We start from the raw sequence: 57671 nt of genomic DNA on the forward strand, positions 1-57671 counted from the left end.
GAAATCTTCTTTAAGATACTGATTTTCAGGGCTTTAACCAAATTAATAGACAAATAAAAACCTCATAATCAGGCAATTATCTATTAAAGTTATCAACGTATTTTGACCCTTGATTCGCATTGATACATAAGTATGAACTGGCGTATATTTTGGGAGTTAGTAAAGGAATTTCTTAATATTATTAAGGCCTTTATTGAGTGGTCGCTTAAAGGCTACAATTTCATGATACCTGTAACAATTCTAACTTCGCTGATGACAATCGCGAGGCTGTTGTTACCGAACATACAATACCCCATTAAAAAAAAATCTTTTTCGTCCTCTTACAATTCTCACTTGCGCTTATATGAAGATAGGAGCACAAATGATATCATCGCTATCATAATAACTATATTAATAGGGATAGCGTGGCTATGGTTTTTATTTTTTAAATAGTGAAACATTTATTCGTCTTGTCCCCAACAAACCGGATGCATGTAAATGATTTACAACTTACTATTCCAAGCGGACAAGCAGGCAACGCTCTAATATGGGTAATGTTTGTTTAAATAATAGCATCCGTAGGTTTTTGGCGACAACACCAACAACGCCAGACTATCATCCAATATCTATGGACCATCCCCCCCCCTTCCAAAAAATTCTCCCCCATCCCCGTAATCCGAATTAAATCTAATAACTTTATATTTATCAACCAACTTTATGAGCAAAAAAAAGTGCCTTTAAATCGTTTAAACGCACTTTTCATTTCGGAATAAATGAGGTTTTTTCCCTTTTTCCCTTTATTTTTTCCCTTTTTACAACACTAATTCCGGGTATTCACACACATTCATTACCATCTCCTGATTAGATGATTCGGTTCTACTGGTAATCAGTTTTGAAATTGTATGTGCAGTTAACATATCATCTTCTAAAGGCAATATCAAATTTTTGATTTCATCCTTTATTAAATCCGGCTTCAACCATTGCCGTTCCATATCAGGGCGAAGTATAACAGGCATACGCTCCTTTGAGTTGTGAATACGCTTCATTAGCGGGTTAGCCTCGGTTGTAAGAATTGAGTATGTTTTAAACACCTCATTGGTATCCGGGTGTTTCCAGTGTGAGTAAATCCCTGCGAAGGCGAAAGGCTGCCTGTCTTTCATATAAATGAAGTGCGGGTACTTTTCTTTTCCAACGTGCATCCATTCGTAAAAACCGTCTGCCAACACTAAGCAACGCTTTTTACCTATGTACATCTTAAAAGACGGCAGGTCAAATACTGTTTCACCTTTAGCGTTCAGGGTCTGGTTACTTAGCTTTTTGGCATCAGCTTCTGTCTTAACCCAATGCGGTATCAACCCCCAATTGTACATATTAATCTCGTCTGGTTCATCAGCCGTGATAATAGGCATTGGTGTATGGTTGTAACCATTGTTATGCCAAACAGGTTTATGTACATATTCAGGTTTGAACTTCGCTATAAAACGCCTTTCAATTTCTTTATCACTTGTACTAATCGAATAATGATAACACATACTCTACTCCTTTTTAAAATCTAAATTATTGAAACCAATTCTCAATTCGGTCACCTATCTCATCAACCGTGCTTTGAGGCAACAACCTTCCTGAAATCAGTAGCCATCGAAAATTTTCGTCATAAGCGATTTCTCCCATTAGTTGAGAATTGAACAAAACTTGATACGAATTCTCCGCAACCAATACTTCACTATATAGCAAGTTACCTGCATAAACTAAGCCAAAACCTAACGATAATGTTTCCACAAATAAATTTACAAATTATATATAAATACTGAACTTATCACATTATCATTACGTTTTAAAAAACGTAATGCCTAAGAAAACTAAACAAAAACCACCTTTCAAGCTTCGTGACAGAAACGCACACAATGAACCATTTGAATTTTTAGGTTATGCTACTGAGCAAAACACCCCACCCGAAGTTTGGGCATCACTTATGGAATCTGATAGATTGTACGCAATTGAAGAACAAGAACATTTAAAAAACAATCCTGATAAAAAACCGCCCCTATAACTATCTAATATTGATAATATCACTTAGCCGGGTGGTGTACTTAGGGCTTAGGTGTTCCTGTTTCATTTTCCATTCTCTGGCGAAACCCTGTTGCGCTGACCGTACCGTATCACGTCCATTTAATCGGTTTAAGCGGTCAACCTTTTTGATTATCTCAATCTCTTTGTTCCGGGCGTTTGCGTGAAAAAGGTTTTGAGTACCGTCTGAGTTATTGCGAAGGTCGGTAAGCATCACCCCTACACGTTTGTACCGATAACCTTTACGGTAAATAACTTTCAGCCCTTCAACCGCCCGTTTAATCAAGTAAGGGGTGTAATCTGTCGGTACGTCACATACAGTACTAATTTCAGGAAAGTATTGAGCATCGGTCTTAGAGAAGTTATTCGTTCCTAACCATACGCTTATGCCCCCGGCAACAAACTTTTGTTTACGTAACTTTTCGGCAACCCGTGCCGTGTAGTTTGCAAGGGCTTCTGATATTGGTTCAAATTCAGTCTGGTAAATGCCGAAGCTTTTTTGAGATGCTATGTTTTGCTTATCTGGCTGCACCAATTCTAAAGGTATGCAGCTTACCCCTTGCAACTCATAAACGGTACGCTGCAATACTACACTGAACTGTCGTTTCGCCCAATCTTCATCAACCATTGAAAGGTCGTAAGCGTTGAATACTCCAACTGAATTAAGCCGTTTACCGATACGGCTGCCGATACCCCAAACATCGGTTACATCAGTAGCTTTCAGGGCTGCAATTCGTTTTTCTTCTGAATCAATGATGTAAACTCCGACTTCACGGTACTGCTTTTTTGCTATGCGGTTAGCAAGCTTTGCAAGGGTTTTAGTTTCTCCAATACCTATTGATACTGGTATGCCTGACCAATGTGAAATCTTATCTCTGGCATCCTTAACATAGTTGAAAAGGTTACGGTATTTAAAGCCCTTACAGCTAACAAACGATTCATCTATACTGTAGTCTTCAACGTCTTTAAAGAAGTCCCTTATAATCGATTTAATGCGCTTCGACATATCACCGTACAGGGTGTAATTACTACTGTAGCCGATAATATCATTTTTCTTCATCAACTCCTTAATATGAAAAATGGGTACAGCCATTGTGATACCTAAAGCCTTAGCTTCTTCTGACCGTGCTATTACTGCACCGTCATTATTGGAGAATACCACCACTGGTAAACCTTTCAGTGAGGGGTCAAAATTCCGCTCACACGAAGCGTAGAAGTTGTTACAATCAATAATCCCAATCACGGCTCCTGTTCTTAATGTCCTGAATCACAAAAGTTATTACCCCCCAAATCCTAAAATCAGTTAACTCCTGAATCACAATAGGTGAATACTCAGGGTTAGCGGATAGTAGCCGAATGCCTTGCAGTTTATCTACGTGTAAGATTTTGGCGTTAAATTCCCCATCAATTGCGCACACAATTAAGTCCCGGTGTTCAGGTGTCAGGCTCTTGTCAATTACTGCAATATCACCTTCATAAATGCAAACATCTTTAAGGGAATGCCCGGTAACCCGACCTAAGAATGTACTCGCAGCATTAGCAATGCAAACGTCATCCAGACTTAGACACTCTTCTAAGTAGTCGTCTGCGGGTGATGGAAACCCTGCCTGTATTTTAGATAAGAACAACGGTAGTTCTGTATCTGATTTCTTAAATTTATAAACCTGAATGTTTGCCACACTTTTCACAACAACAAAAATGCTAACATTATTAGCACAAATGCAAGGGATATATTATATTTGGTAAAAATTAAAATATGACACCTATAAGAGCCGAATTACAATTTAGTTTTGAAATCAAAATTGATAGTAACACCAACGAAAGTCCAAAATTCAATGAGATTACATTAAATGCCTTTAGAGAGAGAACATCTCCCGATTTAGATTATCTGAAAGATGCTGAAAATAGAATAGTAGCGCATTTGGAGGAAATCAAGCCTTCAATGTTAGAAACTGTAAATGCTAATGAAATCAAATATCTTTTCACGGAGATTTTTGACTTCAATGTAAAGCTTGAAGGCAAGCCATATTACGGTGATGAACCGAGACCTGAATTTTGGGGACAATTAACTTACAAAGTTAAAACCGAGGAAATAATTATCATCCAGATATTCGCTGATGCATCAATTGCTTTCCGTACGAAAGGCAGCAATGAACTTAAATTTAATCAATTAAGTAAAACGCTAACCTGCTTCTTGCTGTAAGCACAGCTTTGTTGACAGTCTTATTTACGCTTGATAGCATCCAGTACAGTGAGTGCAACCGTTGCTATTAAGCGTATGATATTACTTAGTTTCATCTTTGTTCTCCTTATCTGCTTCGCCAGATTTTTTGCCCGGCATCAGGCTGCCGATTTGTTTTACAAGCAACGTCCAAATCTTTGTATCGGTAATAACCTCAATGTTCTCAACTATACTTTTTAGTTCCTTCAATGATATAATTGCTGAAAAAAACAACATTACTTTCACAACATCATTAGTAATGTGATGCTGCACTAAGTAGGCACAAATTATACCTATTAGGTACGCAAACATCTTTTCCACGGTCACACCAATTTTTGCTGCCGTTACTGGTACACCAGTTTTTATTGATTTCCAGATACCAGTACCCATATCAGCCAACAATAGCAGTAAGGTAACCGCTATGAGTTCATAGGTCGGCATCAGGTAAACACAAAACAACCACACAATCAGTTTATAGAAGTTAGCAGCTATGAATTTAAACAGGGCGGGTAATGTATTAATCAAAGCTGATACAGGTATTAAAAGAAATTTCATTATGCCTTGAAGTATAGTTTGGCTTCGTCAGCCCTGCGGTTTGTAAGAACCTTATTTGTCTTGCCCCCGGCTTTATTCCACATTGCAAAAGCTGCTGTGATTTGTTCAGGTGAAGCCCCGGCATTGATACGCTTTACCAGTGTAGATTTGGCAAATCCGGCGGTGCCGATATTGTAAGCCAAACTTACCAGTGCGTTGAACTGATTTTGATTTATGGCAACCTTGATAGCTGCACTTACTGATTTTTCAAAATCGGCAACAATGGCTTTGAACATCGTATCACATTGGTTTAAACTGATGGTATCACCGATTTTTACTTTCTTACCATCGGGGTAATAAGTCATACCGCATCCGATGGTAGGAATACCCACTACATCTAAGTAAGCTTTAAGCCTTACGCCCTCTTGATTGTATATAAAATCTCGCCCTGCACTATCTATCTTCATAAGATAAATAGTATGGTCAGGCTAATATTTTAGTAGGTCATACGGCTTAGTACACCCCGGCCCACGGACGGTTATTGTTTACTGAACAGGTTGATAACGCTACCGTTGATGGTGATGTGTACTGCGAATATTTAATTGAAAACAGTTTAATATCATTTACCAACGGCGGGTTCAAAATGTAAGCATTCACGTTAAAGTTCCCGGCGATTTCTGGTTGTACCGTCTGTGAGGAACAGCCATAAAGAATGCCCATAAAATAAATACCCGGTGCTGCTGTGTACGGTGCTGTAAAAGGCGTTTTGATGTACGATAAATCGTCAGCCTTAAATAGGTTTGGCAAGTTACCTGTAGTCGCAACACGTGTTAACACCCCGGTTGTGCTGTCAAGTTTGTATAGCGATAAAGAACATTCGTCATCAGCAACATAATTTCCTTTTGTGTACTGAAAATGTACCGCCCCCGTTAGTACGGTGGTCTGTTGAATCCTATTCAACACTACTAAGCGCAACTGGTTAGAACCTAACGTGGTTGCTAAATCACTACTTTGGATAAGTGAGCCGATTGTACTGAACTTAACTGTATAACCAAGGTCATTAATTACATCCATAAAGTCAGGGTCACCAGAGGCTGACGAAACTGCTGAATCAACGTAAGCAGTAGTTGCCAAACCGGGTAAGGTGCTTGCAGAAATGTAGCTACCAATAGGTTGAAATTTACCATCGGCAGTACTCTTGTTATAGTAGTTGCTAAAATCAACAGTGTACCCTGTAAGGTACTTAGCATCAGATTGCGCTTTAGTGTAATACCCGCTTAAATCAACGGTGAAACCTGTTAAGTATTTGGCATCAGATTGTGCTTTAGTATAATAGCTACTTAGGTCAACGGTGAATCCGGTTAAGTATTTGGCATCAGATTGTGCTTTAGTATAATAGCTACTTAGGTCAACTGTAACTGCACTAACTGGCGTAAAGCCTAAAGCCCCGGTAACGTCACTTTTGGTAACACCAGTTAAGTAAACCCCTGTACGTTGAAACCTGCTGTCAGATACTGATTTATCATAGTAGTTACTATAATCTACGGTAAACCCGGTCAAGTATTTTGCATCAGCCTGAGATTTGGTATAGTACCCGCTAAGGTCTACGGTGAACCCGGTTAAGAATTTAGCATCGGCTTGTAGTTTTGTATAGTAACCGCTAAGGTCAACAGTAACACCGCTTATTGGCGTATAACCTAAAGCCCCTGTGACATCGTTTGAAGTTACGCCAGTAATGTATGCGCCCTTAACCTGATATTTATTATCACTTTGAGATTTCGTATAGGCATCAACGATACCAGAACCGCCAGTGCTTTTTATAATCAAGTCTTCATCGGTTATGCCTTCTTTGAACCAATATTCAACAACGACACCATCAATTAAAACACCTACAGTTTTACCAAATCTTAAAGATTCGGGTACAGCGTTCAGGGCATCTTCAACGGAATTGTAAGCTGTTAAGCCCCCGCCATAATACCAATCTACACTGCCGGGATTAGTTAACTTAATACCTATTGGTCTTTCTTCACCTATCATCTTATCTCACTTTTATTTTGTGTTTATGGCTTGTACTGTAAGGAACTGATTGTTCAAAATAGTACAGGTTATAAACGGTATTATCTTCGGCTGTTAACGCACCATTCAGCACGTATAAGCCACTTAAATCTAAATTTGAAGCACTGGTATCAGTTACACTTTGAAGGCTATAACCGTCAGCTAATGCTATCGCAAAACCTTTATTTAAACCTGTCTCTAAAGTTGCTTCTGTAGTGTGGGTTGATGATAAGCCTGTAAAGTCGGTTGGTAATTGCGACACGCTGCCGTAATACATCACGGTTTCTTTAACAGCATCATCATTATCATCAATCGGAGTTATACAGTTATCACTTGCCCGGAACTGGTTGAAAGTGATAACAAATACAGCCCCGGCAACCCGGTCAACATTCGCATCAGTAAATTTTTGAATACTTGTATTGGGGTCAATCACATAGTCAACATCAAACTGATTATCAAAGTAGGTAATCAGGTCATCAGCTATCAAGTTACAGTCTGAGTAAATCTCAAACTCACTACCGGGAATATTCGGGTCAAACAGGTCACCAATGATGATTTCAAACTGGTGGCTGATGTTATCACCATTGATACGCTGTGTAACATAATCAATGTGCGCAACCGGGTAAACTATCTTATCGTATGCAGCAAAGTCAGCTTCATTACTTGTAAGTATGGTGTTGATTTGCTTGTGTTGTTTAAGGTAGTTTTCAAGTAATTGAATGTACTGGTTAATGGTTATCACTTAGTAAATAATTCTACGGTAGTACCCGGTTTTATAGGCTGAATTGCGGTACGCTTCGGCTTCATTAAAACTGTTATCCGGTATAGAAATACCGGTAAATCCAAAACTGGTGTTAACATCTGATGGTGCATCCGTTTCAGGGTCATCATCCGTTTCCAGATGCTCAATCAGTAACTTTTTATAGCCTTCTAACCTTGATGAATATGTTGCTTTTAGTGCTTCAATATCTTTACTATCTCCTGTTTGGGCGTTAGCATCGGTAATGTTTTGAAGACCTTTGTTGGTAACCTTGTAATGAAGTGGTGACAAACTGTATAACAAGCTGCCGTAAATCATTACAGGCTTTATCATTTCAAACAACAAAACATCTTCGTCTGAGTAAGTGTAACCTGTTATGGTAGCCCCGGAAACCAATACATTTGATAATCGTTTATAGGTGGCTTTACCGATTACTTGCGATAACTCTAAATCCTGATATTCTGTGATGGACTGACTTAAAATCTTTTCATCTACATTCGTTTGCACTATGGAATTATCTTTCAATTCCTGTACGCTGATAAACTGTATTTTCTTCATTACTGCACACCATCCTTTCTAATCACTTTTACAGTTTTCCATTCGTGACGACACTGGTTTTCTGCCTTGCCAGTATCTGAATTAAAGTACCATCCCCCGCAATGCCTGTAAACATCATAGCCGAATATTGCTGACATCTGCTGTATGTCGGCACGGGTATAAAGACGGTCGTTATTGATAAGCTTTACACAAAATCCCCGGCTTGTATCAATCAAAGGGTCACCATATCCGGGACGTACTTTATACTCATACATCACCTGTACTTCTTTGCCCTGTTTCGGGGCTTCTAATGGCTTAACCTGAACTTTGCCGTCTGTTATATCGCTTTTGATTACGTTCGCTTCTGTAAGCTTATTCAACCTTTTTGTCAGGTCATCAGTAGATACAGTAGCATCCAATTTTGATTTGATATCTGCCTTAATCTGGTCAAGGCTTTTACCGTTAATATCTTCTGAAATCAGGTAGTTATCAATCTGGTCATCAGCAAATTTCAAGGCTTCATCAGCAACAAAATCAAATTCACTTCTGCCGACACCCATATCTTTTACCAACTCAAAATCTGCATCGGTTAACTTCTTACCATTTGCCGAAAATTGATTCTGATTAGGTGCCTGAACAGGTGCAGCACTAAGCAACCTCGAACCTGTACCATCAACTAAAGCAGGCTTGCCATCAATTGCACGGAGTTCATCAATAGTCAATACCTTTTCACGTGTTGCGTTATCTAAAGAGGCTGAAAACAGGGTTGATTTGTCTTTGAATTCTATTGCAGGTAACCCGGCATCAGCAAACAAGCGGTTAAGACCTGATTCAATCACGTTTCGGGTATTTTTAACCCACGTCTGTTTAAAAATCTCAAATTGAATTTCAAGTTCAGAACCGTTACCACCCAAAGAGCCTTCTGTTTCTACTCCAAACAGCAAGCGGGTTGCCGAATGAGATTGAAGTATAGCGTTCTCTATTTTCTTAACGACCTCAATTAGTTTAGTGGCATAGTCATCACCTGCTACTGTGTTAATCTCTGGTGCTTTACCCTCCGGGTCATTAAACGATAGTAGATACTTTAAGCCGTCTACACCTTGAAACGTCTGTTTGAATTCCCGTTCGTAAGCCTTAGCATCTTGTGCCGTTGGCGTACCTTTAAAAAAGTTGATGATGTTGACCGGGCTGAATCCGTTTTCAATATTATTCTTGTTGAATACGTTAATCAGGATGTCGGTTACCATAGCTGTTATTGAAGCCTTATAATCAACATCCGGGTAAACGGTATTTACTGTCGGTGCGTAACCTGTGTAATAAAACAGCTTTGATTTACGGTCTTCGTTTTTACCTTTTACCCAACGGTCATACGTTAACACGTTCTTCTTAGCTTGCCAGTCATCACACACCCAAAACTTAGTTTTAGATTTGTTGCTTCTTAAATGATTCGCCGGGATATGGCTAAAGTATAATGGTTTGTTGGTTAGTAAATCGTACTGTACTTCAATAGCGAAGTATTGAAAAATGGTAAAGTCATAAACCAACTTCTGAATCAATTCTTCTGCACTATCAACCGGGTTCAGGTCGGCGTTAAAAGCTTTATTATCACCTTTATTTACGATACCATCCCCCATTAAGAAGTTCACCTTTTTAGAGATGATACCACGGTGTAAGGCACAATCCCCAAACAGGGACAACAAAAAATTAGGGTACAAATTGTTAGTACCAAAGTTCACCCATTTATCATCTGTAGTACCCTGCCTTACCTCAATTGGTAAGGGTGTTACACTTCGGCTAAAGGTTATAAGTTGTTCAAATCCCCCTGCACTTTTCTCGCTCATTATTTATAAATCAAATATTCTTCTGTTCTTATCGGGGTTATGATTTGAACATCATCGGCACTTCCTTTTATCAATAGTTTTCCTGATTCTACTGCTGCCGAATCAATACCAATCTGGTGTACCAGATAGGTGTAATAACCGTCCGGCATTTCTGAGAAGTTTGAGGTATCCAATGAATAATGGTCATACCTGCTGTTGGTCGACACGAAGGCATCATTCAAATCAATATTGAATTCAGACCTATCGGCATCATTGATTAAATGCAAAAAGTATTCGGGTTCACTAACCGTAGTTTTTTCGGTCAGGGTCAACACCAAATCCTGTTTTTGTTTATCTCTATCTATCAGTATCATAATCCTTATTGATAAATAGTATGTGAGGCAATTATTTAGGGCATAAAAAAACCTCCTACCGGGGATGGTAAGAGGTTGTAATAATCGCTTAATGTCGATTAAGCTGCTATCAATCCTGATATGATTGTTGGGTCAACGGGTTGCAAGAATTCGGTATCAGAACCTGCCAGAGTGATTACCCTGCCGTTTGAACCTGTACCTGCTGCACCTTCCATTGTCTTAGCCATAAACTGACCGTTAAGACCGAAGGCAACCCACGTTTTGTTTTCCAATTTCACCAATGCTGCTACCGGGTTAGAAACTAACTTTTCGGCTGCTGCTTTGGCATCAACTGAACCCACGTTCGATAGCGTAAAGGTTAATTCCTTAGCAATATCGTAAGTGCCATTATCATTATAAGTGTATGTCTCTTTGATAGAAGCTGCCTTAGCAACTGTACCGTATTTAACGAACTTAGTTGTACCAGAAGCTAATGCGATTGCACTAACTAAACCTGATACGGACGTTGAGTAAACTTCTGTTGAACCAGTAACTGCTTTCAAGTCTGAAAACGCTATTAGGTAAACGTCAGAAGATACGCCGTCTTTGGTGTTTTTTCCGCATTCTTTTGCGGTTTGAATTAAGCTATCACAAGCCATAAATCTCTCTCTCCTTATCTTAAACAGTTAAGGTCAGGTTCACCGTGTGAACCTGTCTTAACATCTCTTTATGCTTATTAAGCTACTTTGGCGTAACCAATTTCCTGAACGTAAACCGGAACAACACCTAAAGAAAATCTTGATTTCACTTTCAGGTTGTCGTCATCTTTTGAATACCAAGATTCATAAGACACATCGGTCATCTCACCACCTGCCTGTAAGTTTCTATAACGTGCTGCAACAACGTGACCGCCGTTCAAACCGTTAAGAACTTCATACTTAGCAGTAGTACCGAACACAGTACCTGATTCCGGCTGATTGAACAAGTTCTTTTCAGCTAACTCAGCAACGTACTGGTCAAAAGTGTCTTTACCGATGAAGATTCTAAAGTCTTCTGCGCTGCGTACCTCAATAGGCATCGATGCATTTACTTTTTGAAGTTTAGCGATAACGGTAGTACCAGTTGCGCCAGATAGGTTGATATAAGCACCTGCTTTGATTTGTTTGATGTAACCATCAATACGTTTCAGTGAAGTAGTACCAGTAATGGTAGTATCACCTAACCAAACCATCTTTTCAAGTTCCAAAGCTGCTTTCTTAGTGTTCATATCAGCGATGTCAGACATAAATACCATTTCATCGTATTCCTGACCCGCCTTTAGTTCACCTTTAGCCCAAACACGCTCTAAATCACGTGGGCAATATTCTTCGTTAATTTTAAGGTCTTTAACGGTTAAAGTAGTCTGTGATAAAATAGCACCACCTGCTGAACTGAACCCGCAATTTGAACCGTCTTGAATAACTAAATCTGAATCCAGTAACTGTATAGTTTGAGTACCTTTTGCGGTAGGGTCAAATGAACCCGCATCGTTTAATTTTTTGATTGTTTGTGATTCTAAAATTGACTTAATCACAAATGCCTTACCTTCGGATTTGAAGTCTGGCAGGGCTGATAAATTGTATCCCATTTTTAATAAATTTCCTTAGCTTACTTGCTGTATTTTTCAGCAAGCTTTCTGTACTTATCCATCTCACTATCCTTCACTTCTACACGGGTATCGGCTGAAAATTGGGTTGGAATTTTTGACAGTTCCTGAATCTTTGAGTAAGCACTCATTAGTTCAGATTTTAATTCAGACACATCCTGTTTAGACGGTACTGCATTGATTGATTCCATTAAGTTTTTGATGGTTTCTTCTAAAGCACTAACCCGGTCAGTTAAAGCTTTTACAGCTTCATCCTCTTTGGTTTCTTCGGCAGGTGTTTCAGCTATTGCCGGGGCATCAACTGGAACATCGGCTAAAGTTTCTGCGGGTGTATCTTCGGCAGGTGCGACATCACCCTGTGAGGTGATTTCAGATATTTTACCATCCTTTACGGTGAACGCTACATCATTGGATAATGAGTAAGAACCGTCCGGTGCAACTTCTGAACCTGTTGCTGTTGAGATAGACACATCTGCACCGACCTCTAAGGCTGAATATTCAACCATAGTGTCACCATCTTTTACTTTAATAGCTTCAAACTTTTCTTCTTTCTTTTCAGAAAAGAATTTCAGTAGCTTATCTACTGAGGTTAATAGTTTTTCTAACTTATTTTTTTCCATTATTTGGTCTATACCATAAATAGTATGTAGTTCAAATAATTAGTCAGTCAGGCTATTTACCAGTGCTTCAAAGTCATCTAAAGCAGTGTCTAAATCAGGGATTTGAGATAAGGCAATGGTGGTTTGAGTGTCTACCATCTTAAAGATTCCTTCAACGGAAAATCCTTTAATGCTACCGTCTTTAATGTTTTGCCATACCGTATCATTTAGCACCTTCACCCCTACTATCCAAGTACCATCTGGTACGGTGATACCTTTAGGTGCTGCAATCCCTTTAGCTTCATCAGTAATGTATGATTGAAAGATGTAGCTGTCAGCCGGGATAAGAGTGTGTTCAATGTTGGTGTTGTTGAAGAAGCCTTTTTGAGCGAAGACCTGAGCAATTTGCCTTACCGTAGCCTTTGAGAATGTAGCCACGTATTCACCTGACTGTTCTGAGTTCCGATAAATCGGCAGGTCGGGAATCATTGCAGCACCCAACAACTCACGGCGTTCTTCATTAGTTGAAAAATTTTCAAGTCTCTGGTTTTTAGAGAAGGCAATGAAATCAGATTCTATTGCCGGGTGTTCAACCAGAGCAACCGCACTGACGAAAGAGTTATCATCAGGGTTGATAGTAAGTTCTATTAAGGGTAACTTCTTCATACGTATTTCTGATAAATAGTATGGTTTCAAAGAAATAAGGGCATAAAAAAAGGGCTACAAATGTTGCCCCGTAATGGTGTCTTAATATATAGATGTTAGATTGTCGAAGATTGAAGTGATTTTAATAAATAGCCCCTTACACTCGCTGTTTGGGGCTATTAACCTAAACCTTATCACAAAAGCAAGCGAAATGCTTGCTTAATAGAGGCTGTAAAATTACAGCTTTAATATCCACTGATGAAATATATTTCCTTTTGCTTAAATGGTTGATTGAGCATTATAGTAGCTGCTCTTGCTTTGTTGCTTCTCCAAATCCTTATCTACAATGTACGCACGGATGTCTTGTTGCTTTTTAGTGTTGTTGTCAATTGAATCACGTATCTCATTAACGCCGTTGTTGTCCCGGTTAATAACAGTTGAATTGATAACTGGTGGTGTAATAGGTGCTGAACCACCACCGCCCCCGGCTGCTGAACCCGGTACTTTAACAGACACTATCTTTTTGACGTTGGCTAAACCTGTAGCGATTGCTACACCCATAGCTAAAGCTGCTCTGAACGGTGAAGTCGGGTCACCCGGTGTTAGCTGTGATGCGTATGCTTGTTGCGCTGCCAAATAAGTACTAACAGTAGTTGAAGCTACAGCTAAAGCCTTACCTGCAATGGTATTTTCACCTGCTAACTGACTGGCAACACCTAAAGCCTCACCTATCTGACCATAAGTAGCAATTTTGGCGTTCTTTTCAGCTTCGGCTATCTCCTTACGGGCTTTAGCATTAGCTTCTTCGTCATCAGTTAAGGTCTTGTTGTGTTGAGCAGTAAGAAGTTCAATTTCATCCTGCTGACCTGCTAACTGTGTTTTCTTTAACTCAAACGCTGCGTTTTCGGCATCAAATTTAGCCTTTGCCAGATTATCAATCTTTAGTCGGGCTTCATCCGGGGTATCCTTTTCATTGGGTCGGTTTTCGTTTTCAGCATTTACCAAACCAAGCTGTGCTGCATTGTTAGCATCAGATGCTTTTCCTTCTGCCGAATTTTGGTTCAACTGAAAAGCCCGGTCTTGCTCAATGGTAGCTTTCTGCTGCGGGGTTGATGCTTTCTTTAAAAGTTCGTCAGCCTTTTTGTTTATCTCCCTTTCACGTTTTTCGTAACTTGATAGGTAGGTAGAGTTTACTTCTTCATCGTAAGCTTTGATTTCGTCATCGTACTTCTTAATGATTGCTGTTTCTTCAACCTTACGGGCGTTGGTCAGATTCTTGAATTCTGAATTATAATCTTTGATATCCTTTTTGCGCTTTTCTAATAGCGTAAATTCCTTTTTGTATTTAACATCAAGGTTGGATAGTTCCAACAGCAAAGCTGACTTGTTTGCATCAGCAATTACCTTACGGGCATCTTCGTTGTTTTTTTTGAGTTCAGCTAAATCCGCTTTTAATTTTTCTTTGGCAGCATCGGCAGCTTGCTTAGCCTTCGCTTTAGCTTCATCATCTTTTTTCTTCTGGTCAGAGGCTTGTTGAACAGCATATTCCTGACGAAGCTTCTTTAAATCTTCTTCATTGCCTTTAGCTAATTCAAGTTGTTCCTTATACAATTGAGCCTGTAGTTTGGTAACATCTTTGCCCCCGGCTTTAAGAACCTCGATTCGGTTTTTCAGGTTCTCAATATCTTTTTTCAGTTCATCTTTTCGGTGTTCCTCTCTTTGCGCTGCCAGTTTAGAAGCTACACCTGCCTGATAATTACCAACAACGTCAAAGTCATCAACTAACTTTTTGGCACCGTTTCTAATTTCATCTGCTGCACCTGCAAAGTCCCCGGCCATTACCTTGTAGAGAACCTTGAACTGAGTAATCAGGGCATCAATGGGCGCTTTAAGAACCTTGATAATCACATTACCTACACCGTAGATAGTTTGCATTACCTTATCAAAACCTCCTTTGGTATCGCTTAAAGCTGGAATCAGCTTCTGTACTGATGCTTTTAATTCATCCCAATTGGTAACCAGATAAGCAACTGCCGAAATAAGAAGACCTATACCCAAAAGTTTCCACGCTGTACCCAAAGCATTTGTAGCTACTGCTGCACCTTGTGTTGCTGTGGTTTGCGCTATAGTTGCAGTAGTTTGTGCTGCCATAGCTGTGGTTTGCCCGGCAGTTGCGGTTGCTGCTGCTACGGTCTGCGTTGTGGTAAGCCCTAATAACCTGCCTAAGTCTTTGAAGGAATCTTTGATGTCACCCAAACTATCGATAGCCTGTGTGAACGCCATAAGCCCCTGTAGCTTAACTAAGGTCTTAGCATAGTCTTCTCCTTCAACGCCCAAAAAAGCCATAGCCCCGGCGTATCCCTGAATTGCTTTAGCCCCGGCAGATGCAAAGTTTGCGAACACTTTAAATTTGTTATCAGGGTCGAAAGCCTTTACAGAATTGTTGGTTTCGTCAATATCATTACGCAATTGCGCTACCTGTCTGGCAGCATTAGTAAATTGCTGTGTGTTTTGTTGCCCGCTTGCAGCTAAACGCTGTAGTTCGTTTTGTGCGTTCCTTAATTCCTGTCTTAACGTTCTGACAGGTGCAGCCATATTGATTTGGCTACCTGCTTGTGCAGTGCTGTTTAAGTTCTGTACCTGTTGGGTTGCTTGCGTTACCGCCTGTTGCCCCTGTACACCAATATTTACTAAGACGTTTGTTTGTGTAGTATTCCCACCCCCGCTATTTGCCATATCTTTTTATGATAAATAGTATGGCTGCCTAATAAAAAAGGCTTCACTTAGAAGCCCTTTATGTTAAATCATAATCAATGGTGGTCGGTGCGGACGGTCATTATTGTCAGGAACATTCGGCACCAACGGGTTAACAGAAGATGTCAGGTTAATCTTTTGCAGCTTTAAAGTTGAAGGTTCGTTTCTATTCTGGTAATCAACTTCTAATATTTTGTAGTAAGCGTTGCCGTATTGGTTCTGGATAAAGATAGGAACACGCAAATCCAGATTGCTGATGTCTGTTTCCGTCAGCATAGCTTTAACTTCTAACAATACGTTATTCAAATCGGTTAACTCTTGAAGCTGATTGCTATAATACGCATCGTAAGCATTTGGTGTAGTCAATAACTGGTCACCATCGGCAGGGAAATAATATCTTGCACACTCACCGAAGTTCAAATCAGAAATGTAGTTGTAACTTGTTTCACCAGAAGCGTACCTGATATGGCTTGCCTGACCATAGAGCGATAAAATACCTGTCGTCGGGATTTCAACATAAGGTGTAAACGTATAAGTCGAACCATCAACAACCATTTTACCAATCTGGTACGGATACGAAGCACAACTTTTAATGCCATTGAAGTAAAGAATCCTAATGTTTGAGTTGAACGGGGTTTTATTGATACCGTCAGTTGACTTGTAAATCTCCGGGGTAATTCTGCCTGTGTTACCAAAGTTTACAACCGGGGTCGGTGAAAATATCAGTTCAATCTTCTTTTCATCAACAGAACCTAAACTATCAGTTTCTGTATATTGACCGTACACTTCTTTATAATCGTTTGTGTACAACGTATTGAAATAATCCGAATCTGATTTATAGGTAAAACTGTACTTTTTGGCTAATTCACCGTAGCTGCTGAAAACAACTTTATCACTGTAGTCAATTTTATTGGTGAAGTCTAAAACGGTTGACTTGATGTTCTGAGGTCGGCAGAAATTATAGTATGAGTTGTAAGGTTGAAATATGATGTGCTTAGGTGCATCCAGATAGCTATAAGTGTACAAGTTGAACAGGCTGCATAATGATTTGATAAAGTCTTTTTGCTTCACCCCTTCAACTGGTTCGGGAATAATAGTATCACCGTAATTAACGCTGTAGGAAACAACGCTATTAAGGTCACCGGGGGATTTAATTACTGAATCTGTAATACTTACTATGTACTTCTTATCAAACGCCTCACCGTTCGGCTGTTCCAAATCTAAAGAGAAGTGAAAGTCAATATCCTGTTTGGTGCTGAAAACGGTTTGGGCAACAGCCAAAACAACATTGTCCTTACTAACCTCCTGACCGGGCGAAATTATATCTATAAAGGTTTCGCCAACAATGTCAAAATTACCCAAACTAACCCAATCATTATATGCTGACGAACCGAATGAACCATAAGGTTTTTTCGGTCTTGATTTAACACGTAAAAAGGCATTTAATGTTTTTGAAGTATTATTCTTTACATAAACGTTGCCGAAGGTTGCACTTAAATCGGTTGTTACTGCCCGATTGATGGTAAACAATGAATACATACTACCGCCCCAATTGATACTGGTGTTGGTACTCACTGTACTTAATGCAGTAGTAAAGCTATCAGGAAAGTTCAGCACGTTGATAATATTGGGCTTTAAGTGGGTGTCACCATCATTAAAACTTAGAGTTTGCGCACCGTTCTTTTTGAAAGAAAATAGCTGCAAATTAGTCTGGCTTTGAGATAGTAACTCTTTGTTGTACGGTATAATGGTACTATCAAAATTATCTACAAAGGCAGCATCCCCCTTCAACTCATAAGTGAACCCTGATAATGCAGGTTGAGTAAATATCTTATCTAAGTAACGGCGTGTGTAGATTGCCGGGCGCAAATTATTTAGGTGAATCTTTCCTACATCCTCACTGTTTGGGCTTACGTTATCCCCGTAAGAAATCATCGGATATACGTATCCTTTGTGGTTAAATATATTAGTCTCATTAACAGTATTAGTATAATACCAACTGTTGGTAATGTTGTTTATACGGTACACGTGGGCGTACTCAGAAAAGTCTAAGTCAGAAAGTTGCAGGTCACCCAAACGTGAAAAGAAGTTGAAGATATTTCCAGTGATAATACATTCATAAGTGATGTTACCGTTATCAATCGTTGCCGAACTGAATTTCAAGAAACCTTTGAGTATCGGTGTAGAGTTCTCTAAAACGAAACATTCGACAGGCTTATTTACCGAGAAGTTTACAAACAGGTTTTCATCATAAGCTTCATCTACGTACCGGGATTGATTGAAGACGTTACCAAAGATGCGGTTGTTATTTTTCGTTCCCTTGAAAGTCAGGTTCTTTGAAAGCGTATCTTTTTTGGTTGAAATATCTTTAACATCAGAGAGCGTAAAGGTTGTACTGAAATCTATGCCAGAAGTATCAAGTTCGGCGTAATTACCAGATGGTTCTATTAAGAAGATTTTATAGTTTAAATCAGTCATAGTCTTTCTGATAAATAGTATGACTGCAAAAAAAAAGACCTCCGAAATCATCAGGGGTCTTCAATGGCCAGGAACTGGCCTTTAAGAATATGGTTTAAGTAAGCTGCCGGGATCCGGCAGCATTATAGTTATTTAATTTAAGATTTAAAATCTGCTAAACGCTCTATTTTACCTATTTCACGTATGCTAACAGTTAACTGATTCGTAATTTTAGTTGACAATTCTGATTTATCAGTTTTCAATATCGGCACGACTGTTTCAAAAAAATCTTGAAAAATTTTTACCATTTCCGTTGCAAGCTCAGATTCCTGTCGGGCTTCTGTTAACTCATTTAAAAGCTGATGATTCTCGGATTGAAGGACTGTAATGGTATTAGAACTGTTCTAACTTTCCTTTAATCTCAGGGTTATCTGAACTTTCAATTAATGATTTCAAGTTATCAATCTGTGATTTAAGTTTTTTTGCAATAAAATCATCATTAAAGTTTGCAAGTAAATCAATCTTCTCTTTTAAAGTATCAATTTGTGCTTGCTTCGCCTCCTTATATTCATTGATAGATTTTATCCTAAAAACCCTGTCAATTATAAAAGCACCTATAAGTAATAAGTTGAAGAATATTGATATGCCTGTAGTAAAATCCATAATTAGAGTTTGGTATCCGAAGATACCAAACTTTAAATTATGACTATTAGTTGTTTATAACTTCTTCGATTATCAACGCTGTTACACCTGACCTATCACCGCTTGTGTTTTGGCAGTTTATGCTAATCATCGGTGAACTATAACCGTAATTGAAGGCATCACCAGAAACGGCAGGTAATGTTATCAATGCCGGGCTTACATTGTTCAAAGTAAGTATCTGTGATACGTTACCGCCACCGTTGATTGACCTACCTGTTCCAGTACCGTTAGCTTTAACTAACATAGTACCATCAATACCCGGATACAACCAACTGTAAAGTTTGATATTGTAAATTTTGGTGGTATCCAATTTCATCAGGGCAAAGGTTAAGTAAGCCTGAGCATCAGAGTTCATTACTGCTGTCACCGTACGCACCGCAATTGGGAACTGACTGTTTACCGGGTCACCAGTTGCAAAGTATGAGTTCTGGTTAGCGGTTACATCAATGATGTTGGCTAAGTGGGAATCCGGGTTCTTTTCAACCATTACAAACTTGTAAGCAGTAGTTGCCCCGGCATCAGTATTTACACTCTTAACCAATTGAGTACTGTTGTATGACCTGTTGGTTAAGCTGTAATCATTCCAGTCACTTAATCCTGACGGGTTAGCATCATTGGTTAGGTTAATTTTGATTCGCTTGCTTAAAAGTGCAGAATCATTGAACCTGTTGGATACTACCTGATTGGTCAAAGAAGCTGCCTTAACTCCGTAAATTGATTGAATAGTGCCATTAACACCATCATAAGCAATTCTGATACTGTTACTTGAATTGGTTACACCAGAAGCCAAATAGATGTTCACTTTTGTGGCATCATTAGGGTTCAGCGATATACCAATTGCAGGTATATATCTGTTAAGTGTACCCGGTGCCTCAATTACTGTAAAGTAACTTTCCAAACCAGAAGGGTCATCAATTGGTAAACTGTATTTCAATGTCAACCTATCCCCGGCGTATCCTGTTTCTGCTGATACAAATGACGGTGGTACTAAAGTTATCGGGTCAGTGGTAGTATTTAGTGTTGCTGTATAATTACCGCTTGATAAGCCTTTAAACGCCCTTAACTTGTAGTAGTAAGTAGTGTTAGCTACCAATCCATTGTCAGTATATGATAAACTGGTATTAGGAATAACCGCCACACGGGTATAAGTCCCGGCAATGGTGTTACTTCGCCATAATTCAAAACCATCTACATAAGCTGCATCAGCACCGCCATAAGTCCAACCAAATGTAATTGTTGATGGTGATTTTGCTGTTGCACCGAACGCCCCCGGCACCGCTATAGTTTTAGGAGTTTGAACGCCATAAGAAGTACTTAACGCTGACAAGATACCACCCTTTTCAAACTGAATTTGATAGTAGTAAGCGGTATTTTCATCACGCCCGGTATCAACAAAAGTACCTGTATCAATATAATCGTTATGTATTTCAACAAATCCGGTTGAAGGGTTAATACTTCTAAATATCCGGGTATTATTGATACCTAAGTTTTCATCTTTCCAAGCCAATTTGATTTGAGTTGTAGTTATGGCTTGTATCACAATATTCTTAGGTTCAATCAATTTACCTGTACCAATATTTGATGTGTAAATAATCTTAGGCGTAGCAGTAACCGCTATAGAAATCTTCTTACCTGCACCATCTGCTACACTGGTTGTAGTACCAGTAGTACCAACTTCAAGGTGACTGGTGTTCAGGTTTTCAAAAGACATAGTATTAACGTTCACTTGTGAACCACCTACAGCTACATCAATATTTACCGAACGGGTTAAGCTGTCATTACCTAACCAAAGAACCAACATAGGCTTCTTACTTGAATCTAAAGGTTTATAGGCAAAAGCCCACAATTCAGGGTCAGCACTTTTTACAATCAGTTCATTACTCATTGAAGCACCCTTAACCCTAACAGCGTGTGAGTAAACATATCCCTCCATAGCTTTCTGAAAAGCAGTGGAATAATAAAATGCTTGCTGTGTTTGTCTGTTTGGCGCACCTGCAGGGCCATCTAAATAACCAGAGGTGAAGAAACCTGTCCAGATATTTTGAACGGTATCAGAATTCAATTCAGAATTGAAGGCAATACCGAAAACACAATATTGTAAGAACTTATCAATCCCTAAAAAATCTGCAAGCAAGAAACTTCTTACAATCCAAAGGGCTTTTTTATGACCTCGTTCTGCAAAGGTCGGTGCTTTAGGTGCATAAAAGCTACCGTAGTGTTCATCATATCCAAATTCTGTCAACCAAAATTCAATATTCTGAAACTCTCTAACCCGGTTACGGTAACTGATATGTTCATTGATATAAGAAATAAAATCACCTTGTTCTGGTGGCAATGAATATAAATTCATTTGAGCATAGGTATTTTCCCATACTGGTTTTCCTCCAACAATATTGTAGCAGTGTTCATTCATTGCCTTAACAGGATAATCACTCCTGTTAGCTTTCCACCAACGGAACATAGCTAACTTATAACCTAATGAAGCACCGGCTAAACCTACCATTACCGGTATTGCTGTAGGGTCTGCATCCTTTATTCCATACCCTGCACCCATTGCGCCTTCGTGACCGTCCCAACACGCAGAAATTAATGCTGCTAACTGTTCAGGGTTCATATAAGCAAATTCATCTGGTAATGCAGAATTTGACTCATTGATTCCTAATTCCCAATATTTCACATACGAAAGTCCCTTGCGGATTTGGTCACTTGAATCAATCCTGAAAAGTGAATCAGGCTGACCGCCAGTGTTACCGTACCGTGCTGCTATCTGCCAATAGTGTTGTGCAAAATACTTGTAATTCATCGGGTCGGTTGAAGTTTCTAAAGTATATGGAACACCGTAATCTAACGGGTTACGCTTTTTAGCTTCGTTATCCCCTACTTCACTTGAATGCAAGAACCATAAACCAGATACGTTACACCAAACCACATCAATATTCCTTTCGTGCAAATCTTTTAAGAAGTTATCGTAATTGATTGTGCCAGAAAATGCAGTAGCGAAGCGGTAGCCGATATTGTTTAAATTGATTAACCCGGCTGCTGCACCTCCTTGTTTGTTCTTTGGTATATCCTCCATAAACCAAATCGGGTTCGTGTAAAGCCGGATGGTATTAGCTACCTTTTTAATGAAAGCAGGGGATTCAACAACGTTAGCGTTAGAACCTACTCTTTGTGGCAGGGTCAATACTTGTGCATTGTTCTTGTATTTTTCGCCTCTTACACTTTGTGCTGACTGCCTCTTACCTAAGAATACGATACCCGCCCACTTTTCTGTAAAGTTGGTGCAGGTAATCTTAATGTACCTTACATCACTGTTTACGGCAGTATCTAAATCTAAAACAGTCCATTCATTTTTTGGAGCATCGCCAGAAACGATAACAGCCAAAGTATAGTTAGTACCATCGGTTGAAGTGTAAACGTTTCTATCACCTGAACCAGATTCTAAATAGATACCTAAACGGTTAACGGTAAATTCATCTTCTAAGTCAAAAATGATGGTCTGAATCATATTGAAGTAGTCAGATTTATATTGGTTGGTATGGATTAGTTCCATTGATTTATCACTCTTACCAACAGGTAAACCACCGGATAAAACAACATTGGTGTAATCCACTAAACCATCAGTATTGTATTCAATCCCGGTAGCTTCGTCACGCTTGAACAGTACCAGATAATTTGAGATATTTTCAGGTTTAACCGGGATAATGATATCACTGTTACCATCGGCACCGCCCCCTTCTAAAGGTAAGGTAGTAAAGGTGATGACATTTGATACTGGTGCAGTACGTGTCTTACCATAAGTAGTCTTTTCAGCTACCACCGCTATGTAATAAATCTGGTTTGGTGTAAGCTTAGTCAGATTGAAAATTTCAGTTTGCCCGGCATCTTTCGGAACAATATTGTTCTTATAGGTTTGCAGATTTTTTAACAACGTTGTGTTATCAATCGGTGCATTTGAATAGTAAATATTGTACCTGTCAGCATTTAGCGTATGGTTACCAAACGGTGCAGTAAATTGAAGCTGTACACTTTCTGCATCAAGATAGTTCCAGTCTAAATTTGTGATTGCTGTAGGGTCTGAAATATCATCAGCCGGAGTTAAAATTGTTGACGTAAAAAATATTGAATCGTCTGAAACAATATATTCAATTAACGTACTCTTGTTAGGTGTTGGTTCAATCTCTATTGCCCCGAAATAGTTTTCAGGTAATTCCACTTTGTGAAATCCTACAGAATTTTGTTGAACAATAATTTGCCCCCGCTCTCCCGGAGTGGGACTTCCGATATCTAAAAGTATATCACTGGTCAGGATTATTTTATTAAGTTTTGACATTTATTGATTTTTAAGTTTGGGTGTAACCCCTTTATTTAGATACCGTCTTCAATTATGGCATCACCATCAGCACCCGGTTCGACGTACCCAAAAGTTGGAAAGTCTGTTTCCGGGTAACAGTATGAATCCACCACCACATAAGGAATATTGGGAGGTGAAAAAGTTAATTCCGGTACAACATTGATTAGTTGAAGCCCCGGTTCAGCTGTAAACTGCAAAGTTTGCCTTACCAAACCGTTTGAATACCTGATTCTACCTACTTCATAGGTGTTGTTTGATATGGTTACGGGCAAATAAGTACCGTCATTTAGCTTAACATACACCTCTGGTGACGTATAAAGCTGCCTTAAATAGCGTGAATCCACATCGTTTAAGGGCTGACTGATTACTGTATAGGTTGAATGGCTATCAATACCAATCGTTTCTTTCTCTTTGTTATAGATATTGTTGCTGATATTACTAAAATCCCCGGCAGAATTGAAGCTGTAGGGGTATCTTTCAATGGTATTGCGGGTAACGCTGACCGATTCTTTAGGGTTCAAAAAGAAACAACTATCAAACCCACCCTTGCTATTCGCAAAAACAAAGATGACAGGTTCATCAGTGCAGCGTAATTGCTCATACTGGTAGAACCTGAGTTTGGTTTTTGGGTTACCTGCGAGGTCTGCAACCTGAACTGTAAAATATTTTACAGGTCTGAAATCAATGTTAAAGTGTTCTGCTAATGCCATAGGGCTTACATTGATTCTTATAGCTTCTGAATAGGTTGAAGCTGATGTTGAATATAAACCTATATAGTGATTTGACTTATCGTACAGCTTCAAGGTAACAGTGTACCCGGAAACGTCTTTGTTAAGCAGATATAGTAGTTCAGTTGAATAATAATGTAGCTTGCTATAGTTGGGTTTATCCGTTAAGAATAATGCACTGGTAGCCCCGGTTGCAGCTTGCATTACAAAATCATTATAGTTATAATGGTTGTAATCAATCTTAGACAGGCTGCCGTTCCATACTTTGTAAGTATCTGATGTTAGAGTAGCCCCGGTGGTAATGGTATTACCTGAAATAATATTCTCAGTTATGTTCAGCTTGTAAGCTTTTAAAATATTTGGAACAGATTCAACAATGTTATTGCTAACATTCAATTGGTAGGCAGTAAGGTTGCTAAGTATTGATGACAGGTCAAAGGCAGTACCCCCGCTTAGGTTCGGCAGTGTCTGGTACTTCTGATTAGCAATCAGGTTACCAGATACGGCATCCAGAACCTTAACATCAAAGTTGATAATGTTAGGGTTTGCACTTGTAAGCTGATAAATATTAGGTGCGTTAGCCGGGCTGTAAGGTTGTGGCTGTATATCTATTGTCATCGAATCTCTTTACAATAAATAGTATGCGGGCTGTTTATTATTTACTCTCGATGTGGAAAACTTACATTCCTAATTAAGTTAGCATTTAAGTAACTTTAGCTAAATTTATAATGCAAAATATAGTCGACGTTCTTAAAGAAAAATATGAATACGAATTGGAGCGTAAGAGGTATTACGATGATGTAATATCATTACCCGTTTCACTTATCGCATTTATTGTTACAGGTACATACTTCATAGTGGCTGAAAATAGCTTACCGAGTTGGCTATGCACAATAAGACCAATTTTGGTATTGTTATCTACCATTTCAACTATCGTGACTATGTATTTTCTTAGTCGGGTATATTTCGGGTTGAAAAGGTTTTACTGTTCTTTTCCAAGTTCGTCAGATGTTCTAAGTGATTACGGAAAAATCAAGGAACTTCACAGTGATGAAGCAGATGAAGAAAAGAGAAAAATTCTAATCGAAAATGAATTTACAAACTGCATCATCAAATGGTACACCGATGCTAACGATGAAAATTTGGCGGTTAATGATTTGAGGGCAGAAGCCTTTCATCGAGCTAAACTTGCAATCCTTATTTCCTATATATCGAGTATCATAATGTTTATTTTATATTGTATAGCAAAACTTACTTAATATGCCAGAAGAAAATTCAACACCACCGCAGCAACCACAGCAACCACAGCAACCACAAACACCTCCTCCACCTCCCCCGGTTTTCGTACCGTCTGATATTAGGAGGGAAAGAAGTGACCAAATACCTTATGAACGTAAATAATATGGCAGATAATAACGACAAACCAAAGGCGGCTGACAAACCGAATGATATTACATCCTCAGCCCAAACACAAAAGAAACCAGAATTTGTACCTACGCCAGTAATGAAGGTAAGGGCGCAACTTATTCCCAAAAAGAAAAGTTAAGTTAAGGTTGACCTATTTGTTATAAGCCCCCATTGAAGGGGCTTATTTTTTTAAACCCACCTTGCCGATGTTATTGCCGTATCCATCCCTGATTGATGATATAATGAAATCGGTAGCGAAGTCAGATACAGATTTAGTAACATCGGCAACCAGTTTAGGTACTTCTTTGCTGAATAGGTTCTTCGCCGGGAAACCTTCTTTGTAGATAGATTCCCGCATTGCATAACTCAGGCTTTTGATAGCTGCTTCGTCACCATCAACATCTGAATGCGGTGAACCTGAGTTGTGGTCATAAAATTCTTCTTTACGTAGGTTCAGGTTTTTGCGCTTAATCATTTCAATGAAGGCAGAAGCCGGGGGCTTCTTATCTGAATATTTGAAAGGGGTATCAGGTCTGGTACGCTCAACCCCGGACACACCTTTATCCTGATAGATAAGGTAAGGTTTACCCACAATATCTATTCCGGTATCACTAACCACCATACGTATATCACTGATACCGCCAGTGTTTGCAATCCCGGCTGAATTAATGTTCTCGTGTACTCTTTCTATAAAGTTTGCAGCATCCTTTTCTAATGCACTGAATACCGCTTCGGTGGTAAACTCCGAACGGCTTGAACCCAAGCTATCAAGTTGTGAAAGGGCATTAGCACGGGCTGCTGCCGATGCGCTGCGTATGTTTTGTGCTGCCATAAAAAGCTTAGTTTATCCTTTTGAATTACGGGTTTCGATTAGTTCAACCTTATCCTTTAAGTAACCTGCCAGTGTGAGTACTGCGATTGCAGGTTCATTTACCAGTTGAAAGTATGGGGTCATTGTTTCCTTTGCTACTTGAATTCCAAGGTCTAAGAAGCCCCAACGTTTTTTAAAGCGGTCTTCAATGCCTTGCCTAATGCTCTGGATTATCGAACCAGAAACAGGTTCGTCAGCATCAGTTTCACTTTGCGCCAAAGCATCATCAGGGTCTGCTTCACCATCTTCAACGCCAAAGAGCGAATTAATAATGTCGTAAATCTCTTTGTTGATTTGCTCAGCGTAAAAAAAACGGCATACACCTCTGATATGCTTAACTGGTCAATTTCTTCGGCGGTCTTATCCTTAACAATCATTTTAAGTATCCGGGGCATATTCGCCCACGCATCTACTTTAAGCGATTGATACGTCACAAATTCATCGTACGTGAGTTCATCCATAGCTTTTAAAGACAGGCTTGTTTTAGCGTTTTTAATAGGGCCTGCCATAAACTGCACACGTTGAAGCATCGGCATCAATTCAGTAGCAGGTAAACGCTCTAAATCGATAACAGGCACATCCAACAGGATTGATAGCGGTGCCAGATTCAGGTATGATTTGTATTCGTCATCATCCCATTCATCCGGCTTTTCTGCGGGGATGGTTTGCAGAATCTGAACGTAGGTTTTGTAGTTTATCTGGTCGTAACTGGTCGGTAATTTATCTATCAACTTCATACAATAAATAGTATGGCTGACTTACTTTTAATTAAAAGCCCACTGATTTTTACGGTCTGTATTTGATACCATACCTTTGCAGAAATTAATACTATAAAATTATGAGTACTACCAAAAACGAAGACTTTTGCCGCAATCCAGAACTGTTTGCAGAACTATTAAAGAATGAATTCACCAACGCTAACTACGATATTGAATTCACCGAGAACAGCCCTAACACGTTGATAGCAACCTTCACCAAGAAAGATGAACCAGAAGACGTATTTATCACCAATATTGGCTTACCCAATGAAGATAAAGGCTTAACAGTAAGGGCGGAACCGCATTTAGATTTTTCGCCTATTGCTTTTTTTGGCTTTATCAACGGCGAAAAATCCGCATTTATTCCTGAACTTAGGATGAAGTCGGACGAATTTGTTGACTTCTTAAACAATCGACTTGAATCTGTTCAGGATAACCGTGACGACGAATAATCAGTAAGTGGTTACAAATACAGTTAGTTATTTTAACACCTTATCTACCGAAAATAAACCCCGCTAAGAAATTGGTGGGGATTTGTTTTTTATATCTGTTTGCTAACGCCAGTGCTATAACGCAATCATCGTGACCGCCGGGGGCATTACCGTACTTGATGTACCCGGTACTGGTGTATGAGTATTCAAAGATTGATAGTTCAGTAGCTGTAATCTCGTTGAACTTTAGCTTGCCTTGCTCGATGTCCAGTATCATCTCAGTAATCAGTTTAGGCTTAGTAGCTGCCGTGAATTCAAATGACCTAAGATTGCTTACACCATCCCGGATAAGGGCTTCATATATGCTATCACCTACGCTGCCGTGCGTACCATCAATGACCTTGATTACTGATGCAGGTAGTGATTTGATACGCTGCTTCGTGTACTCATTGTCTCTCTGGAACCGCTCAAACGGATGACACATATTACCGTCTTCATCCAGAGAGCAGATGACGGTATAGTCACTGTATTTTGCAACATCAATACCTATACATACCGGGGGCTTACTTGATAACTCCTTAATGGTGTTAGCCTCAATGTAATCTAAGCCTACTACACTGTTGCTGTTAGCCGATGCTATAGCAAGGTATTCTTGCTGAAAGGCTGACCAAGGCAATGAACCTTTAGCAGCATCAATCTCGGATGCTTTGATGTGCGGGTTATCGTAGGTGCTAAAATGGAATGATTCCCACTCCGTTTGCAACGGGTCTAAGCCCTTTAAATAAAGGCTGTAGAAGTAGTTCTTACCACGTGGCGTACTGATGAACAGGGCATCACCTTCATAGTCTGTAAGGCAGGGACGGATTGAGTTTAACCAAGCCTGTTCAAGGTCTGGTATGTACGCTGCTTCATCCAGAATAATACAGTGGAACTTACGCCCCCGGAAACTATCCAGACGTTCGCCAGTAAGGAAAGATAGCGTACCACCTGTAATAAGTTCAATCACTAAGTCAGTCTTGTTAGCTGACCTGATTAACTGCACTGGCAGCACCTTTAAAATGTCTTTAAAGAAGACCTTACTTAGTGCATAGGTCGGTGTCACGTAAGCTATGTGCTTCTTAGCTAACATCCCCTGAATACTGATGACCTGACTAATTAGGGACTTACCCCAACGCCGACCGCAGCAAAGCACCCTGAACCGGGCGGTGCTGTCAAGTACTTTCTGCTGACCGGGGTGCGGTTTCGGCAGCTTAATTTGAACGTTCAAAGGATTTTTTCCCTGTAATTTTATCCCTTTATGCGTTTCCAGTGTTTCAAGGCACTATCCACCATAATAAGAGATTATTGGTTTGGCTTAAAAGGGGTCTTTTTCGCCATTATCCCCGGTCGGGGTATCTTCGTACGTTACAACAATATTGACTTCGCCAGAATGTTCAACCTTATCTTCTGCCTTACTCAATGCGGGTAACACATAACGGGCAACAGCGTTCAGGATTTGCCATTGCTTAAACTCAGACATTGCTTGCAGGTCTTCGGCTAACACATCTACCTTATCGGATAGTACTAACTGTATTGCCTGACGAATTTCTTCGGTGGTTTTGTTCTTAACGCCGGGCTTACGTCCCCCGGTCTTCTCTCTGCCCTTTTCAAACATCTCTATCTTTCTTCTATTTTAGATAAATAGTATGTGCGAGGGCAGAATAAGAGATACACCCCTACCAGTTAAGATTTATGTAAAGGGAATTATGTGATGGTGGAGACTATTTATCTAAAAGAGATAAATGGCAAAACTTAGTAAGACAGAAATAAAAGAACACAACATTGCAGTTGAATTATTAAAAAAAGAGGTCCTTACCTTTGAGGAAAAGGTAATAGTTTACGAAAAGTGGAATGAATCCGCTACATCATTGAACAGTGAAGCAGGTGCATTTTTTACCCCACACGAATTAGCTAATGACTTTTCATTAAACATTTATCGTAAGGCTAAGACTATAGATTTATGTGCTGGTATCGGTATGCTATCATTTTGCGCATACCATTATCAGGGATGTACTGACATCACTTGTGTAGAACTCAACCCTATCTATTATGAGATAGGTAAGAAGCTTTTACCAGAAGCTAACTGGATTAACGACAGCATCTTTAAGTATAAAGATTTAGGTCACTTTGACCAAGCAATAAGTAACCCCCCGTTTGGTAAAATCAAGACAGGGATTGACAAAGCTGTACAAGACGAACTAAAATACAAGGGTGCTGAATTCGATTTAATAACCATTGAGATAGCATCGAAGATTGCCGATTACGGTTGCTTTATCTTACCTCAACAATCTACACCTTTCAAATATTCGGGGGCTGAATTCTTTATGGACTTACGGGAACAGAACAAGGGCTATAATCCTTACGGTTTGTCAGTACCAAATAAGGTTCAGAAGTTCATTAAAGAAACTGGTTTGAACTATGAGTTCAATATAGGGGTTGATACCAGTATTTACAAAGATGACTGGAAAGGTGTTAGCCCTATTTGCGAAATAGTATGCTTTGATTTTAAGGCTGATTAAGTAACTTGCGTTATGGAATTTAGGATACACAATTTTAGAGAGACGGAATTTAAAAATCAATTAAACGAAATTTGCTCAAATAGGGGAATTGTCGGGTACAGCCAATTGGAATTTAAGAGGGATGAATCTAATTATTCGCTTGCAATTTTAGAAGAATCATTCATTCAACGCCTTAGTGTAGCTGATATTGAATCATTGAGTTCAATAAAATAATAAGCCCTAACATTTCTGTCAGGGCTTAATCAAAAATATTATTACAACCCCGGTTTTATCGCTGACCGGGGAACAGCTTAGCTTTTTTAATCAGCCGTTCCTTTGTCTTCGGCGGCACAAATTTTAAGTCTTCTTCAAATTGTTTACTGTTGAAGTAATCACTGAATAGTTTACCTAAAGCTGTTTGAATTGATTTTACCTTATCTGACATAACTTTTAATTTAAAGAACCTGACATTAGGGTCTATACTCTCTGTATTATGTTTTAGTCTTGATTAAGATATTCTATCACCCCCGAATGAATTTTATTCATCGCTTCATATAGCTGTTTAGCTTGCTTAGGTAACATCTGTACCATATTGATTACTTCACTAATTTCTTGTAGGCTGTCTTCAATGGTTTGTTTTAAATCTGTCTGGTTCATTTAATTTTCTTCTTAATTTTTAGAAGCACCCCGCACTTTTCGTAATCTTCATACTTACTTTCTAAGAGGTTAATTAGCTTGCTCAAATAAGTGCTGAATGCTTTATGGTCGTCTTCTAACTCAACTATCAGGTCTGCGTACCAATCGTTAATTAAATCTTCGTCATCCGGGTACTTAGCTATTAGTGATACTGTTTGACTACTTACCAGATTGAAGATTAATGTATAAGTTTTATTGGTCATTTGTGTCATCCCCCGCTTGCTCTTTCAGCCTGAAATAAAGGCTTACAAGCACGTCCATTACGTTACGAACACAACTACCGCAACTGCTTTTATAATGCCGTGGTAACGCCCCTAAAGCCATCTCCTGAACCGTTGGGTACACCTCTTTAATCAGGGCATTAGCAGTTGCGCTAACAACCCCGGTCTTGTTGTTTGCGTACTGGATAAACAAGGGTTCCAGAGGCTTCAACTTAGCGTATAGTTCTTGTTCAGTCATTCGTAAACCCTTTCAATTTTTGCAGGTTTTCTTTAATCCCCCGGATTGCTTCACTTAGTTCCTGTTTTTCGGATTTGCGCTCTTTTGATGGTGCGCCCGGCTTCTGCTTTTCCAATTGCTTGTAGAAGGTGAATTTGGCTTCTGGTGATAGCAGACCTATTAATTCTTCGGGGGTGAAACCGTACTCTCTTTCAAAATCAGATTCCGTTTCTTCATCAAAAAGTATTAATGATGGTTCATCTGAATCTTCATCGTTTACCTCCATCGGCAGTATCTGGTAGTTCCCGGCGTTGAATACGCTGCCGAAGCCTAACTTACTTACCAGTGAGTGGTTCGGGTTATTGTTCCTACGGTCTTTTGAGAAACATTTAAGAACGATTATGCGTAGGGTACAGCCTATCAATCTGCTGCCTTTTATTGCTGACTTGTTATAGATTTCAATGAATTTCTCAGCATCCATAGCTGCCAGTTCCAGAAAGGCGGTCTGGTAGCAATCGCTGATAAAGTCATTATCCTGTACGCCCACACTTTGCAGCATAAACGTTTTGTAAAGGCAGTTTTTAATGAATTCCCTAATTGGATTTAACTTGCTTGTGCTTTTCTTTCCGAAGTAATAACCGTCAATGCGCCCGGTCTGGTAGAAGTCCGTTAGTATCTGGTTCTTTAGTTGTTGATTAGTCAATGTTATAATGAAATTGGTAACGCATCTAATATGCGTTTGGTTAACACCGTTATGATAGGTGTTAAAAAGATTATGGGTATTAACCCGGCTGACATACTGCAAAGCAGCACTATCAATGATGTCCAAAACGAAAAGCAAAAGATGCAATCCAAAGGCTTCTTACCTGTTTGTTTCAAGTCTGATAATATGTTATGGTACACTGGTAACTCAAATAAGAAAACTACTGATAGTGCAATAATTAATGATGTTGTTATGATGCTCATTATTTCTTCAATGTTTTATAACCCCGGCTTAATATTTTGGCATCTGTTATCGGCAGGTACATTACTTCTTTAAGCTTATAGCCGTTATCTTCGGCAGTGTTAACAGGCAGCATCTTTGATTCCTTAACTACCTTCATTGGGTCAATCTTATCGATGTTGAATACCAGTGTACGGTCGCTATAGAAGCAAACATAGAACGTTTTTATCCCGCTCTGTAGAGTATAATTTTTTAGATTTTCGTACTTGTCAACTTGTAACATCACCGTAGGGTGGTAATCGTGTTCAAAGCCTCGTTTCTTCAATTCAGCCACATATGGTACATCGGCAATCTCATTGCTAACCGTATAACCAGATACGTCCCACCAACTGTACTTATCCTTACTGAAATCTTTGACGTAGTTAGGGTATAGTACTTCAAAAAATGCCCTACCTTCTAATTCTGATTTTTCGTATTCGTTCATATTTCTTTACATTCTTTTTTTAATTCGTTTAATGATTCTACGATTGCGTAGCAGTCTTTATCTATTGCCCTTAGTTTGTGGTTAGGCAAATCCACCATCCAGTATTCGTCTGCTGCCGGGTTACTGATAAAGTAACTACCGTAGAAGAAAAAACATTTTGTTTCTTGTGCATCCATATACTTATAAATACACGCTCAAAATTTAAACGCCCCAAAAAGTGAAAAAAAATGAAAATAAATTTTAGGCATAAAAAAGCCCCTAAGAAATTAATCTTAGGGGCATACCGCCGGGGGCATTAAGCTTACCTATTTACCCAATTTCAAGGTCTGAATTGTACCATCGTAATTTACCCATTCATACGTTAATGGGTTGGTAACCGTAGTGGTCAGCCAAGTTGAAGATGTAAATTTGAAATCCACCCTTTTCTTGTTACCATCCTTCGCCAGTTGATACGTGTAGTTATCCATCACGTACCCCGCAATGTACCAGTACCTATTAACGAAATGGTCAGGCTTCAATTCTTTGTTGCTGATGATGGTTACGTAAGTGGTGTCAACATTGGTTTTATTTTTTGAACCTAACACATTGGTGGAGGTGATGCTAAGGTCTTCACGTGTTGAATCAGGGTTAACTTCATCTGACTTCTTACAAGCTGAACTAATAGTGACCAGTACAGCCAACGCTAAAATAAAAACGTACCTTTTCATTATTTTTTATCATCAACGTAACCTGTACCAACACAAGTAGTACAATAATTACCCAAGCCCATACCCGTACGCTCCACCTGCGCTTTTGAATCTCCGGCATATCCAACCCTGCCGATTCCACCGCACCACGGGCATTTCTTTTTGCCATACGGCGTACCGTCATTGGCTCTGGCGGAGTGTTGCTCTTCACGGATGCGGGTGAGGTTTTTATCTGAGGCATTATAAAAATAATAGCATAGCACGAAAAACAATGCTATCATTCCTAAGCACCCCCAACTGGTTTTTTCTTTTGGCTTTTCTTGTTCTGACATTTGATTAAGGTTTAATGTTAAACCGCAAAGGTATGGCTTTTAAGCCATACCTTGTAAAGTTTTTTATTTTTTGCTTTGCTCCTATGGCAAAACATTTCATCTCACCAGAAGCTATTGAAATAGTTTCCCGGAACGTACGTAAATACCGTACGGATAAGGGGGTAAGTATGGAAACCCTTGCTGACCTGATAGGAATTGAATATACGGTGATTGCCCGGCTCGAAACTAAGAAAAGCAATCCATCTATCAGTGTCGTTTACGCTATCGCTAAAGCCCTTGATATTTCGCCCTCATTGCTGTTAAGTGATATAGCTTAGGCTGCTACGCTTTCACCAAAACCAACAAACTTAACATCCTGTTGTAAGTTAAACACAAATAAGGTATCGTCAGCTTCAAGTTGTACTTCACCAGTGTACCCGGTGTTTAATAAATAAGCTAACCGGGCTTCAAGTTCAACCCTTTCCATAAACGACAGCAATTGAGTACCACGTCTGTAACGTTCGGGGTTAGTGATTAACAGTTCCCGGTCGGCGGTATCAGGCTGCGTATTATCTTCGGCAATGCGTAACACTGGTGCATCTTTTTTTGAACTTACCGGGGGATTCTTCCAGTTATCATTAAGCTGTTTAACTTCGTCTTTAAACTCTGACCAGTACTTTTCAACTGTTTTTTTACTTATCCGAAAGTTTTTGTAAATTACGGCTTGTCCTATCTTACCGTACTTATCAAAATCCCACCCGGCAATTATACCGTTCAACTTTTGTAAACTATTGTTCTGGTTCTTTTCAGCTAATAGTTCCCGGCAAATAGCTAACTTTTGTTCCCGGCTTAAACCTGTCTGATTAGCAAACAAGATTTTACGGGTCTTCCAATTGTATTTAGGTTTCAGAGTACCTTCTGCCTTGTAGTTAAAAATGCTTTTAACTATCCCTTCAATTTCTGACTGATTAAGGGGTTCTTCGCATTTGGTTTGGTTTATCCAGTTCAAAACGGTTATCGCACCTTTTTGGGTAAGTTGGGGATTCAACCAAACGTAATTATTCAGGAAACTCAATAACGTGGGATTCCGTTTACCTGACTGTATTTTTTTGTACGGTAACCAAGCATTAACGTAAGCCCAACCATCCCAATTGAAAGTATAGTTACCTTCAAATTCAATTTCATTCAAGTTATTGAAACGTAATGGGGTATTAGAATTAATTATTCCCCCCACTCTATCTATATATGTCTTCTTTTCTTTAATTATTAAAGAAGGGGGGGAATTTTTAATATCAAGTTTACTATCTGTTTCAATGGCAGTAAAAACAAAAGAATCATAGTTAATATAAATGTTAGGGTCATAGCTTAAAACATTAAACTGTGTAGCTTTCTTTGCCCCTTTATCATAAAACTTACTCAAACCTAAATCAGCTAATACAGCAGCGTAGGTTGAATTATAATTATCCAAGGATAAACCGTCTACCTTTACCAAAACAGAGTAACCTAAGCCCCCAAATGACTTGTAGTAGGCAAAAACTTTTGAGGTATCCAGTAAAGTGATATCGTATGTAGTATCATCAACATCAATATACAGTAAACCAGTAGCCCCGGTGATGTTGGCATTTTCTTTATTGGTATGGAATGTGAAGTTGTAAGTGATTGCCGGGATTAAAGTTTTATTAGCTTCGTAAACCGGGTGCTTTTTACCGAAAGGTCTTGCGCTCTCAATTAGTGGTGAATAAGCTGATTGCTTAATCAGTTCAAACCATTGTTCAATGGTTGTAGTGTTTGAAATTTTTGGTGTACGTAAATTATCGTACACGTTAAGTGTTGTTATCATTGTTTAATCTTTACCCTTACCATTGTTTTAATCCCTCTGTCAAAAGGGTAAGGGGGCAGGTTAAGCGTTAAACAATGATTAAATGGTGCTTAACCTGTGACATCCCCCGTATATTTATAAATACTCTCATTTTTAAAAATTATCGATTTTTTTTAAAAATAAATGTTAACTAACTGATTATTAATAATTTATATATAGTAAATATAGTACATAAACGTCCATTTGTCAACAGGTAGAGGCAAATAAATTTTTGATTGCTGATGTTAAGTCCATTAGCCGGGGACGGCATTTTAAAGTTATAGGTGAGTGTTTCTGAAAATTTTTCAACTATTTGATACAACCCAAAAACAAAAACTAAATTTAGTTTTACTATCAAAATGGCAATAATATGAGATATATATCCGTATTTTACGTTATATTTTGATAAATATTTGCAAATATCATAATTATTAGGTACATTTGTATTGTGATTGATGGATATGTGAGAGTGATACCCAACCGGGTTGGCGGGGCTTATCGGTAAGCCTAAAGTTGAACTATCGCCCGTAAGGGAATTGAGATTCAGCAAGCAATAGCATCCGATTAAACAAAAGCCCATCACGGGCAAGTTTTACCACCGAAACAAAGGGGGCTAAAAAAAGACACGGGGATTACCTCCGTGTCTTTATAGTTTTAAATGGGGGTGTTAAAACTAAATTTAGTTTTAGTAGCGTGCATTGGAACGTAAACAACAAGGAAACAACCCCGGTAATGTAGCCGGGCTTTAAACTATCTTATATGACACACGAATTTCTACACAACGACATTAATTACTGGATTACCATTGATAAACTTTTCGATGAAAACCTATCAGAAATGGGATTTATTGGTTACATCAACAATCAGCAGCCGGGATTGATTTTGGGGGAATCAGTTAAAAATAGTGAAGGCAATACTATTTTATTTAGCCACTATGAAAATGCTTTAGCAGAAGCGAAAATGAAAATTCAAGAATTACTCTAACACTTTAACAACATCATTAAGCCCCCGGTGTAAACTGCCGGGGGGTTATTCACCATAAAAAAGAACCTATGAAAAACATATCAGAAGCAGTAAGTAAACTAAAACCCGAAGAACTTGCACAAGCTGCATTTCTATACAAAAAAACCATCAGGCAGCGCAACGCAACAATACCTAAACCAATACCCGGTACGATACGCAAAGACGGAACACAAAGAAGGTTTGTTTACCAGTCAACCCGGCACGAATCGGCAGGGGAAACCCATATCTATTTAGATACCTTCTTGAATAAAACCTTTGAAGAAACCTATAAAAAAGACACGGTAACTGGATTTATAAGTAAGACTAAAAAATACCTGTAATGATAGCGGATAAAGAAGAACTTAAACAATTTTTGGCGTGGTATAACCCTTATTTAAAGGAAAAGAAAAGGATTGAAGAATTAACCAAAGCCTTCAACCCGGACGTTCACGTTATCGTTACCAAAGAGCAGTTGGATATTACGAATGAAATCAAACAGCTTGCAGGTATGGCTTCAAGCGTTAAAGATGTGGCAACAAAGGTGAACGAAGTTCACGCCGTACAAACTGGTTTACTTTACAAGCGTAAACCGGGCGAACCCCGTAAAACAAAAAAGCAACTTCAAGATGATGAAATTGCTGAGATGTGCCGTTTAGCTGAATTACGTGCGTTGAATCGCTAATCAAAAACAAATTCATCGAAGGCTTCAATATTGATTTCCAACTTTTTTAAGTACCGTTGGGTCATTTCCATTGTTTCGTGCCGACACTGCTTTTGGATAATACCCAACAGTGTAGTGGCATTATATTTTCCAATGTTACTGTACCAGAAGTCGGTTACCCCGGAATGTTTCAGAGCGTATAAACTTTGCCCTTCTTCGGTGAACAACTTAGGATGTTCGGCTTTCAAAGCAGTAAGTTCACGGCGAAACAAAACCAACCAGTAAGTCGACGGACGGAAAGCAGAAGGCTTCATCTTTTTACCGAAAATGTACCAGTCTGGTTGATGGTCAAAGTGCGATAGGTAGCTGCGCACCGCATCGGTTAACTGAGGTGTCATTTTAACCCATTTCACCAATTTATCTTTCTGACCTTTCGCATTGTTGGCTTCAATCCTGATAGTACGCTTATCCAAATCAAAGTCACTAACTTTGAGTCGGGTCAATTCTGTTTCTCTGATATAGCTATAATAAATGACTCTGGCGGCGGCAGCCAAAAAAGGATATTCGCATTTGTCCAGATGCGCAAATAGTAAATCCCGTTCTTCTTTACTGAATACTTTAAAGCGTTCAGTTGCTTCTTTAGGCTTGCTTTTAACCTTCTTTACCGGGTTCTCTGTTAAGATGTCTTCATCAACTAAGGTCTGGAAAAAACTACTTAGTAAAGCCTTCTTCAATGTCCAAGTTGTGTTACTCCATTTAATGTTTGGGTCGGTGCTCAGATAGTAGGCATTCATAAATTCCAAAATATCACCCTTGCTTACTTTTGTTAGGTCATTCACCATACCCTTCTTCTGCAAAAATGGTTTGAACTGGTTCTTGTAGAAAACCTTGAATTGTTCTGCCGAACGTTCCTTTTTTGGTATCGGGTTATCGTATCCCTTCAACCGCAGGAACAGGGTGAAATTCTCGTCAAAGGCAGTCTTCTTAGATTCCTTTATTTTCGCCTCGTTTACGCTTTTTATTGTTTCAGGGTACTTAATACTTTTTCCCTCTTTGAGGTGATTAAGAACCGCTTCCCTGACTTTCCTGAACTGAAATTCCCTTTCTTGCAGGTCAGCTATTTTATTTCGGGAGGTGAAAGGATAGTAACCCTTACCGTATTCTTTAAGTGGTAACCATTTTTCATCCCCCTCGAATTTAACTGAATAAAGGATGAACCATTTTTTATTATCTTTATCTTTGTAAAGCTTCGGCTCTTTGTAGTCGATAATTTTCATAAATCTTGAAGTGTAAAGTTAATTAAATTTTTCCCCGTTTTTTTCCCTTTTATCGTTTTCATAGGGGATAACGGGACAAATATGATAACTTTATATTTGCAACTAAACGTGCGGAGATAGCAGGATGCCAGTAAAAGGAAACCAGTTCAGGACTAATAGCTTTAAGGATGATGATGCACCACGCAAGCCGGGCGCAAGAACCGAAAGGCAGAAACCAATAAAACAACAGGTGGAGCGACTGCCCATATTCAACCTGCGCGATGGGCGGCTACTCAAAATCACCGGACTATTCTTTTTAGTGCTTTCGGCGTTTTTCCTTATCGCCTTTACCTCGTACATGTTCAGCTGGCAGCAAGACCAAAGCTGGGTAGCACCGGCAAACGGTGGCTGGGCCAACCTGTTCAAATCGCCAAAAGAACTCATCGAAAGCGGCATTACCAACCCTATAGAAAACTGGTTGGGTGTTTTTGGCGCGCTGCTGGCCAACCAATTTATATACCATTGGTTCGGCGTGGCTTCGTTTATTTTCGTGTTCATTTTTTTTGTGATAGGCTTCCGGCTGGTGTTCAAAATAAAGCTTTTCTCCATCAGCAAAATGTTGGCTTATAGCCTTTTCGGCATCATATTTATCTCCGTTACCATTGGCTTTATACACGCCATGGTGGCAGACTACCCACACTTTCTGGAAGGTGAGTTCGGCTACTGGAGCAACCGTTTACTCGGCGTTCAGATTGGGTCGGCGGGTACAGGCTGCGTGTTGGTTTTTGCCGGACTGGCCGTGCTGGTTATTGCTTACAATATCGATTTTAAGTTGCCCGCCCGTAAAGAACGCGTTGCCATGCCGGTTGCCGCCGCCGATGAAGATGCTGATGCTGACAACATAGACCTGGTGGACGAAGATGTTTCGTTGCCGGTAGAATGGCCTAAGGGAAACCGCGCCAGGCCAACCATAAACGAAACACTCTCCAAAACTGAAACGCAAACAGAGAAATTGCGGCAGGTGCCGCTGGTGCAAAACACCGTAATACACGAACCTTTAGTACTAACGCCGGAGCCCTATACCCCAACCGAACCCGAGGAAGACGACGAAATACCCCTAACCATTGATGTGGTGCGCCCTACCCCGGTGCTGTCGATAGAGGAAAGCGACGATGACAAAGCCAAATCGCTGGTAGACCAGTTTGGAACGTACGACCACACCCTGGAGCTGGCTTCGTATAAATACCCCACGTTGGATTTGCTGGAGAATTACGGCAACAACAAAATACCCGTAAACAGCGACGAACTGGAGGCCAACAAAAACAAGATCGTAGAAACGCTGAACCACTATAACATAGAAATAGATAAGATAAAAGCCACCATTGGCCCAACGGTTACGCTTTACGAAATTGTGCCGGCGCCGGGCGTGCGTATCTCCAAGATAAAGAACCTGGAGGATGATATCGCCCTGAATCTTGCCGCGCTGGGCATCCGTATTATTGCCCCCATGCCGGGTAAGGGAACCATAGGTATCGAAGTACCCAACCAGCACCCGGAGATGGTATCCATGCGCTCGATATTGGCTACCGAGAAATGGCAGAACAATACCATGGATTTGCCTATAGCTATGGGTAAAACCATCAGCAACGAAGTATTCATTGCCGATTTGGCCAAGATGCCACACTTACTGGTTGCAGGTGCTACGGGCCAGGGTAAATCGGTAGGTATCAATACCATACTGGTATCGTTGCTATACAAAAAGCATCCCGCCGAACTGAAATTTGTACTGGTTGACCCCAAAAAGGTAGAGCTTACTTTGTTCCGCAAGATAGAGCGGCACTTTTTAGCCAAACTGCCCGATGACGGCGACGCCATCATCACCGATACCAAAAAGGTGGTAAACACGCTCAATTCGCTTTGTATTGAGATGGATCAGCGTTACGACCTGCTGAAAGATGCCCAGGTGCGTAACCTAAAAGAGTATAACCACAAATACGTAAACCGTAAAATAAGCGACCCGGAGAAACACCGCTACCTGCCCTTCATCGTTCTGGTGATTGATGAGTTTGCCGATTTGATGATGACCGCAGGTAAAGAAGTAGAGCAACCTATAGCCCGTATTGCGCAGCTTGCCCGTGCGGTGGGTATCCACCTGGTTATTGCTACGCAGCGCCCATCGGTAAACGTTATTACGGGTACCATCAAGGCCAACTTCCCGGCCCGTTTGGCTTTCAGGGTGCTATCTAAGATAGATTCGCGCACGATATTGGATGCCGGCGGTGCCGACCAGCTGATTGGTCGTGGCGATATGCTCCTCTCTACTGGCAGCGACCTCATACGCCTGCAATGCGCGTTCGTAGATACGCCCGAGGTAGAAAGGATATCCGATTATATTGGCAACCAGCGCGGCTATGCATCGGCCATGATGCTGCCCGAATACGTGGGCGACGGCGAAGCCAGCAGCAGTACCAAAGAATACGACGCGGAAACCCGCGACCCGATGTTTGAAGATGCTGCCCGGTTGATCGTTCTGCACCAGCAAGGTTCAACATCGCTTATCCAGCGCAAAATGAAGCTGGGCTATAACCGTGCAGGCCGTATTATTGATCAGTTGGAGGCCGCAGGCATCGTTGGTCCGTTTGAGGGCAGCAAAGCCCGCGACGTGCTTTACCCCGACGAATACAGCCTGGAACGCCACCTGGAAACCCTGCAAAAACCAAAGGATTAAACCAATAACTAAAATCCCGGTCTATTCTTTTGAGTGAACACTAATTGAGTGACCACGAATTTTTCTAATTGAGGCGGATTACACGAATTAAAAGAAAACAATTATAAAAAAATCGCGTCGTTAGATTTGTGAAATTCGTAGCTTCTAATTCGTAGAATTCGTAGTCACTCAATTCGTATTATATATTATTTGAAATGAAAAAACTAACCCTCTTAATATTCGCAACTGCATTGTTTTTCACTAATGCCTTTGCCCAAAAAGATAACGATGCTAAGCTTATCCTCAACAAGCTGAGCAAGCAATACCGCAGCTACGATGCCGTGAAAACAGATTTCACCTTGCTGGTTGATAATGTGCAGGCCAATGTAAAGCAAACGCAAAGCGGTTCGCTGCTGGCTAAATCGAAAGTAAACAAGTATAAGCTGATCATTTATGGCGCCGGCAAATCGGTATCGCAGGAAATTATCAGCGATGGTAAAAACCAGTGGACCTACCTTAAGGATGCCAATGAAGTGCAGGCAGCCGATGCTGATAACAGCGATGAAGGCTTCAACCCGGCCAAAATATTCACCATGTACGAGAAGGGCTATAAATACGTGTATGTAGGCTTGCAGAAAGCTAGCGGCAAAACCTACCAGGTGATAGACCTTACCCCCGAAAACGAAAAGGCCAGCTTTTTTAAAGTGCGCTTGATGGTAGACAAGGTAAAAAACCAGCTGTATAGCGCACTGATTTTCGATAAAAATGGCAGCCGCTATACCTATACCTTAACCACGTTTACCCCGGTTACCGGCGTAGCCGATGCTGTTTTCGGGTATGATAAGAAAGCCCACCCCGGTGCAGAGTTTGTGGATTTGAGGTAGGTATTGGAGTCAATACTGTTCAATTGATTTTGTTTTAATTCTGAACATTCTTTAATTCGTTAAATTCGAGTTCAGACAATAGCGATGGGTTTAGAAACCCATCGCTATTTTTGTTTAATTTTATTTGGGTGTATTTGGGTGTGTTTTCGGGTACGTACTACCGCGACGCATAAAGTTTAACCATCTAAAGGCCTTATCTCAGTTTAAATGTTTAATAAGCCCCAGCAAACCCTCTCCCCATTTTTTCCGTTATCTTAGCAATATGCGCCCCGAAGAAATAGAAAGGCTGGTAAAGATTAGCAAGGATCGCCCGCTGCTGCCCGAAACCTATGTGCCCTGGGCGGAAGAACCTTCGCCGACAGACCTTTACCTGCCCGAATTCCTGACTTCTTTAGAAGGCCTCGCCGTTTACGATACCCTTACCCAACAACAAAAAACCGACCTTGGCCGGCACGAAGCCGTACAGGTTTTATATTCCTACGGCTGGGGTGAAGCGTTGTTCTGCGTGTTCATGACGCGCTACCTGCTCACCCTCCCGCCCAACGGACCTGAGCACCGCTTCCTCATTCGCGAGATCATCGAAGAATACCGCCACCAGGAAATGTTTGCGCAAACCATCACGCAGCTTAAAGGGCAAGCCCTGCCCCCTACCAAAATGCATGCTTTCGTCGGGAAGTTCAGCACCAATTATTTGCCTGCCGATTTCCTGTTTATGGGTAGCCTGGCGGTGGAATTGATAACCGATATGTATGGCAACCACACCCGCCGCGCACCCGAAATTTACGTGGTGCTACGCAAGGTATTCGAGCTGCACAACATCGAAGAAGGCCGCCATATCCATTTTACGAAAGGTTTATTGGAGAACTACACCAAAAAGGCAGGCTACGTCAAACGCACGCTGTATAGCTTCGTAATATTGATGAACATCTACTTCGTGCGTACCATGTATGTGCGTAAAGCCATTTACGAGCGCATTGGCATACCCAACGCCGATGCTGTTTTTAAAGAAGCTACCAAAAATTACCGCAGCAAATTCACTAAAAACTGTTTAGGGCATATTATCGAATTTGTAAATAGCTGGGTTGGTTTTAATACGGCTACGCGTTGGGCGTGGAGGTGGTTGTTGGGGGCCAGAGTATAGCTATCATCAACGTCATTGCGAGGAACGAAGCAATCTCTACGTTGGACAAGCCGCTCTGCATGGTGCACCTGCTTATCGGGAGATTGCTTCGTGCCTCGCAATGACGCAGGGGCTAATTTTAGTCCTTTAATCGTGTCCTCCGCTCCATCACCTCCCGCCAGGTAGTTAATATAAATCCTTTCTCTTTCAAAAATGCTTTCAGTCGTGGGTCAAGCATGGCCAGCAAGTCGCCTTTGCGTTTTTGGCCGGTATCGGTTATGTATTTAAACGTTGCAGATGGATTGGTACAACATAATCACCATCGTAAGGCCCGGAGATAGTCGGCCTATGCTTTCGATGTAATGGTCGGTGTACCATTTTTGTAGCTGCTTGTCCGTAGCATGCTCAATTCCGGGCATCTGCCAGTCGTAACTGCTGTTGTGCAGGTCATCCAGCACAGGCAGGCCGTTTTTCCAAAGCATATCGCCTACTTCCTTTGCCTTGCCCAGGGCTGCAGGCTCGGGGATATTCATGCCTTCGGTGTGTTTGCCTTGCCTTTTCAATTCGGCAATGGTGGCTGCTTTGGCTTCGGCACGGTAAAACAAATCCTCCCCGCCGGGGAACATCACCGGTATCTGCTTCTCAATGCCCAGTTGTATGTATTTTTCCAGAAAAGCGGGCTTGGCAAACAACGTACCCATGTGCGAATCGAAATGCGTGGGTTTAATGTCCATGGCCACGGCCCTATCGTACTGGGCGCGTATCTCCTTATCTATCTCCTCGGGCTTGGCACTAAAATAAACTGCTGCCACATCTTTATACATCGCGCCTTGTTTATCTACCAGTCCAGGCACATTGGTTTTACCAGCCAGCGGCCCCCAGCGGTAGTTGTCCCACTCGCTGGTAAGGGTAAGGTGCAGCCCGGCATCCAGGTCGGGGTGTTTATCCAGGTAGGCCTTAAACTCGGGCACCCATGGGCAGGGCATCATGATGCTGGTCGAATTGGCCACACCCCGGCCCGTTGCCTGAAACACTCCATCGTTAGCATCGTGCGACATACCCGCATCATCTACATGCAGAATAATAACGCGTGCGCCCTTTGGCCAGCCCAGCCGCTCAGCATAGGTGGGAGTTTGCTGGGCGTTGGCGTTTATTGCCATGCCGAGGGCGATGACGAGGATGAATAGTTTTTTCATCGTTTATAGATTATGAAGAAGTCGGAAAATGTCTGAACTCGAATTTTTCGTGTTTAATTGTTTTGTAAATAGTACTCAAGATGGCTACGCCGTTTTAAGGAATTTAAAGAAAGTACAGAATTTCATCAGCGAGGTCGAAGCATTATGTCAATTCAAAAAATTTCTTAAAATTCGAGTTCAGACAACCTATTTACACCCTAATATATATCCCCCGCTTATCCAATATCTTCCCAACTACCCAACATATCAGCATATAACTGATGGCAAACAGCAGCGAGCCTACGGCCCCGGGTGCTACTGCCTGGTAAACCGATGCGTTTATCCAATCAAAGAAGCTTACTTTCCCAATCGGCACCATCCAAAATGCGATGATGAGTATTTCCGACAGGATATAGATCGGCAACGGGTTTTTACCAACGGTAGTGAAGAACGAGGTCCAGTTGCCTTTGTTCCAGCTGCGTATTTCAACAATATAGATCAGCGAGGATATGATTATCAAATCCAAACCAACGGTAAGCAGGGTGAATGGACTTGTCCACAGTTTTTTGCCTATCGGGAAACTCATGTTCCAGAAAAGGGCAATGAACAGGAACAATGCGCCGGTAAGCATCAGTTGCGAAATGGTTTCGTAGCTTTTGCCTTTTTCCTGTATAAATTTGCCGGCGTAGTAACCGCAAATCACATTAACGATGGCAGGCAGGGTACTCAGAACGCCTTCCGGGTCGAAAGCTACGCCTTCGCCGTGGTACAGGTGGCTATCGCCGAGCAGGAATTTATCCAGGTAGGTACCGGCGTTGGTCAGCATGCCGTAGGGCGCAGCCGGGTCGCCAAAGGCGAGCAACAGTAACTGATAGCCCACTAATAAAACAACGCTGATGACGATAACAGCCCTTTTCGATTTGATGAAATACACGATAAGCGAAGCGAACATATAGCAAAGCGCAATACGCTGCAGCACGCCCATAATACGGGTATTGCTAATGGGCCTGAACGCCCAACCTGCCTCGGTATGATCTACAAAGGGGAACCAGTACATGAGGTATCCCAGCAGAAAAATAATAACCGTACGTTTAAATATCTTGCCGAGCACCGCGCCGGTACCCATTTGCGCAAACCTGGCTGAAGTGAAACTCATGGCGTTACCCACAGCGAAAAGAAAGGAAGGGAACACCAGATCGGTAGGCGTAAAGCCGAACCAGGAGGCATGCTCCAGCGGGGAAAAAGGTGCCGCGCCGCTGCCGGGCGTATTCACGATAATCATAAAACAAATGGTCATCCCGCGGAATACATCCAGCGAGAGGAACCGTTCAGGCTTTTGGGTCATATATCAATAAAGGGCTTAAATGGTTAAGGGAGTAAATCCGTGTACAAGATATAAATAAATCGAAACTAAAAATAGCGCCGGGCGATTCACTTGTAAAAAGCATCAATAGTTTTTAAAAAAATTTAATAAGCCAATTTTAACCGCCCTAAAAAAATGGAAAAAGGACGTTCACGACACATTTCTAACGGGTAATTATCCTATTTTTGAATTTCATGCTAACGCCTACCAACCATACGCTTGAAAAACTGGAGCTGCTGCTAAAATCGGCCGGCTACCGCGTGCGGTACGAAAAAGGCAACTTTAAAACCGGTGCCTGCCTGCTGCAAAACAGCCGCATGATTGTTGTAAACAAATTTGCCAATCTGGAGAGCAAGATAGCTGCTGTAGCCGATCTGGCCCGCACGCTTGAAATAGACCAACACCTGCTTGATGAGAAGCAGGCCGCATTTTTGCACCAATTAAAACAAACCACCCTGCAGCTGTGACCATTACTTTCTTAGGAACCGGAACCTCGCAGGGTGTGCCTGTGATAGCCTGCGACTGCGAAGTGTGCACCTCTGCCGATGCGCACGATAAACGCCTGCGCACTTCTATACTGATAGAAAGCGGCGATAAAACTGTGGTGATAGATTCCGGACCTGATTTTAGGTACCAAATGCTGCGTGCAGGCGTACAACACCTGGATGCCATTGTTTTTACCCACGAGCATAAAGACCATGTAGCTGGCATGGACGATATACGCGCCTTCAATTACAAGCAACAGGGCCCCGTAGATATTTATGCCGATGCACGCGTGCAATTGGCCCTACGCCGCGAATTCCCTTATATATTCGACGATAAAGGCTATCCCGGCATTCCTCAGATTGACTTGCATACCATTAGTTTGCAGCCTTTCGATATCGGCAGCATCCACCTCATCCCCATCGAGGTGATGCACTACAAACTGCCGGTGCTGGGCTTCCGCATAGGCGATTTTACTTACATTACCGATGCCAAAACCATATCAGAAACGGAAAGGGAAAAGATACGCGGCAGCAAAATATTGGTGGTAAACGCCCTGCAGAAAGAAAAACACATTTCGCATTTTACGCTGGAGGAGGCGATAGCCTTTGCGCAGGATATTGGTGCCGATACAACCTACTTTACCCACATTAGCCATCGGTTGGGCAAACATGCGGATATTGACGCGGAACTACCAAATGGCATCAGACTGGCTTATGATGGCCTGAGAATTGAAATTTAAGTAACCGTAAAAAAGGGTTGCTAATGCAACTCCACATAGCTTACCTGGTCTATAGCACCTCGGTATTCTTTTAGGTGGCCCTTCATCTTCACATCTACCCGGCCGCGTAGGGTTACCATCCTATTGTTCATATGCGTATAGCTACCATCTTCGGCATCAAAAAAACCTTTTTGCGTACCTGCCAGGTATAAAGGGCAATCCTGCGTAAAATTCACCCAAAGGGCCCGGCTGTTGCCGTGCACATCATACAAACTATCGTTTACCAATGCCGAAAGGTTTTTGCCTTCGGTGTATCTCCCTGATATTTCTACGTATTGCAGGTTATAATATTTGATGCTATCCACCAGGTTGGCATAGCTTACCTTTTTAAATACAATACCTTCTGCGCAATCGCTGGTGTAGAGGCGTTTGCTATGCGCACAGCCCAGGCATATTGCCATGGCCAGCATCAGGGTTAAAAAACAAGCTTTTTGCATTGCCTCACAATTTACGCAGGGCAAACTACAAATAGGGTATCAAGCCAATATTTTACATTAATATTAATCATAGATCATTATGGAGATTTAAATACGGAGCTTACCAAGTGAAAAAAGCGGAGATTTCTTGGTATCACAGGGTTTATTGATAGATTTAAGGTAAGCAACCTCGTAGAGGCGCAAACTTTGTAGAAAAACATCATAAAAACGAGACAACGCCGTTAGGTGTTGAACGCCATTTATTGTGTACCTACGGCACTCCAGGGATTGGGTGGTTGGTTTGCTACAAAGCTTTCACCCTTACAGGGTGAACCTCGCCGGTTCAAACGTCTCGCTTGAACACACGCAATAACACCCTTCAACCCAAAAAACGGGGCTGCAACATTAATGTTATCGTATCAATTTGTTAACTGTATTTACATACTTTTGAAGCTTGCAATATCCACAGATGAAAAAATATAGCTTATTAGTTGCTTTGATGATGCTTTGCTTCGCGGGCATTTGCCAAAAGCAGCAAATTGCCGATACCACGCAAAAAGTTATTCCCGGTCGTAAAAATAGCCTCGCCCAGCAAAAGAAACCCTACGTGATATTGATCTCAGCCGACGGTTTCCGTTGGGATTATGTGGATAAATACAACGCACCAAACCTCAAAAGATTCCGCAGAGATGGCGTACATGCCAAATCGATGGTACCATCCTACCCTTCGGTAACCTTCCCCAACCATTATGCCATGGTGAGCGGGCTTTACCCCTCGCACTCGGGCCTGGTAAACAATTCTTTTTACGACCGCAACCGTAACGACAGCTACAGCATGAGCAACAAGGCCAAGGTAGCCGATGGCAGCTGGTACGGCGGAACTCCGCTTTGGGTACTGGCCGAGCAGCAGAAAATGCTGGCCGCCAGTTTTTACTGGGTAGCATCTGAAGCGGCCATAAAAAATACCCGCCCCACTTACTATTACATTTATAACGAACAGATAGACATGAACAACCGCATTGCTGCGGTTGTAAACTGGCTTAAGCTTCCGCCCGAAGAGCGCCCGCATTTCATCACCTTTTATCTGCCCCAGGTAGACCACGCCGGGCATACCTATGGTCCCGATGCCCCAGAAACAGGCCGCGAGGTGCTCTATGTAGACTCTGCTGTGAACGCCTTGTATAAGGCTGTTAAAACTACCGGGCTGGACGTAAACTTCGTATTTGTGGCCGACCACGGGATGACACAGATTGAAAACAAAAGCCCGCTGGGCATACCCGCTGGCATAGATACCGCTAAGTTCAGGATATCGGGCGATGGCACCCTGGTAGAGCTTTACGCAAAGGATAAAACGGCCATTCAAAGCACTTTCGACCAGTTGACCAAAGATGCACAAGGCGATTACAAGGTGTACCTGAAAACCAATATGCCAGCCAAATTCCATTACGGCGCAAGCGATGACTGGCATAACCGCATAGGCGATATACTGCTAATACCCGAGTGGCCAAAGGTGTTTAACCTGGCCAAACGCACAAACCTGCACCCCGGCTGGCACGGCTTCGACCCTACGGTGGTAAAAGATATGCATGCTACATTTTACGCCTGGGGGCCAGCTTTCCGCAAGCGTATAACCATCAAAAGTTTCCCTAATGTGGATGTTTACAATATGGTAAGCGAGTTGCTCGGCCTCAAAATAACCGACAAGGTAGATGGCACCCGCGCTTTGGCCAAAAAAATACTGGTAAAAAAAGTACTCAAAAGAAGAAATGAAACAATCAATTAAACTATTGGTGCTGCTGCTTTTACCGGCAGCCGTTTACGCACAAGACCCCGCAGTGGTAAAAAAACAAGCCACAGTTGTTGCCGATGCTTTGGTGAAAGGCGATTATGCAACCGTAGTTAACCATACCTATCCTAAGGCCCTGCAACTGGGCGGCGGCAAGGCCAAAATGCTACAGATGATGACTACAGGCATGCAGCAAATGGCAGCCCAGGGCGTAAGCTTTGAGAGCGCTACCGTTGGCACACCGAGCAAATTTTATAAAGCAGGCACCGAGATACATTGCCTGGTACCAGAGCACATCAGCATGAAGGTTGGCGGCAGCACTATGAAAGTGAACAGCAACCTGCTGGCCGTAAGCAGCAATAAAGGTAAAACCTGGAGTTTTTTAGACCTGAACAAAAACACCATTGCAATGGTGCCCAAGCTGTTCCCTAATTTTAATAAGGATCTTAAACTGCCCGAGCCAAAGCAGTAAGCTATAGCAGCACAGCAAAAACATATTGCAACAAAAAGGCCTCCGTACGATAATCGCGCGGAGGCCTTTTATGTTTTATGCATTACCTAATGCTACATATTAAATACAGACTGCAACTTGGTGCGATAATTCTCTAAATCGGCATTAAGCGATTTGGAAATAGCATCCTGATGATGTTGCTGCGTTACGCCAGCCAGTTCTTCGAGCACCCGCAACGAGATACGCACATCGCGCGGATTAAGCCACGATTGGTGGTTTTGCAGGTTGTAATAATTAAACTGCAGCTGGTCTTTAATATGATCGTGTATGCTGTTGGTAAACTTATTGCCCAGGCTGATATCCCCAAGGCGGTAGGCTATCTCCGCCATCATCATTTTACGCATGGCAATATCAATATAAGGGTACAGGTTCTCGGGCATTTCCTCATCATATTTGTGCAGGGCTTTTAACGCAAGATCGCCGTGGCCTTCGGCCTCCAGGTTGGTTGCCAAATCCAGGAAGGTGGTCATCATTACCGGGTAAAACATGGTAACCGATTCGTGATCCAGGTACTTAGCCTTTTTGAAATTACCGAACCTGAATTTGTTCATTACGTTATCGTACATCACCATTGTATTGGTTTTGCTTTGCTGATCGTGGTTAGCCGTATCAGTTTTAAACGGTATCAGGTGATAGGCAAACCCTTCTTTGTACAGGTAAGGCATCAGCCCCGACACATTATCGTTGCCTATGGTGGTGGTGAAGCAGATCGGGCGTTTCCAGTTATTGTGGGCCAGTATATCCAATAAGGCCAATTGGTCTTTACCCACATACCTCGACGGAAATTTCCATTTCATCGCGCTATCCAGGCGGCCTTTCTGATCGGGCGTTATCACGTGGTTCTTCAGCACATCATCCACGTTGATATCCAGTTTAAAGTTTTTAGTAGGTAAATAGTTCACATACTCGCCCCTTTGGGTTTGCGCCTGCACGCTTTGGTCGTCAGACGTGATAAAGTCGAATATCTCCTTCACCGGCGTATAACCTTTTATATCATTATCGCTATAGAAAATCGCATCGCGAATGCCTTCTTTATACTTATCAAAAGGCATGGTGATAGGCAACGGTGCGCTTTTGTTCATCTGTTTCTGCATCTGGCGAATGTACCAGTCGGCGGTAAACAGGCTCAGGTTTACCAGGCGCACATCCGGGCGTATGCCTTCTACCTCCTGATCGTACCAAAGGCTATAGGTATCGTTATCGCCATAGGTAAACAAAATAGCGTTTGGCGGACAGGAGATGAGGTAATTGTAGGCCATATCGTGCGGCGTCATCTTGGTGCTGCGGTCGTGCGCGCGCCACTCTTGTTTAGCCAGTAAAACCGGCCCAACCAGCAGGCAAATACCCGTAGCTACCCATGCCGAGGTGCGGGCGTTTATTTTTTTGCTCAGCAAATCGGCAATGGCAATAACGGCCAAACCAATCCACACCGCGAAGGCATAAAACGAACCAACATAAGAGTAATCGCGCTCGCGCGGCTGTACCGAGGGTTGATTTACGTACAGCACTACCGCTAAACCGGTGAAAAACCAAAGCAAAAGGATAATCAGTGCATCGCGCTTTTTACGGTTAAAATGGTAAAGCATACCTACCAGGCCAATAACCAATGGCAAGCCATAAAGCGGCGTGTAGGTAGGGTTGTTCAATATCGATTTGGGCAAATGCTTACCGCCATCGAACCAGCCGCTGGTCCAGTTACCGTCGTACCATTCGGTGCTTTGCTGACCGTCTTCATCGTTATAGCGCCCCACAAAGTTCCATAAAAAGTACCTTACGTACATCTGGTATATCTGCCAGCTGCTCATCCAGCTTAGGTTATCAATAAAGTTGGGTTTTTGCCCGTCGGGTATCTGCAGCCATTGCTTATAAAACCCGGCATCGTTGGGCGAAGTACTGTACATGCGGGGGAAAAGCGTAGTATGATCGTACACATAATCTACCTTACGGTCGGCCATCTCGTATTTGGTTTTCCCTTTGCGGTAAATAATGCTACCGTCTATACGGGCGGTATCGTTTGCATCGTAATAAGGGCCACTAATGAGCGGGTTTTCGCCATACTGTATGCGGTTTAAATACCCATACATCGTAAAGGCGTTATCGGGATGCGAGTTGTTGAGGTTGGGGTTGGCAATAGCGCGGATTGGGATATAAGCAAACGAGCCGTAACCGAAGTATATAAATGCAACGCAAAGCATCACCAGGTTAAACACGGGCTTTTTGTAGCGGATGCTGTACCAGATGCCGAAGACGATAGCCCCTATCAGCAACGCGAAAAACAATAATGCACCGGTGCCGAAGCCGAAGCCAAGTGTGTTTACGAAATAAAGATCGAAATAAGCGGCGAACATGATGGTGTAGCCGCGTATGCCATATTGCACCACGCCCAGTATAACTACGCCCACCAAAAAGGCAATGACGGCTTTCCCGGTAGTGATGTTCTTAAACTTGCGGAAGTAATAAACCAACGCAATAGCCGGTATGGTGAGCAGATTTAATAAGTGTATACCGATAGAAAGCCCTAATACGTAGGCGATAAATACGATCCACCTATCTGCACCGGGTTCATCGGCATGGGCCTCCCATTTTAATATAGCCCAAAAAACGATGGCTATACACAGCGACGATAAGGCAAACACAATGGTTTCTACCGCCGAGAACCAAAAGGTATCGGTATAGGTAAAAGCCAAGGCCCCCACCAGGCCCGAGCCCATGATGAGGTAGGTTTGCGCGTTACCAAAATCTTTTTCGCGCCCCGCTACCAGCTTTTTGGCCATAGCGGTTATCGTCCAAAACAAAAACATTACCGTAGCGCCGCTGGCAATTGCCGACCCCATATTGGTAAAATAGGGCACCTTGGCGTTATTGCCAAATGATAGTAAGGAGAACACCTTGCCCAGCATGGCAAACATAGGATAGCCCGGCTGGTGCGATACCTGCAGACGGTAGGCGCAGGAGATAAACTCGCCGCAATCCCAAAAGCTTACAGAGGGTTCTAAGGTTAAGATGTAAGTGGTAGAGGCTATAATAAAGCAAAGCCAGCCTAAAAGGTTGTTGATTTTTTTGTATTGCATGTACTACGGATAGCTAATGGGCGTGGCAAATATCAGTATTTTTATAAGTTATATTAAAAAAAAGCAGCTTACCTTATTAATTTTAATACAAATTAACCATTCCGCGTAAGTATTGATATTTAATTGAATTTGGTACTTTAATGTTACGATAAATAATACTTATTTTGTTGCAATGCAAAAAAACCTGCCCCTGTTACCACGCAAAATCATAACCATAGCCGCTTGCGTACTATTTTTTTCGGGAATAGCTAAGGCTCAGTCGGTTTACCTGCCGCAATCTTACCAGTTGTATCAAAAATTCAACGCACAGGTCTACTCAAAAAGTAACGGCATGCATACCTCCTTGCGCCCTTTTTTGATCGACAGCTCGCTAACTACCCGGTATAACGAATTGATGAACGTTGGCGTAAAAGCCGACCGCAAAAATTGGTTTGGCCGCAAACTGCTAAACGAGCACCTGATAGACGTGCAAACCAAAGAATACACTTTTTACGCCGATATATTGATCGATAACATCTTCGGGAAAGACTTTAAGGACGGTAAAAACGCACCAAGTAATTTTAAACCTTTTGGGTTCGGTTTAAAAACACCTCTGGGCATCAATACCCGCGGTTTTCAGGTAGGCGGTACCATCGGTAAAAAGTTCTCTTTCTACACCAGCGCTTACGAAAACCAGGCGATATTCCCAACATACTACAACGATTACGTAAACACCAGCGGCTTTGTGCCTGGCATGGCTTACGACCGTAGTTTCGGCAAAGCCCAAAAGGACTATTCGTACGTAACGGCTATGCTATCCTACATCCCATCAAAGCATTTCAACGTTGCCCTGGGTCAGGATAAAACCTTTATCGGCGATGGCTACCGCTCTTTACTACTGTCAGATTTTTCGGCCAATTATCCACTGCTGCGCGCAACGGCCAACATTGGCCCGGTGCAGTACATGATGATGTGGACCTACCTGCAGGATATCAAAGCACCTAAGTTCGACGTTTTCGGCAGTAACCGCCGCAAATATGCCCTGTACCATTATTTAGACTGGAACGCTACCAAGAGCCTTTCTTTGGGTTTCTTCAACGCGGTGATCACTCCCGAGGCTGACCACCAGGATAACCGACACGGTTTCGACGTAAACTACATCAACCCGCTGTTCTTTACGGCAGGCAATAATTCTGCTACGCCCAATAACGTATTGTTTGGTTTTACGGGTAAATACAAAGTATTTAACAAAAACGCTTTATACGCCCAGGTTATACTGGATAACCAAAAAACAGCAGCAGGCGCAAGCAAAAGCAGCAACGGCTACCAGGTGGGCCTGCGCGGCGGCGATTTGGCCGGTGCAAAAAACCTAAGCTACCTGTTTGAATTCAACACCGTGAAACCTTACACCTATTCGGACGCCAATATGCTGGCCAGCTACACCTTCTATGGCGACCCGCTAGCGCATCCGCTCGGCGCAAACTTCAGGGAGTTTGTGGGTTTGCTCAACTATTCTATCGGTCGTTTCGATTTCCAGGGACAGCTAAACTATGCCAAATACGGCCTGGATAACACAGGCGAAAACAATGGCAAAAATATCAATGCACCGTATGCGGTTGCCAGTCCGCAAGGCGTTGTTGGGCAAGGCTTAACCACCGACTTATACTACGGCGAGGGCACCGTTTCCTTTTTGGTGAACCCCAAATACAACCTCCGCTTTGAACTGGGCGGCCTTTACCGCACCGAGAAAAACGCCTTAGGCGAACGGAAGAATGCTGTGGTTACGTTCGGTGTGCGCACAACATTCAGGAATTTATATAAGGATTTTTAATGGACACGAATTGAGTGAACACGAATTTCACTAATTAAAAAGAATTAACACTAATCGTAGAGGCTATACATTGTTAGTGTAAAAGCTAAACGATGGGTCAATAATTCGTGAAATCATCCTTCAATTAGTAAAAATTCGTGTTCACTCAAAAACCACTAGGAATGTTGCAAAGCGCTGTGTTTCTCTGTGCCCCCACAGCACCCCTATGTGGTTAAAAAAACACACTTAGCTAATATTTTGAGCATTTTTCTCCACAATACCTTTTTTAATTCGTGATATTCGATTGAATTAGTGAAATTCGTGTTCACTCAATTCTTGAAATTAGTGTTCAATAATTATTATGGCTACAGAAGTTAAGTGCCCCAGCTGCGGACATGGTTTCCCTATTGAGGAGGTTATGGCCGAGGAATACAAGCAGCAGCTAAGGCTGAAGATGCAGGATTATACCCGCCAGAAAGAAGAAGAATACCGCAAAAAAGACGACGAGTTTCTAAATCGCCAAAAACTGCAGGAACAGGAATTTGCGCTGCGCCTCGCCGGCGAAAAAAAAGCTTTGCAACTTACGCTGGAAGAAAACCTGCGGAAATCTATCGCATCAGATTTTGAAAACCAACTGCTGATGCTGCAAAACTCGGTGAATGCCAGTGCCGAAAAGCTCAAAGAATCGCGCCAGAAAGAACTGGAGTTTTTACAACGCGAGCAATATCTCAAACAAAAAGAAGAAGAAATGGAGCTTGCCACCCAACGCAAGCTACAGGAGCAACGCGCAGAACTTACCGAGCAGATACGCAAACAGGAAACCGAAAAATACTCCATTAAAGATACAGAACACCAGCTAAAGGTAAAGGAGATGGAAAAGCAGCTGGAGGACCAAAAACGCCTGGTGGACGAGATGAAACGCCGCGCAGAACAAGGCTCGATGCAGCTGCAGGGCGAAGCGCAGGAACTGATTTTAGAAGAATTACTCCGCACCTACTTCCCCTTCGATGTGATAAGCGAGGTGGGCAAAGGCGTTCGTGGGGCCGACTGCGTGCAAACCGTGCGTAACCAGTTTGGGCAGGAATGCGGCAAAATTATTTACGAAAGCAAACGCACCACCGCCTTCGGCGGCGATTGGATAGACAAGCTAAAGAAAGATATGCGCGCCCAAGGCGTTGATGTTGCCGTTATTGTAACCCAATGCTACCCCAAAGGTATGGACTGCTTTGGCGAGCGCGATGGTGTATGGATATGCAGTTTTGACGAAGTAAAGGCCGTAAGCTACATCCTGCGCGATGGCGTGATAAAGCTATCTAACCAGGCCAAGGCCCAGCACAATAAGGGCGATAAGATGCACCTGCTTTACGATTATCTCACCAGCAGCGAATTCTCCGAACAATGGAAAGCCATACGCGAGGGGTACATGAGTATGCGCCTCTCCATCCAAAAAGAACGTGATGCCATGGAAAAAATGTGGAAAGCACGCGAGAAGCAACTGGACAAGGTGCTGCTGAACGCTGCGCACATCAAGGGCTCTGTAGAGGGTATAGCCGGTAGCGACATGATACAGCTAAGCCTGACCGACGAAGATGACCCGTTGTTGCTTGAATAACCATAGGCACGTTTATGTGGGGTATACGCAAATACTTTTTTTTTCTGGGCCAAGGAAAGATGGTTTGGCACCCGGCCAGACCCCTGGCCCAGGTAATAGCAAATGAATAGGCAGCACCTCAGGAATGCAAATCGGCATTGCAAAATGAGAGACGCAATATTTTGCGTCTCTACAGCGAAAAATCAAAAAAACAGCTAGGGTTGCCTACAGGTAGAGACGCAATATTTTACGTCTCCCGCATGCAAATCATCCATGCAAATCACTTGGCTCCCGCGCATTGCAATGGGTATGTCTTTTCATGGATATTACGCTAATTTATAGTCGGTTAACCATTGCCCCGCTTTGGTGAAGGAAGACTCTCCTTTGTGTTTTAGTACACCAGTTTCGGTTTATTACCAATTCATGGCGTTAATACAAGGCTTTATCCGTAGTTTTACATATTCTTTGCTATTTCCACCAGTTTACTTCCCGGTACCTTTTCATTACATTATTCTTAGTATTTCTTTAATGATAAAAATTCTACTGGCCGAAGGTCATACGGTAGTTCGTAATGGTATTAAGTCCCTTTTAGAAAAAGAAACAGATATAGCCGTAATTGCTGAGGTTGGAGATGCGGAATCTGTTTTAAAATGGCTGACGGAAAACCCCGCTCCGGATATTGTGCTTACCGCAATAAATTTCCCAAAGATGGGTGGCATCGAGCTTACGGCCGAAATAAAACAGTTATACCCGGCCATAAAAGTGCTGATACTATCCCGTATCGACGAAGAAAAACACATACTGCAAACCTTTAAGGCCGGTGCTATGGGCTACTTGCTAAAAAGCGTGCATGCCGATGAACTGATTTTCGGTCTGCGCCAGGTGGCTAATAGCAACCAGCGTTATCTGTGCAACGAAATAGCGCTTAAACTGCTCGATAAACTATTGCAATTAACCCCTGCCCATGCAGACGGGGTTGAATTACCTACAGACATTTCCAAACGCGAAATAGAGGTGCTCGTGCTGATATCGCAAGGTTTTACCAACGAAGAAGTGGCCGGTAAACTATTTACCAGCAAACGCACTATCGAAAGCCACCGTCAAAGCCTCATCAATAAAACGGGCACCCGTAATACTGCAGCACTGGTGCGTTATGCCGTATTAAATCAAATAATCGGATAAGCGTGGCGCTAATCTCATACCCACACTATAGCTAAGCATAACTGTTAGGCGAGGCATGCTGAAAACCGCCACCAGCAAGCCGAAATAATGCCTTACCACCACAGGAAAATCGCCTTTAAAGCAGTCGATGATTAGGAGGCACCTACGGAGCCTTCTCGCTTTTCGCCTGTTGCTATAATCACGGTACTCCTCCGGAGTGTTTATCCGAACTGAGCTCTACGCTCCGTTAGGAGCATCGTGTTTATAGAAATTGCAAGCAATGT

General features: G+C 41.7%; 58 protein-coding genes. 20 read left to right on the forward strand and 38 right to left on the reverse strand.

Translation table 11 applies throughout. The features are described from left to right. Positions 1-791: 791 nt before the first annotated feature. A complete protein-coding gene (locus E2R66_RS22105) occupies positions 792-1511 on the reverse strand; it encodes an SOS response-associated peptidase (protein ID WP_133235004.1) in 720 nt (239 codons plus the stop codon). 25 nt (positions 1512-1536) lie between these two features. Beyond that, the gene (locus E2R66_RS22110) at positions 1537-1758 is read right to left on the reverse strand and encodes a hypothetical protein (protein WP_133235002.1); all 222 of its coding nucleotides are present in this window, start codon (positions 1756-1758) and stop codon (positions 1537-1539) included. A gap of 67 nt (positions 1759-1825) precedes the next feature. Here E2R66_RS22110 and E2R66_RS22115 point away from each other — a divergent pair, with 67 nt between their 5' ends. Beyond that, positions 1826-2029: a hypothetical protein gene (locus E2R66_RS22115; RefSeq protein ID WP_133235000.1), complete on the forward strand. Its 204-nt coding sequence runs from the start codon at positions 1826-1828 to the stop codon at positions 2027-2029. On the opposite strand, the gene E2R66_RS22120 is transcribed toward E2R66_RS22115, so the two are convergent. Continuing rightward, entirely contained in the window at positions 2030-3289 is a 1260-nt protein-coding gene (locus E2R66_RS22120) for a Y-family DNA polymerase (RefSeq protein ID WP_133234998.1), read from the reverse strand. Further along, on the reverse strand, positions 3273-3725 hold the full coding sequence (locus E2R66_RS22125; protein ID WP_158288480.1) for a LexA family protein: 453 nt from the start codon (positions 3723-3725) through the stop codon (positions 3273-3275). Before E2R66_RS22125 ends, E2R66_RS22120 begins: the two co-directional genes overlap by 17 nt. A 77-nt stretch (positions 3726-3802) precedes the next feature. On the opposite strand from E2R66_RS22125, the gene E2R66_RS22130 reads away from it, so the two are divergent. Next, positions 3803-4249, forward strand: a complete 447-nt coding sequence (locus tag E2R66_RS22130; RefSeq protein ID WP_133234994.1) for a hypothetical protein — start codon at positions 3803-3805, stop codon at positions 4247-4249. Between the two features lie 81 nt (positions 4250-4330). On the opposite strand, the gene E2R66_RS22135 is transcribed toward E2R66_RS22130, so the two are convergent. The 16 genes from E2R66_RS22135 to E2R66_RS22210 form a co-directional block, all read right to left on the reverse strand. Next, on the reverse strand, positions 4331-4822 hold the full coding sequence (locus E2R66_RS22135; protein WP_133234992.1) for a phage holin family protein: 492 nt from the start codon (positions 4820-4822) through the stop codon (positions 4331-4333). Further along, positions 4822-5268: a lysozyme gene (locus E2R66_RS22140; RefSeq protein ID WP_133234990.1), complete on the reverse strand. Its 447-nt coding sequence runs from the start codon at positions 5266-5268 to the stop codon at positions 4822-4824. Before E2R66_RS22140 ends, E2R66_RS22135 begins: the two co-directional genes overlap by 1 nt. Positions 5269-5314: 46 nt before the next feature. Then, positions 5315-6838: a hypothetical protein gene (locus tag E2R66_RS22145; protein ID WP_133234988.1), complete on the reverse strand. Its 1524-nt coding sequence runs from the start codon at positions 6836-6838 to the stop codon at positions 5315-5317. Position 6839: 1 nt separating this feature from the next. Next, a complete protein-coding gene (locus tag E2R66_RS22150) occupies positions 6840-7598 on the reverse strand; it encodes a hypothetical protein (protein ID WP_133234986.1) in 759 nt (252 codons plus the stop codon). Further along, positions 7599-8174 carry a DUF6712 family protein gene (locus E2R66_RS22155; protein WP_133234984.1) on the reverse strand — a complete coding sequence of 192 codons (576 nt, stop codon included), beginning with the start codon at positions 8172-8174 and terminating at the stop codon, positions 7599-7601. It lies immediately after the preceding gene. Further along, a complete protein-coding gene (locus E2R66_RS22160) occupies positions 8174-9994 on the reverse strand; it encodes a hypothetical protein (protein WP_133234982.1) in 1821 nt (606 codons plus the stop codon). The genes E2R66_RS22155 and E2R66_RS22160 overlap by 1 nt, the downstream gene beginning before the upstream one ends. Next, positions 9994-10347 (reverse strand): hypothetical protein, encoded by a 354-nt coding sequence (locus E2R66_RS22165; RefSeq protein ID WP_133234980.1) that lies wholly within the window; start codon positions 10345-10347, stop codon positions 9994-9996. The genes E2R66_RS22160 and E2R66_RS22165 overlap by 1 nt, the downstream gene beginning before the upstream one ends. 98 nt (positions 10348-10445) lie before the next feature. Further along, positions 10446-10985 carry a hypothetical protein gene (locus E2R66_RS22170; protein ID WP_133234978.1) on the reverse strand — a complete coding sequence of 180 codons (540 nt, stop codon included), beginning with the start codon at positions 10983-10985 and terminating at the stop codon, positions 10446-10448. A 77-nt stretch (positions 10986-11062) separates the two neighbouring features. After that, positions 11063-11953: a hypothetical protein gene (locus E2R66_RS22175; protein WP_133234976.1), complete on the reverse strand. Its 891-nt coding sequence runs from the start codon at positions 11951-11953 to the stop codon at positions 11063-11065. 20 nt (positions 11954-11973) lie between these two features. Continuing rightward, complete coding sequence (locus tag E2R66_RS22180; RefSeq protein WP_133234974.1) at positions 11974-12591, reverse strand: hypothetical protein; 618 nt, start codon at positions 12589-12591, stop codon at positions 11974-11976. Between the two features lie 39 nt (positions 12592-12630). Then, complete coding sequence (locus E2R66_RS22185) at positions 12631-13236, reverse strand: XkdF-like putative serine protease domain-containing protein (protein ID WP_133234972.1); 606 nt, start codon at positions 13234-13236, stop codon at positions 12631-12633. A gap of 258 nt (positions 13237-13494) precedes the next feature. Further along, positions 13495-15951, reverse strand: coding sequence for a hypothetical protein (locus E2R66_RS22190; RefSeq protein WP_133234970.1), 2457 nt, complete (start codon positions 15949-15951; stop codon positions 13495-13497). Between the two features lie 63 nt (positions 15952-16014). Next, positions 16015-18447, reverse strand: a complete 2433-nt coding sequence (locus E2R66_RS22195) for a hypothetical protein (protein ID WP_133234968.1) — start codon at positions 18445-18447, stop codon at positions 16015-16017. 372 nt (positions 18448-18819) lie between these two features. Further along, positions 18820-19089 carry a hypothetical protein gene (locus E2R66_RS22200; RefSeq protein ID WP_133234966.1) on the reverse strand — a complete coding sequence of 90 codons (270 nt, stop codon included), beginning with the start codon at positions 19087-19089 and terminating at the stop codon, positions 18820-18822. A 46-nt stretch (positions 19090-19135) separates the two neighbouring features. After that, positions 19136-23461 carry a hypothetical protein gene (locus E2R66_RS22205; protein ID WP_133234964.1) on the reverse strand — a complete coding sequence of 1442 codons (4326 nt, stop codon included), beginning with the start codon at positions 23459-23461 and terminating at the stop codon, positions 19136-19138. A 35-nt stretch (positions 23462-23496) separates the two neighbouring features. Next, complete coding sequence (locus E2R66_RS22210) at positions 23497-24828, reverse strand: hypothetical protein (RefSeq protein ID WP_133234962.1); 1332 nt, start codon at positions 24826-24828, stop codon at positions 23497-23499. Positions 24829-24938: 110 nt separating this feature from the next. Between E2R66_RS22210 and E2R66_RS22215 the strand changes: the two genes are divergently transcribed. Further along, positions 24939-25469, forward strand: coding sequence for a hypothetical protein (locus E2R66_RS22215; protein ID WP_133234960.1), 531 nt, complete (start codon positions 24939-24941; stop codon positions 25467-25469). Positions 25470-25582: 113 nt separating this feature from the next. Next, positions 25583-25756 (forward strand): hypothetical protein, encoded by a 174-nt coding sequence (locus tag E2R66_RS28495; protein WP_158288481.1) that lies wholly within the window; start codon positions 25583-25585, stop codon positions 25754-25756. 42 nt (positions 25757-25798) lie between these two features. Here E2R66_RS28495 and E2R66_RS22220 read toward each other — a convergent pair whose 3' ends face one another. Further along, positions 25799-26449 carry a hypothetical protein gene (locus E2R66_RS22220; protein WP_133234958.1) on the reverse strand — a complete coding sequence of 217 codons (651 nt, stop codon included), beginning with the start codon at positions 26447-26449 and terminating at the stop codon, positions 25799-25801. 209 nt (positions 26450-26658) lie between these two features. Then, positions 26659-27225 carry a hypothetical protein gene (locus E2R66_RS22225; protein WP_133234956.1) on the reverse strand — a complete coding sequence of 189 codons (567 nt, stop codon included), beginning with the start codon at positions 27223-27225 and terminating at the stop codon, positions 26659-26661. 101 nt (positions 27226-27326) lie between these two features. Between E2R66_RS22225 and E2R66_RS22230 the strand changes: the two genes are divergently transcribed. Beyond that, a complete protein-coding gene (locus E2R66_RS22230) occupies positions 27327-27698 on the forward strand; it encodes a hypothetical protein (protein ID WP_133234954.1) in 372 nt (123 codons plus the stop codon). A 40-nt stretch (positions 27699-27738) separates the two neighbouring features. Here the strand turns inward: E2R66_RS22230 and E2R66_RS22235 are convergent, their stop codons facing one another. Beyond that, complete coding sequence (locus E2R66_RS22235) at positions 27739-28944, reverse strand: terminase large subunit domain-containing protein (protein WP_133234952.1); 1206 nt, start codon at positions 28942-28944, stop codon at positions 27739-27741. 87 nt (positions 28945-29031) lie between these two features. Continuing rightward, positions 29032-29331 (reverse strand): hypothetical protein, encoded by a 300-nt coding sequence (locus E2R66_RS22240; RefSeq protein ID WP_133234950.1) that lies wholly within the window; start codon positions 29329-29331, stop codon positions 29032-29034. A gap of 127 nt (positions 29332-29458) precedes the next feature. Here E2R66_RS22240 and E2R66_RS22245 point away from each other — a divergent pair, with 127 nt between their 5' ends. After that, on the forward strand, positions 29459-30235 hold the full coding sequence (locus E2R66_RS22245) for a class I SAM-dependent methyltransferase (RefSeq protein WP_133234948.1): 777 nt from the start codon (positions 29459-29461) through the stop codon (positions 30233-30235). 268 nt (positions 30236-30503) lie between these two features. Here the strand turns inward: E2R66_RS22245 and E2R66_RS28500 are convergent, their stop codons facing one another. From E2R66_RS28500 to E2R66_RS22275, 8 genes are all read right to left on the reverse strand, one after another. Continuing rightward, positions 30504-30659, reverse strand: a complete 156-nt coding sequence (locus tag E2R66_RS28500; protein ID WP_158288482.1) for a hypothetical protein — start codon at positions 30657-30659, stop codon at positions 30504-30506. Positions 30660-30712: 53 nt separating this feature from the next. Then, positions 30713-30871 (reverse strand): hypothetical protein, encoded by a 159-nt coding sequence (locus E2R66_RS28505; RefSeq protein ID WP_158288483.1) that lies wholly within the window; start codon positions 30869-30871, stop codon positions 30713-30715. 231 nt (positions 30872-31102) lie between these two features. Beyond that, complete coding sequence (locus E2R66_RS22250; protein ID WP_133234946.1) at positions 31103-31369, reverse strand: hypothetical protein; 267 nt, start codon at positions 31367-31369, stop codon at positions 31103-31105. Continuing rightward, positions 31362-32051, reverse strand: coding sequence for a hypothetical protein (locus E2R66_RS22255; protein WP_133234944.1), 690 nt, complete (start codon positions 32049-32051; stop codon positions 31362-31364). The genes E2R66_RS22250 and E2R66_RS22255 overlap by 8 nt, the downstream gene beginning before the upstream one ends. A gap of 262 nt (positions 32052-32313) precedes the next feature. Then, complete coding sequence (locus tag E2R66_RS22260; RefSeq protein ID WP_133234942.1) at positions 32314-32775, reverse strand: hypothetical protein; 462 nt, start codon at positions 32773-32775, stop codon at positions 32314-32316. After that, positions 32772-32951 (reverse strand): hypothetical protein, encoded by a 180-nt coding sequence (locus E2R66_RS22265; protein WP_133234940.1) that lies wholly within the window; start codon positions 32949-32951, stop codon positions 32772-32774. The genes E2R66_RS22260 and E2R66_RS22265 overlap by 4 nt, the downstream gene beginning before the upstream one ends. Before the next feature lie 129 nt (positions 32952-33080). Further along, a complete protein-coding gene (locus E2R66_RS22270; protein WP_133234938.1) occupies positions 33081-33482 on the reverse strand; it encodes a hypothetical protein in 402 nt (133 codons plus the stop codon). Then, complete coding sequence (locus tag E2R66_RS22275; RefSeq protein ID WP_133234936.1) at positions 33482-33793, reverse strand: hypothetical protein; 312 nt, start codon at positions 33791-33793, stop codon at positions 33482-33484. The genes E2R66_RS22270 and E2R66_RS22275 overlap by 1 nt, the downstream gene beginning before the upstream one ends. Positions 33794-33825: 32 nt before the next feature. On the opposite strand from E2R66_RS22275, the gene E2R66_RS22280 reads away from it, so the two are divergent. Continuing rightward, the gene (locus E2R66_RS22280; RefSeq protein WP_158288484.1) at positions 33826-34110 is read left to right on the forward strand and encodes a helix-turn-helix domain-containing protein; all 285 of its coding nucleotides are present in this window, start codon (positions 33826-33828) and stop codon (positions 34108-34110) included. Here E2R66_RS22280 and E2R66_RS22285 read toward each other — a convergent pair. Continuing rightward, on the reverse strand, positions 34107-35612 hold the full coding sequence (locus tag E2R66_RS22285; RefSeq protein ID WP_133234932.1) for a BT4734/BF3469 family protein: 1506 nt from the start codon (positions 35610-35612) through the stop codon (positions 34107-34109). The genes E2R66_RS22280 and E2R66_RS22285 overlap by 4 nt on opposite strands. 777 nt (positions 35613-36389) lie before the next feature. Here E2R66_RS22285 and E2R66_RS22290 point away from each other — a divergent pair. The 3 genes from E2R66_RS22290 (at position 36390) to E2R66_RS22300 (ending at position 37314) form a co-directional block, all read left to right on the forward strand. Further along, entirely contained in the window at positions 36390-36614 is a 225-nt protein-coding gene (locus tag E2R66_RS22290) for a hypothetical protein (protein ID WP_133234930.1), read from the forward strand. Between the two features lie 68 nt (positions 36615-36682). Beyond that, positions 36683-36973, forward strand: a complete 291-nt coding sequence (locus E2R66_RS22295; protein ID WP_133234928.1) for a hypothetical protein — start codon at positions 36683-36685, stop codon at positions 36971-36973. Continuing rightward, positions 36973-37314: a hypothetical protein gene (locus E2R66_RS22300; protein ID WP_133234926.1), complete on the forward strand. Its 342-nt coding sequence runs from the start codon at positions 36973-36975 to the stop codon at positions 37312-37314. Before E2R66_RS22295 ends, E2R66_RS22300 begins: the two co-directional genes overlap by 1 nt. On the opposite strand, the gene E2R66_RS22305 is transcribed toward E2R66_RS22300, so the two are convergent. Continuing rightward, positions 37311-38570, reverse strand: coding sequence for a tyrosine-type recombinase/integrase (locus E2R66_RS22305; RefSeq protein ID WP_133234924.1), 1260 nt, complete (start codon positions 38568-38570; stop codon positions 37311-37313). The genes E2R66_RS22300 and E2R66_RS22305 overlap by 4 nt on opposite strands. Positions 38571-38694: 124 nt before the next feature. Between E2R66_RS22305 and E2R66_RS22310 the strand changes: the two genes are divergently transcribed. The 3 genes from E2R66_RS22310 (at position 38695) to E2R66_RS22320 (ending at position 43281) form a co-directional block, all read left to right on the forward strand. Continuing rightward, positions 38695-41277, forward strand: coding sequence for an FtsK/SpoIIIE family DNA translocase (locus tag E2R66_RS22310; RefSeq protein WP_133234922.1), 2583 nt, complete (start codon positions 38695-38697; stop codon positions 41275-41277). A 194-nt stretch (positions 41278-41471) separates the two neighbouring features. After that, complete coding sequence (locus E2R66_RS22315; RefSeq protein ID WP_133234920.1) at positions 41472-42140, forward strand: LolA family protein; 669 nt, start codon at positions 41472-41474, stop codon at positions 42138-42140. 262 nt (positions 42141-42402) lie between these two features. Then, on the forward strand, positions 42403-43281 hold the full coding sequence (locus tag E2R66_RS22320) for a diiron oxygenase (protein ID WP_133234918.1): 879 nt from the start codon (positions 42403-42405) through the stop codon (positions 43279-43281). Between the two features lie 263 nt (positions 43282-43544). On the opposite strand, the gene E2R66_RS22325 is transcribed toward E2R66_RS22320, so the two are convergent. Beyond that, positions 43545-44456, reverse strand: a complete 912-nt coding sequence (locus tag E2R66_RS22325) for a polysaccharide deacetylase family protein (RefSeq protein WP_204985977.1) — start codon at positions 44454-44456, stop codon at positions 43545-43547. A gap of 190 nt (positions 44457-44646) precedes the next feature. Next, on the reverse strand, positions 44647-45780 hold the full coding sequence (locus E2R66_RS22330) for an acyltransferase family protein (RefSeq protein WP_133234916.1): 1134 nt from the start codon (positions 45778-45780) through the stop codon (positions 44647-44649). A 212-nt stretch (positions 45781-45992) separates the two neighbouring features. Between E2R66_RS22330 and E2R66_RS22335 the strand changes: the two genes are divergently transcribed. Together E2R66_RS22335 and E2R66_RS22340 are read left to right on the forward strand one after the other, a co-directional pair. Continuing rightward, a complete protein-coding gene (locus E2R66_RS22335; RefSeq protein ID WP_133234914.1) occupies positions 45993-46265 on the forward strand; it encodes a hypothetical protein in 273 nt (90 codons plus the stop codon). Then, positions 46262-47023: an MBL fold metallo-hydrolase gene (locus E2R66_RS22340; protein WP_133234912.1), complete on the forward strand. Its 762-nt coding sequence runs from the start codon at positions 46262-46264 to the stop codon at positions 47021-47023. Before E2R66_RS22335 ends, E2R66_RS22340 begins: the two co-directional genes overlap by 4 nt. A 20-nt stretch (positions 47024-47043) precedes the next feature. Here E2R66_RS22340 and E2R66_RS22345 read toward each other — a convergent pair whose 3' ends face one another. Then, positions 47044-47499, reverse strand: a complete 456-nt coding sequence (locus E2R66_RS22345; RefSeq protein ID WP_133234910.1) for a hypothetical protein — start codon at positions 47497-47499, stop codon at positions 47044-47046. A 448-nt stretch (positions 47500-47947) separates the two neighbouring features. On the opposite strand from E2R66_RS22345, the gene E2R66_RS22350 reads away from it, so the two are divergent. Then, positions 47948-49261 (forward strand): alkaline phosphatase family protein, encoded by a 1314-nt coding sequence (locus tag E2R66_RS22350; RefSeq protein ID WP_133234908.1) that lies wholly within the window; start codon positions 47948-47950, stop codon positions 49259-49261. Then, the gene (locus tag E2R66_RS22355) at positions 49245-49736 is read left to right on the forward strand and encodes a hypothetical protein (RefSeq protein ID WP_133234906.1); all 492 of its coding nucleotides are present in this window, start codon (positions 49245-49247) and stop codon (positions 49734-49736) included. The genes E2R66_RS22350 and E2R66_RS22355 overlap by 17 nt, the downstream gene beginning before the upstream one ends. Positions 49737-49828: 92 nt before the next feature. Here E2R66_RS22355 and E2R66_RS22360 read toward each other — a convergent pair whose 3' ends face one another. Beyond that, positions 49829-52846, reverse strand: coding sequence for a glycosyltransferase family 117 protein (locus tag E2R66_RS22360; RefSeq protein WP_133234904.1), 3018 nt, complete (start codon positions 52844-52846; stop codon positions 49829-49831). Positions 52847-53018: 172 nt separating this feature from the next. On the opposite strand from E2R66_RS22360, the gene E2R66_RS22365 reads away from it, so the two are divergent. The 3 genes from E2R66_RS22365 (at position 53019) to E2R66_RS22375 (ending at position 57408) form a co-directional block, all read left to right on the forward strand. Then, entirely contained in the window at positions 53019-54656 is a 1638-nt protein-coding gene (locus E2R66_RS22365) for a gliding motility protein RemB (RefSeq protein ID WP_133234902.1), read from the forward strand. Between the two features lie 340 nt (positions 54657-54996). Next, positions 54997-56247, forward strand: coding sequence for a DUF2130 domain-containing protein (locus E2R66_RS22370; protein WP_192902002.1), 1251 nt, complete (start codon positions 54997-54999; stop codon positions 56245-56247). A gap of 507 nt (positions 56248-56754) precedes the next feature. After that, on the forward strand, positions 56755-57408 hold the full coding sequence (locus E2R66_RS22375) for a response regulator transcription factor (RefSeq protein ID WP_158288485.1): 654 nt from the start codon (positions 56755-56757) through the stop codon (positions 57406-57408). Positions 57409-57671: the final 263 nt, after the last annotated feature.

Origin of the sequence: Mucilaginibacter psychrotolerans, assembly GCF_004519315.1 — a bacterium.
GTDB lineage: Bacteria > Bacteroidota > Bacteroidia > Sphingobacteriales > Sphingobacteriaceae > Mucilaginibacter > Mucilaginibacter psychrotolerans.

Coding starts and splice junctions, on each gene's coding strand:
- E2R66_RS22250 (WP_133234946.1), bottom strand. CDS start 31,369: ATGACTGAACAAGAACTATACGCTAAGTTGAAGCCTCTGGAACCCTTG.
- E2R66_RS22115 (WP_133235000.1), top strand. CDS start 1,826: ATGCCTAAGAAAACTAAACAAAAACCACCTTTCAAGCTTCGTGACAGA.
- E2R66_RS22180 (WP_133234974.1), bottom strand. CDS start 12,591: ATGGAAAAAAATAAGTTAGAAAAACTATTAACCTCAGTAGATAAGCTA.
- E2R66_RS22160 (WP_133234982.1), bottom strand. CDS start 9,994: ATGAGCGAGAAAAGTGCAGGGGGATTTGAACAACTTATAACCTTTAGC.
- E2R66_RS22195 (WP_133234968.1), bottom strand. CDS start 18,447: ATGACTGATTTAAACTATAAAATCTTCTTAATAGAACCATCTGGTAAT.
- E2R66_RS22360 (WP_133234904.1), bottom strand. CDS start 52,846: ATGCAATACAAAAAAATCAACAACCTTTTAGGCTGGCTTTGCTTTATT.
- E2R66_RS22280 (WP_158288484.1), top strand. CDS start 33,826: ATGGCTTTTAAGCCATACCTTGTAAAGTTTTTTATTTTTTGCTTTGCT.
- E2R66_RS22295 (WP_133234928.1), top strand. CDS start 36,683: ATGAAAAACATATCAGAAGCAGTAAGTAAACTAAAACCCGAAGAACTT.
- E2R66_RS22225 (WP_133234956.1), bottom strand. CDS start 27,225: ATGAAGTTGATAGATAAATTACCGACCAGTTACGACCAGATAAACTAC.
- E2R66_RS22330 (WP_133234916.1), bottom strand. CDS start 45,780: ATGACCCAAAAGCCTGAACGGTTCCTCTCGCTGGATGTATTCCGCGGG.
- E2R66_RS22310 (WP_133234922.1), top strand. CDS start 38,695: ATGCCAGTAAAAGGAAACCAGTTCAGGACTAATAGCTTTAAGGATGAT.
- E2R66_RS22155 (WP_133234984.1), bottom strand. CDS start 8,174: ATGAAGAAAATACAGTTTATCAGCGTACAGGAATTGAAAGATAATTCC.
- E2R66_RS28505 (WP_158288483.1), bottom strand. CDS start 30,871: ATGAACCAGACAGATTTAAAACAAACCATTGAAGACAGCCTACAAGAA.
- E2R66_RS28500 (WP_158288482.1), bottom strand. CDS start 30,659: ATGTCAGATAAGGTAAAATCAATTCAAACAGCTTTAGGTAAACTATTC.
- E2R66_RS22275 (WP_133234936.1), bottom strand. CDS start 33,793: ATGTCAGAACAAGAAAAGCCAAAAGAAAAAACCAGTTGGGGGTGCTTA.
- E2R66_RS22350 (WP_133234908.1), top strand. CDS start 47,948: ATGAAAAAATATAGCTTATTAGTTGCTTTGATGATGCTTTGCTTCGCG.
- E2R66_RS22130 (WP_133234994.1), top strand. CDS start 3,803: ATGACACCTATAAGAGCCGAATTACAATTTAGTTTTGAAATCAAAATT.
- E2R66_RS22245 (WP_133234948.1), top strand. CDS start 29,459: ATGGCAAAACTTAGTAAGACAGAAATAAAAGAACACAACATTGCAGTT.
- E2R66_RS22135 (WP_133234992.1), bottom strand. CDS start 4,822: ATGAAATTTCTTTTAATACCTGTATCAGCTTTGATTAATACATTACCC.
- E2R66_RS22300 (WP_133234926.1), top strand. CDS start 36,973: ATGATAGCGGATAAAGAAGAACTTAAACAATTTTTGGCGTGGTATAAC.
- E2R66_RS22315 (WP_133234920.1), top strand. CDS start 41,472: ATGAAAAAACTAACCCTCTTAATATTCGCAACTGCATTGTTTTTCACT.
- E2R66_RS22105 (WP_133235004.1), bottom strand. CDS start 1,511: ATGTGTTATCATTATTCGATTAGTACAAGTGATAAAGAAATTGAAAGG.
- E2R66_RS22260 (WP_133234942.1), bottom strand. CDS start 32,775: ATGAACGAATACGAAAAATCAGAATTAGAAGGTAGGGCATTTTTTGAA.
- E2R66_RS22265 (WP_133234940.1), bottom strand. CDS start 32,951: ATGGATGCACAAGAAACAAAATGTTTTTTCTTCTACGGTAGTTACTTT.
- E2R66_RS22140 (WP_133234990.1), bottom strand. CDS start 5,268: ATGAAGATAGATAGTGCAGGGCGAGATTTTATATACAATCAAGAGGGC.
- E2R66_RS22270 (WP_133234938.1), bottom strand. CDS start 33,482: ATGAAAAGGTACGTTTTTATTTTAGCGTTGGCTGTACTGGTCACTATT.
- E2R66_RS22220 (WP_133234958.1), bottom strand. CDS start 26,449: ATGGCAGCACAAAACATACGCAGCGCATCGGCAGCAGCCCGTGCTAAT.
- E2R66_RS22345 (WP_133234910.1), bottom strand. CDS start 47,499: ATGCAAAAAGCTTGTTTTTTAACCCTGATGCTGGCCATGGCAATATGC.
- E2R66_RS22320 (WP_133234918.1), top strand. CDS start 42,403: ATGCGCCCCGAAGAAATAGAAAGGCTGGTAAAGATTAGCAAGGATCGC.
- E2R66_RS22365 (WP_133234902.1), top strand. CDS start 53,019: ATGCAAAAAAACCTGCCCCTGTTACCACGCAAAATCATAACCATAGCC.
- E2R66_RS22170 (WP_133234978.1), bottom strand. CDS start 10,985: ATGGCTTGTGATAGCTTAATTCAAACCGCAAAAGAATGCGGAAAAAAC.
- E2R66_RS22355 (WP_133234906.1), top strand. CDS start 49,245: ATGAAACAATCAATTAAACTATTGGTGCTGCTGCTTTTACCGGCAGCC.
- E2R66_RS22285 (WP_133234932.1), bottom strand. CDS start 35,612: ATGATAACAACACTTAACGTGTACGATAATTTACGTACACCAAAAATT.
- E2R66_RS22230 (WP_133234954.1), top strand. CDS start 27,327: ATGAGTACTACCAAAAACGAAGACTTTTGCCGCAATCCAGAACTGTTT.
- E2R66_RS22190 (WP_133234970.1), bottom strand. CDS start 15,951: ATGGCAAATAGCGGGGGTGGGAATACTACACAAACAAACGTCTTAGTA.
- E2R66_RS22215 (WP_133234960.1), top strand. CDS start 24,939: ATGCAAAATATAGTCGACGTTCTTAAAGAAAAATATGAATACGAATTG.
- E2R66_RS22375 (WP_158288485.1), top strand. CDS start 56,755: ATGATAAAAATTCTACTGGCCGAAGGTCATACGGTAGTTCGTAATGGT.
- E2R66_RS22175 (WP_133234976.1), bottom strand. CDS start 11,953: ATGGGATACAATTTATCAGCCCTGCCAGACTTCAAATCCGAAGGTAAG.
- E2R66_RS22165 (WP_133234980.1), bottom strand. CDS start 10,347: ATGATACTGATAGATAGAGATAAACAAAAACAGGATTTGGTGTTGACC.
- E2R66_RS22305 (WP_133234924.1), bottom strand. CDS start 38,570: ATGAAAATTATCGACTACAAAGAGCCGAAGCTTTACAAAGATAAAGAT.
- E2R66_RS22290 (WP_133234930.1), top strand. CDS start 36,390: ATGACACACGAATTTCTACACAACGACATTAATTACTGGATTACCATT.
- E2R66_RS22210 (WP_133234962.1), bottom strand. CDS start 24,828: ATGACAATAGATATACAGCCACAACCTTACAGCCCGGCTAACGCACCT.
- E2R66_RS22145 (WP_133234988.1), bottom strand. CDS start 6,838: ATGATAGGTGAAGAAAGACCAATAGGTATTAAGTTAACTAATCCCGGC.
- E2R66_RS22370 (WP_192902002.1), top strand. CDS start 54,997: ATGGCTACAGAAGTTAAGTGCCCCAGCTGCGGACATGGTTTCCCTATT.
- E2R66_RS22200 (WP_133234966.1), bottom strand. CDS start 19,089: ATGGATTTTACTACAGGCATATCAATATTCTTCAACTTATTACTTATA.
- E2R66_RS22240 (WP_133234950.1), bottom strand. CDS start 29,331: ATGTTTGAAAAGGGCAGAGAGAAGACCGGGGGACGTAAGCCCGGCGTT.
- E2R66_RS22325 (WP_204985977.1), bottom strand. CDS start 44,456: ATGAAAAAACTATTCATCCTCGTCATCGCCCTCGGCATGGCAATAAAC.
- E2R66_RS22205 (WP_133234964.1), bottom strand. CDS start 23,461: ATGTCAAAACTTAATAAAATAATCCTGACCAGTGATATACTTTTAGAT.
- E2R66_RS22185 (WP_133234972.1), bottom strand. CDS start 13,236: ATGAAGAAGTTACCCTTAATAGAACTTACTATCAACCCTGATGATAAC.
- E2R66_RS22335 (WP_133234914.1), top strand. CDS start 45,993: ATGCTAACGCCTACCAACCATACGCTTGAAAAACTGGAGCTGCTGCTA.